Source organism: Nonomuraea marmarensis, assembly GCF_043197025.1.
Lineage (GTDB): Bacteria > Actinomycetota > Actinomycetes > Streptosporangiales > Streptosporangiaceae > Nonomuraea > Nonomuraea marmarensis.
The window spans coordinates 1-56776 of the sequence record NZ_JBICRM010000023.1; the positions used below are offsets into that span (position 1 = coordinate 1).

At 71.0% G+C, this 56776-nt stretch carries 50 protein-coding genes (1 of these 50 cut by a window edge); 27 read left to right on the forward strand and 23 right to left on the reverse strand.

Going from position 1 to position 56776, the window contains the following annotated elements; translation table 11 throughout:
* Positions 1-282 precede the first annotated feature (282 nt).
* Positions 283-1170 (forward strand): D-alanyl-D-alanine carboxypeptidase family protein, encoded by an 888-nt coding sequence (locus ACFLIM_RS31480; protein WP_393171648.1) that lies wholly within the window; start codon positions 283-285, stop codon positions 1168-1170.
* Positions 1171-1234: 64 nt separating this feature from the next.
* Positions 1235-2290, forward strand: a complete 1056-nt coding sequence (locus ACFLIM_RS31485; protein ID WP_393171650.1) for an oxidoreductase — start codon at positions 1235-1237, stop codon at positions 2288-2290.
* A 21-nt stretch (positions 2291-2311) separates the two neighbouring features.
* Here the strand turns inward: ACFLIM_RS31485 and ACFLIM_RS31490 are convergent, their stop codons facing one another.
* The gene (locus ACFLIM_RS31490) at positions 2312-2941 is read right to left on the reverse strand and encodes an alpha-ketoglutarate-dependent dioxygenase AlkB (protein WP_393171652.1); all 630 of its coding nucleotides are present in this window, start codon (positions 2939-2941) and stop codon (positions 2312-2314) included.
* A gap of 171 nt (positions 2942-3112) precedes the next feature.
* Here ACFLIM_RS31490 and ACFLIM_RS31495 point away from each other — a divergent pair, with 171 nt between their 5' ends.
* Positions 3113-3880, forward strand: coding sequence for a VOC family protein (locus ACFLIM_RS31495; protein ID WP_393171653.1), 768 nt, complete (start codon positions 3113-3115; stop codon positions 3878-3880).
* Between the two features lie 93 nt (positions 3881-3973).
* Here the strand turns inward: ACFLIM_RS31495 and ACFLIM_RS31500 are convergent, their stop codons facing one another.
* The 3 genes from ACFLIM_RS31500 to ACFLIM_RS31510 form a co-directional block, all read right to left on the reverse strand.
* Positions 3974-4519 (reverse strand): CGNR zinc finger domain-containing protein, encoded by a 546-nt coding sequence (locus ACFLIM_RS31500; RefSeq protein ID WP_393171655.1) that lies wholly within the window; start codon positions 4517-4519, stop codon positions 3974-3976.
* Positions 4520-4591: 72 nt separating this feature from the next.
* Positions 4592-5554 carry a hypothetical protein gene (locus ACFLIM_RS31505; RefSeq protein ID WP_393171657.1) on the reverse strand — a complete coding sequence of 321 codons (963 nt, stop codon included), beginning with the start codon at positions 5552-5554 and terminating at the stop codon, positions 4592-4594.
* Positions 5555-5559: 5 nt separating this feature from the next.
* Complete coding sequence (locus ACFLIM_RS31510) at positions 5560-6552, reverse strand: hypothetical protein (protein ID WP_393171659.1); 993 nt, start codon at positions 6550-6552, stop codon at positions 5560-5562.
* A gap of 102 nt (positions 6553-6654) precedes the next feature.
* Between ACFLIM_RS31510 and ACFLIM_RS31515 the strand changes: the two genes are divergently transcribed.
* Positions 6655-7620, forward strand: a complete 966-nt coding sequence (locus ACFLIM_RS31515; RefSeq protein WP_393171661.1) for a methyltransferase — start codon at positions 6655-6657, stop codon at positions 7618-7620.
* 6 nt (positions 7621-7626) lie between these two features.
* Here ACFLIM_RS31515 and ACFLIM_RS31520 read toward each other — a convergent pair whose 3' ends face one another.
* The 5 genes from ACFLIM_RS31520 to ACFLIM_RS31540 all read right to left on the reverse strand — a co-directional run bounded on the left by ACFLIM_RS31520 (position 7627) and on the right by ACFLIM_RS31540 (position 10350).
* Positions 7627-8100, reverse strand: a complete 474-nt coding sequence (locus tag ACFLIM_RS31520) for an SRPBCC family protein (RefSeq protein WP_393171662.1) — start codon at positions 8098-8100, stop codon at positions 7627-7629.
* Positions 8093-8440 carry an ArsR/SmtB family transcription factor gene (locus ACFLIM_RS31525; protein WP_393171664.1) on the reverse strand — a complete coding sequence of 116 codons (348 nt, stop codon included), beginning with the start codon at positions 8438-8440 and terminating at the stop codon, positions 8093-8095. The genes ACFLIM_RS31520 and ACFLIM_RS31525 overlap by 8 nt, the downstream gene beginning before the upstream one ends.
* Before the next feature lie 30 nt (positions 8441-8470).
* Entirely contained in the window at positions 8471-9223 is a 753-nt protein-coding gene (locus ACFLIM_RS31530; protein ID WP_393171666.1) for an SDR family NAD(P)-dependent oxidoreductase, read from the reverse strand.
* Between the two features lie 77 nt (positions 9224-9300).
* Positions 9301-9660: a DUF2203 domain-containing protein gene (locus ACFLIM_RS31535; RefSeq protein WP_393171668.1), complete on the reverse strand. Its 360-nt coding sequence runs from the start codon at positions 9658-9660 to the stop codon at positions 9301-9303.
* 9 nt (positions 9661-9669) lie between these two features.
* Positions 9670-10350: a GntR family transcriptional regulator gene (locus tag ACFLIM_RS31540; protein ID WP_393171669.1), complete on the reverse strand. Its 681-nt coding sequence runs from the start codon at positions 10348-10350 to the stop codon at positions 9670-9672.
* A 92-nt stretch (positions 10351-10442) separates the two neighbouring features.
* On the opposite strand from ACFLIM_RS31540, the gene ACFLIM_RS31545 reads away from it, so the two are divergent.
* Positions 10443-11771 (forward strand): MFS transporter, encoded by a 1329-nt coding sequence (locus tag ACFLIM_RS31545; protein ID WP_393171671.1) that lies wholly within the window; start codon positions 10443-10445, stop codon positions 11769-11771.
* Positions 11772-11873: 102 nt separating this feature from the next.
* Here the strand turns inward: ACFLIM_RS31545 and ACFLIM_RS31550 are convergent, their stop codons facing one another.
* Positions 11874-13172: an MFS transporter gene (locus ACFLIM_RS31550; protein ID WP_393171673.1), complete on the reverse strand. Its 1299-nt coding sequence runs from the start codon at positions 13170-13172 to the stop codon at positions 11874-11876.
* Between the two features lie 256 nt (positions 13173-13428).
* On the opposite strand from ACFLIM_RS31550, the gene ACFLIM_RS31555 reads away from it, so the two are divergent.
* The 4 genes from ACFLIM_RS31555 to ACFLIM_RS31570 all read left to right on the forward strand — a co-directional run bounded on the left by ACFLIM_RS31555 (position 13429) and on the right by ACFLIM_RS31570 (position 15682).
* Positions 13429-14136 carry a sirohydrochlorin chelatase gene (locus ACFLIM_RS31555; RefSeq protein ID WP_393171675.1) on the forward strand — a complete coding sequence of 236 codons (708 nt, stop codon included), beginning with the start codon at positions 13429-13431 and terminating at the stop codon, positions 14134-14136.
* 43 nt (positions 14137-14179) lie between these two features.
* On the forward strand, positions 14180-14728 hold the full coding sequence (locus ACFLIM_RS31560; protein WP_393171677.1) for a GNAT family N-acetyltransferase: 549 nt from the start codon (positions 14180-14182) through the stop codon (positions 14726-14728).
* A 103-nt stretch (positions 14729-14831) separates the two neighbouring features.
* Positions 14832-15287: a hypothetical protein gene (locus tag ACFLIM_RS31565; RefSeq protein ID WP_393171679.1), complete on the forward strand. Its 456-nt coding sequence runs from the start codon at positions 14832-14834 to the stop codon at positions 15285-15287.
* A 140-nt stretch (positions 15288-15427) separates the two neighbouring features.
* The gene (locus ACFLIM_RS31570) at positions 15428-15682 is read left to right on the forward strand and encodes a hypothetical protein (RefSeq protein ID WP_393171681.1); all 255 of its coding nucleotides are present in this window, start codon (positions 15428-15430) and stop codon (positions 15680-15682) included.
* On the opposite strand, the gene ACFLIM_RS31575 is transcribed toward ACFLIM_RS31570, so the two are convergent.
* Genes ACFLIM_RS31575 through ACFLIM_RS31605 form a run of 7 tightly spaced genes read right to left on the reverse strand, consistent with a single transcriptional unit; the run spans position 15679 to position 28904 of the window.
* On the reverse strand, positions 15679-21459 hold the full coding sequence (locus tag ACFLIM_RS31575) for a CHAT domain-containing protein (RefSeq protein WP_393171683.1): 5781 nt from the start codon (positions 21457-21459) through the stop codon (positions 15679-15681). The two genes, ACFLIM_RS31570 and ACFLIM_RS31575, sit on opposite strands and share 4 nt — an antisense overlap.
* A 44-nt stretch (positions 21460-21503) precedes the next feature.
* The gene (locus ACFLIM_RS31580) at positions 21504-23285 is read right to left on the reverse strand and encodes a GH39 family glycosyl hydrolase (RefSeq protein ID WP_393171684.1); all 1782 of its coding nucleotides are present in this window, start codon (positions 23283-23285) and stop codon (positions 21504-21506) included.
* 33 nt (positions 23286-23318) lie between these two features.
* Positions 23319-24863 carry a glucoamylase family protein gene (locus ACFLIM_RS31585; protein ID WP_393171686.1) on the reverse strand — a complete coding sequence of 515 codons (1545 nt, stop codon included), beginning with the start codon at positions 24861-24863 and terminating at the stop codon, positions 23319-23321.
* Between the two features lie 13 nt (positions 24864-24876).
* Positions 24877-25698 carry a carbohydrate ABC transporter permease gene (locus ACFLIM_RS31590; RefSeq protein WP_393171688.1) on the reverse strand — a complete coding sequence of 274 codons (822 nt, stop codon included), beginning with the start codon at positions 25696-25698 and terminating at the stop codon, positions 24877-24879.
* Complete coding sequence (locus ACFLIM_RS31595) at positions 25695-26624, reverse strand: carbohydrate ABC transporter permease (RefSeq protein WP_393171689.1); 930 nt, start codon at positions 26622-26624, stop codon at positions 25695-25697. The genes ACFLIM_RS31590 and ACFLIM_RS31595 overlap by 4 nt, the downstream gene beginning before the upstream one ends.
* Positions 26625-26628: 4 nt before the next feature.
* Positions 26629-27894, reverse strand: a complete 1266-nt coding sequence (locus ACFLIM_RS31600) for a sugar ABC transporter substrate-binding protein (protein WP_393171691.1) — start codon at positions 27892-27894, stop codon at positions 26629-26631.
* 11 nt (positions 27895-27905) lie between these two features.
* On the reverse strand, positions 27906-28904 hold the full coding sequence (locus tag ACFLIM_RS31605) for a LacI family DNA-binding transcriptional regulator (protein ID WP_393171693.1): 999 nt from the start codon (positions 28902-28904) through the stop codon (positions 27906-27908).
* A 144-nt stretch (positions 28905-29048) separates the two neighbouring features.
* Between ACFLIM_RS31605 and ACFLIM_RS31610 the strand changes: the two genes are divergently transcribed.
* A complete protein-coding gene (locus ACFLIM_RS31610; RefSeq protein WP_393171695.1) occupies positions 29049-29453 on the forward strand; it encodes a nitroreductase family deazaflavin-dependent oxidoreductase in 405 nt (134 codons plus the stop codon).
* Positions 29454-29655: 202 nt separating this feature from the next.
* On the opposite strand, the gene ACFLIM_RS31615 is transcribed toward ACFLIM_RS31610, so the two are convergent.
* Complete coding sequence (locus tag ACFLIM_RS31615; protein ID WP_393171696.1) at positions 29656-32958, reverse strand: S8 family serine peptidase; 3303 nt, start codon at positions 32956-32958, stop codon at positions 29656-29658.
* 121 nt (positions 32959-33079) lie between these two features.
* Between ACFLIM_RS31615 and ACFLIM_RS31620 the strand changes: the two genes are divergently transcribed.
* The gene (locus tag ACFLIM_RS31620) at positions 33080-34117 is read left to right on the forward strand and encodes a TrmB family transcriptional regulator (protein ID WP_393171698.1); all 1038 of its coding nucleotides are present in this window, start codon (positions 33080-33082) and stop codon (positions 34115-34117) included.
* Positions 34118-34130: 13 nt separating this feature from the next.
* Here the strand turns inward: ACFLIM_RS31620 and glgA are convergent, their stop codons facing one another.
* The gene (glgA, locus tag ACFLIM_RS31625) at positions 34131-35303 is read right to left on the reverse strand and encodes a glycogen synthase (RefSeq protein ID WP_393171700.1); all 1173 of its coding nucleotides are present in this window, start codon (positions 35301-35303) and stop codon (positions 34131-34133) included.
* Between the two features lie 136 nt (positions 35304-35439).
* Here glgA and glgC point away from each other — a divergent pair, with 136 nt between their 5' ends.
* The gene (gene glgC / locus ACFLIM_RS31630) at positions 35440-36675 is read left to right on the forward strand and encodes a glucose-1-phosphate adenylyltransferase (protein ID WP_393171702.1); all 1236 of its coding nucleotides are present in this window, start codon (positions 35440-35442) and stop codon (positions 36673-36675) included.
* A 330-nt stretch (positions 36676-37005) separates the two neighbouring features.
* Here the strand turns inward: glgC and ACFLIM_RS31635 are convergent, their stop codons facing one another.
* A complete protein-coding gene (locus ACFLIM_RS31635; protein WP_393171704.1) occupies positions 37006-37356 on the reverse strand; it encodes a hypothetical protein in 351 nt (116 codons plus the stop codon).
* A 274-nt stretch (positions 37357-37630) separates the two neighbouring features.
* Between ACFLIM_RS31635 and ACFLIM_RS31640 the strand changes: the two genes are divergently transcribed.
* A complete protein-coding gene (locus ACFLIM_RS31640) occupies positions 37631-39109 on the forward strand; it encodes an Nramp family divalent metal transporter (protein WP_393171706.1) in 1479 nt (492 codons plus the stop codon).
* Here ACFLIM_RS31640 and ACFLIM_RS31645 read toward each other — a convergent pair.
* Entirely contained in the window at positions 39106-41187 is a 2082-nt protein-coding gene (locus ACFLIM_RS31645; protein WP_393171707.1) for an alpha/beta hydrolase-fold protein, read from the reverse strand. The genes ACFLIM_RS31640 and ACFLIM_RS31645 overlap by 4 nt on opposite strands.
* Before the next feature lie 228 nt (positions 41188-41415).
* Here ACFLIM_RS31645 and ACFLIM_RS31650 point away from each other — a divergent pair, with 228 nt between their 5' ends.
* The 3 genes from ACFLIM_RS31650 (at position 41416) to ACFLIM_RS31660 (ending at position 44255) form a co-directional block, all read left to right on the forward strand.
* Entirely contained in the window at positions 41416-42111 is a 696-nt protein-coding gene (locus tag ACFLIM_RS31650) for a GntR family transcriptional regulator (RefSeq protein WP_393171709.1), read from the forward strand.
* Positions 42112-42139: 28 nt separating this feature from the next.
* Positions 42140-43273, forward strand: a complete 1134-nt coding sequence (locus ACFLIM_RS31655) for an MFS transporter (protein ID WP_393171711.1) — start codon at positions 42140-42142, stop codon at positions 43271-43273.
* A 67-nt stretch (positions 43274-43340) separates the two neighbouring features.
* The gene (locus ACFLIM_RS31660; protein ID WP_393171713.1) at positions 43341-44255 is read left to right on the forward strand and encodes an SDR family NAD(P)-dependent oxidoreductase; all 915 of its coding nucleotides are present in this window, start codon (positions 43341-43343) and stop codon (positions 44253-44255) included.
* On the opposite strand, the gene ACFLIM_RS31665 is transcribed toward ACFLIM_RS31660, so the two are convergent.
* Entirely contained in the window at positions 44245-46014 is a 1770-nt protein-coding gene (locus ACFLIM_RS31665) for a glycoside hydrolase family 15 protein (RefSeq protein ID WP_393171715.1), read from the reverse strand. The two genes, ACFLIM_RS31660 and ACFLIM_RS31665, sit on opposite strands and share 11 nt — an antisense overlap.
* A gap of 29 nt (positions 46015-46043) precedes the next feature.
* Between ACFLIM_RS31665 and ACFLIM_RS31670 the strand changes: the two genes are divergently transcribed.
* From ACFLIM_RS31670 to ACFLIM_RS31685, 4 genes are all read left to right on the forward strand, one after another.
* Positions 46044-46208 carry a hypothetical protein gene (locus tag ACFLIM_RS31670; protein WP_393171717.1) on the forward strand — a complete coding sequence of 55 codons (165 nt, stop codon included), beginning with the start codon at positions 46044-46046 and terminating at the stop codon, positions 46206-46208.
* A 90-nt stretch (positions 46209-46298) separates the two neighbouring features.
* Positions 46299-47681, forward strand: a complete 1383-nt coding sequence (locus ACFLIM_RS31675) for a xylan 1,4-beta-xylosidase (protein ID WP_393171719.1) — start codon at positions 46299-46301, stop codon at positions 47679-47681.
* Positions 47682-47758: 77 nt separating this feature from the next.
* The gene (locus ACFLIM_RS31680; RefSeq protein WP_393171720.1) at positions 47759-48007 is read left to right on the forward strand and encodes a hypothetical protein; all 249 of its coding nucleotides are present in this window, start codon (positions 47759-47761) and stop codon (positions 48005-48007) included.
* A 35-nt stretch (positions 48008-48042) separates the two neighbouring features.
* A complete protein-coding gene (locus ACFLIM_RS31685) occupies positions 48043-49518 on the forward strand; it encodes a S8 family serine peptidase (protein ID WP_393171722.1) in 1476 nt (491 codons plus the stop codon).
* A gap of 191 nt (positions 49519-49709) precedes the next feature.
* Here ACFLIM_RS31685 and ACFLIM_RS31690 read toward each other — a convergent pair whose 3' ends face one another.
* Entirely contained in the window at positions 49710-50387 is a 678-nt protein-coding gene (locus ACFLIM_RS31690) for a winged helix-turn-helix transcriptional regulator (protein ID WP_393171724.1), read from the reverse strand.
* Between the two features lie 107 nt (positions 50388-50494).
* On the opposite strand from ACFLIM_RS31690, the gene ACFLIM_RS31695 reads away from it, so the two are divergent.
* From ACFLIM_RS31695 to ACFLIM_RS31725, 7 genes are all read left to right on the forward strand, one after another.
* Positions 50495-50941 carry a DUF6632 domain-containing protein gene (locus ACFLIM_RS31695; protein WP_393171726.1) on the forward strand — a complete coding sequence of 149 codons (447 nt, stop codon included), beginning with the start codon at positions 50495-50497 and terminating at the stop codon, positions 50939-50941.
* A gap of 37 nt (positions 50942-50978) precedes the next feature.
* Complete coding sequence (locus ACFLIM_RS31700; protein ID WP_393171728.1) at positions 50979-51608, forward strand: DUF899 domain-containing protein; 630 nt, start codon at positions 50979-50981, stop codon at positions 51606-51608.
* Between the two features lie 103 nt (positions 51609-51711).
* Complete coding sequence (locus ACFLIM_RS31705; RefSeq protein WP_393171730.1) at positions 51712-53115, forward strand: arabinose isomerase; 1404 nt, start codon at positions 51712-51714, stop codon at positions 53113-53115.
* Between the two features lie 84 nt (positions 53116-53199).
* Positions 53200-54753 (forward strand): sensor histidine kinase, encoded by a 1554-nt coding sequence (locus tag ACFLIM_RS31710; protein ID WP_393171732.1) that lies wholly within the window; start codon positions 53200-53202, stop codon positions 54751-54753.
* On the forward strand, positions 54744-55391 hold the full coding sequence (locus ACFLIM_RS31715; protein ID WP_393171734.1) for a response regulator transcription factor: 648 nt from the start codon (positions 54744-54746) through the stop codon (positions 55389-55391). The genes ACFLIM_RS31710 and ACFLIM_RS31715 overlap by 10 nt, the downstream gene beginning before the upstream one ends.
* A gap of 103 nt (positions 55392-55494) precedes the next feature.
* On the forward strand, positions 55495-56124 hold the full coding sequence (locus ACFLIM_RS31720) for a TetR/AcrR family transcriptional regulator (protein WP_393171736.1): 630 nt from the start codon (positions 55495-55497) through the stop codon (positions 56122-56124).
* A 205-nt stretch (positions 56125-56329) separates the two neighbouring features.
* Positions 56330-56776, forward strand: partial view of a SpoIIE family protein phosphatase gene (locus tag ACFLIM_RS31725; RefSeq protein ID WP_393171738.1) — the 5' end (the start) only. Its footprint extends 1671 nt past the window's final position; only the first 447 of its 2118 coding nucleotides appear in the window; its start codon is at positions 56330-56332; its stop codon lies off the right edge, out of view.

Sequence of the window (56776 nt, forward strand, 5' to 3'; positions counted from 1 at the left end):
GTCGGACCACCAGCGCCGCGAGCTCGTCATATGACGGGCGGCGATCCGGGGTCTTCGACACACGAAGATCATCCCATTGCAGGGACACCACTCACGCCATCATGATCTTGATCTGCTGAATGCTTACACTTCTGGAGCAGCCGCTGACCGCCGTTTTTGGCATATCCGGTAAAAGATTTACCTAAGCGGGTTTGCCGTAAATATCGGCGTTTCTGAGTGATCTGTCAGGAAATGTCAGGCATCGCGTCAACAGCATGCCAAAATGCGCGGCAGCCTGTGCCCATGCGTAACCGGAAAGCTCGTCTCACCGCCACGGCAGGCGCCTTTGCCCTGGTCACAGGGCTGGCCGTGCCTGCGTACGCCCAGGCGCCCGCTGTCGCCCCAGTCATAGAAACAGTCGCGGACAGCAGTGCGCCCACGGTGCACGGCCGTGCCGCCTACCTGATGGATGCCTCGTCTGGCAAAGCGCTGTTCAGCAAGGATGCCGCCGAACGCATGCCGATCGCCAGCCTGACCAAGACCATGACGGCATATGTCGTACTGAAGAATGCCAAACCCACGGACGTGGTCCAGATCCGGTCCGAGGACGTCCAGTACGCGGAGGACGGCGGCGGCACCACCGCCGACCTGCGCCCCGGCGACCGGATCACGGTCGGCGAGCTCTTGTACGGCCTGATGCTCCCCTCGGGCGCCGACGCCGCCCACGCCCTGGCCCGCACGTACGGCCCCGGCGTCAAGGGCTTCGTCGCCAAGATGAACGCGACGGCCCGCCAGCTGGGCATGAACGACACCGAGTACGTCAACGCCGACGGCCTGCCCACCCCGCGCGGCGACGGCTACTCCACTGCCAGGGACCAGGCGGTACTGGCCGCCGAGGCGCTGCGGAACCCGCTGATCAAGAAGGCCGCCGGCACCCAGCGCCACACGCTCGCCGCCAACGACGAGCACCGCTCGTACAGCTGGCGCAGCACCAACAAGCTGCTCGGCACGCCCGGCGCGATCGGGCTGAAGACCGGGTTCACGCAGGCGGCGGGCTTCTGCCTGGCGTTCGCGGGCGAACGAGACGGGCACCGCCTGGTCGGGGTGCTGCTCGGCGAGTCGGTGTCGAGCCGCCGCTTCGAGACGGCCGAATCCCTGCTGTCCTGGGGAGCCGACCGCGAGGCCGCCTGAATCCAGTCGTTGGTGATGGGCCGGGCCATGGACGGTGTTGATCCTTTGGGTTAGTTTGCCCGACATGAAGCTTCGAATCGCGTTGAGTGCGCTGTCAGCGGCGGTCGTACTCGCCGCTCCGCTCCCCGCCCACGCCGGCCCGCCCAAGCTCGGCTGGGAGCTCAAGGAGACAGGGGTGACGGCGCGCCTGCGCGGCTTGTCGCCGGTCAGCCGTGCGGTGGTGTGGGCCTCGGGCTCGGAGGGCACCGTGCTGAGGACCGTGGACGGCGGGCGGAGCTGGCAGAACGTCTCCCCGCCCGGCACGGCCGCGCTCCAGTTCCGCGACATCGAGGCGTTCGACGCGCGCAGCGCCGTGGCGCTGTCCATCGGCGAGGGTACGGACTCGCGCGTCTACCGGACCGAGGACGGCGGCGGCACGTGGACGGAGACCTTCAGGAACGACGAGCCGAAAGCGTTCTACGACTGCCTGGCCTTCTTCGACCGGCGGCACGGGCTGGCCATGAGCGATCCCGTGGACGGCAGGTTCCGGATCCTGGCGACGGAGGACGGCGGGCAGAGCTGGCGGGTGCTGCCCGCTGACGGCATGCCGGAGGCGCTGCCGGGTGAGGCCGGGTTCGCGGCGAGCGGGCAGTGCCTGGTCACGGCGGGTGGCCGGGATGTGTGGCTGGCCAGCGGCGGCGCGTCGCGGTCGCGGGTGTTCCACTCGGATGATCGCGGCCGTACGTGGACCGTGGCCGACACGCCGATCCCCGCGGGCGACCCGGCGCGGGGCGTCTTCGGGCTGGCCTTCCGCGACCGGCACCGGGGCCTGGCGGTCGGCGGGGACTACCGGCCGGAGCAGCAGTCGCCCAGCGCGGGGGCGGTGAGCGGGGACGGCGGGGCCACCTGGCACGCCGCCGCCACCCCTCCGCCGGCGTATCGGTCGGGGGTGACCTGGCTGCCGCACCTGCCGTTCGCGGCCGTCGCGGTGGGGCCCTCCGGGAGTGATGTGACGTATTCGGGTGGGAAGAGCTGGGAGACGTTCGACGGGGGGTCGTTCGACGCGGTGTCGTGCGCAGGCGATCTGTCGTGCTGGGCGTCTGGCGAGCAAGGCCGCCTCGCCCGGCTGACTGTCAAGTAGCCCACGCCGGTCGCACCCGTGTCAGCGGACCCCGCGGGGGCGGAACTGGATGCTGATGCGGGGGCCGGTCGGGCGGGCCGTTTTCGGGATCGCGTGTTCCCACGTGCGCTGGCAGCTGCCCCCCATCACGATCAGATCCCCGTGACCCAGGTCGCGGCGGATCGAGTGGCCGCCGCCGCGCGGTCTCAGCAGCAGCGGCCGGGGGCTGCCCACCGAGATGATCGCGACCATGGTGTCCTCCGTGCCGCCCCGGCCGATCGTGTCGCCGTGCCAGGCCACGCTGTCGCGGCCGTCGCGGTAGAAGCAGAGCCCGGCCGTGCGGAACGGCTCGCCCAGCTCCTCTTCGTAGTGGGCGTCCAGCGCCTGCCTGGCGTCGTCGAGGATCGGGTCGGGCAGGGACTCGTCCTCGTCGTAGAACTTCAGCAGCCGGGGCACGTCCACGACCCGGTCGTACATGCGCCGCCGCTCGGCCCGCCAGGGCACCGCCTCGGCCAGCCGTTCGTACAGCGTGTCGGCACCCGTCAGCCAGCCGGGCCGCAGGTCGATCCAGGCGCCGTGGTCGAGGTGCGTCCTGCGGACCGTGGCGCCGAGCGGGCCGACCGCGAGCTCGTCGTCGAGGCCGAGCAGAGATGCTTGGAACGCGGCTGTCATGGTGTCGAGTGTACGCCACTGTTCAAACACGCATTCGACTGCGGCTGGGGCTCGCCTTTGCCGGTGGGTCGTGCCAAGCTGTCAGGCGTCGGATATGAGTGGCGTCGCCCTCAGACCGCACCGTGAGGTGAAGAGGCCACCCACCGCTTCGTCACACGAAGGAGCACACGCATGCTCACCACCGACTACCTGCCTGGCACACTCTGCTGGATCGACGTCAACAGCCCCGATGTGCAGGCGTCCAACTCGTTCTACACGGGGCTGTTCGGCTGGGAGTCCATCTCGCTTGGCCCCGAGCACATGGACTACCGCTTCTGCCAGGTCGGCGGGAAGACGGTGGCCGCGATCGGGCAGGCCACCGAGGACAACCCGGCCCGGGCCTGGATGGTGTACTTCCAGACGCCCGACGCCGACGCCATCGCGAAGACGATCGAGCAGGCGGGCGGCACGGTTCTCGCCGCGCCGCTCGACATCCAGGGGCAGGGCCGGATGGCGGTGTTCGCCGATCCGGCGGGGGCCTGGTTCGCGGCGTGGCAGCCGGGCGCCACCAAGGGCCTCGGGCTGGTCACGGACCCGGGCTCGCTGGGCTGGGCCGAGCTCTACGCCCCCGACCCCGCCGCCGCCCGCGCCTTCTACGAGGCGGTCTTCGGCTGGCGCATCGAGGACATGCCGATGGGCGACCTGTCCTATCCCGTCATCTCGCCCGCCGAAGGTGGAGAGACGTCGTCCATGGCCGGGATCGTCCAGCTCGAGCCCGGTGACAGCGCGCACTGGCTGCCGTACTTCGAGGTGCCCGACTGCGACGCCACGGTCGGGCTCGCGCAGCGGCTCGGCGGCACAGTGCGGGCTCCCGCGACGACGATCGAGGGGGTCGGGCGCATGGCCTTCCTCGCCGACCCCGTCGAGGCCCGGTTCGCGGTCATCACCAGCTCAGCCTGAGGCCCCGGCCTGAAGAAACCAGTCGGCCTGTACGGCACGCAGTCCGCACAGGCCGACCCTGGGGCCGATTTTCCGGACTGGCCGTCACCGGGTTCAGCCCGGCACGCTGGAGGAGGAGCGGGAGCGGTGGGCGGCGACGCGTTCGCGGGTGGCGCAGCGGGTGCTGCAGTAGCGTCGCGGGCTGCCGCCGCCGAAGTCCAGGTACGGGCGCCCGCAGCTCCCCGAAGCGCACAACCCGCCGGGAACCCGCTGGTAGTCGGCGAGCAGCACCGCCAGCGCCATCGCCGAGGACGCCAGGAACCACTCCCCCCACGGCGCGTCGTCCCCGCTGTCGACGTGCAGGTGCCAGCTCGTCGTGCCCTCGTGGCTGGTCAGCCTGGGCGGCTGGGCCGCTCCGGCGAGCAGCCGGTTGAGCAGGGCCGCGGCCTCGTCGGCGTGCGCCGCGCCCAGCACCTCGCTGAGCCGCGCCGCCGCCGCCCGCATCGCGGTCACGTCCGCCTCGCCGAGGGCGATCTCTCCGACCTCGCCGTGGTCGCGCAGGACCCGCGACACCGACTCGATCGACGGCTGCTCGTGCAGCAGCGCCACGCACAGGTCGACGGCTCTCACGGCCATCGCCTTGGTCGAGTGAACCTCCACCCAAGCAGCGTATGCCCGCGCGCGGGAGGCACGGCGGGACTCCCCCGGTCCCGCCGTGCCGGTTCACGAAGGTCAGCCGCCGCAAGCGGCGAAGAAGAACGTGTCCTTCAGCAGCGTGTACCGGTCCCTGACCTTGACCGTCCCCGTGCCCGTGTCGATCTGCACGATCGTCATCCGGGTGGAGTCGGACAGGCGGCGGATCAGGTGGAGGGTCACCTGGGTGTCGCCGGTCCAGTCGATCATGTGGATGTCCCCGGCCGGGAGTTTGATCTTCTTGCGGCCGGTCACCTGGTCGCCCGCCAGGTCGTACGTGACCAGCTCCGTCCTGGCCCCGGCCACCACGTTCGCGGCGGTACGGCCGTCGGCGGCCAGCGCCTGCGGCCCGTTCGAGGCCACGAGCTGCGGCGGCGTCGCGCGTACCAGCTCCTCGCCCTCGTCGCTGTAGACCACCAGGTCGGTCACGGCCTCGTCGGCCTCAACGCTGGCGAGCACCTCGTCCCCGTCCCCGCTGAACCCCGCCACCTTCAGGTCGGCGGGCACGGTGCCGAGCTGGGCGCCGGTGGCCGTGTCGAAGATCCGCGTGCCGGCGGGCTTTTCACTGCCGATGACCGCCGCCAGCCGGCCGCCGTCGTCGGAGAGCAGCAACGTCACGTCGTACTGCGCCACCTTCGGCAGCGCGTTCGCGGCGAACACCTTGACCCCGCCGCCGAGCGTGCGCACGGCCAGCCGTCCCGACTTGGTGAAGTACGCGACCCGCTGCCCGTCCCCGCTGACCGCGATGGCCGCCGGGTTGTACCGGCTGGACTTGCCCTTGGCGTCGAGCGCGACCCCTTGGGCGTCGTTCAGAGGGCTCTGCTCGCCGCTGTGCATGACGAGCCGCCAGCCGCCGCACGGCCTGCTCCCGCCGTCCTTGTCCGCGCAGCTCTTGATGGAGGCGTAGCGGATGCTGTCGTGGTGGTGCGGCTCCGCATGGGCGGCCGAAGGGACTCCGGCGACCAGCACGGCGGCGAGCACCGCGAGGATCCTGGTTCTCATGTCGTTCACTCCCCCGCCACGATGAAGGCGTACCTGGACTTGCTGATCGTGTACTTGTCGGTCTGCGTCGTGCCGCCTGTCTCGGGGTCGACGGTGAGCACCCGTACCACCGCCGGATGCCCCTCCTCCGCGTTCTGCACGACGGCGGTGAGCCGCCCGCCGGCGTCCCACGACGCGAGGTACGGCGCGTCGCCGGCCTTCAGCGGCAGGTCGGCGCCCGCGGACAGCTCCCCGTTCGCCAGGTCGTAGAGCCGCACCCTGGGCGGCGTCTTTTTGTCGGTGTTGCCGGCGGTGAACACGGCCACGGTCCTGCCGTCGGGCGACAGCGCCGTGGTGAGGGTGTTCGCGACGACCTGGGGCGGCGTGCGCTTGATCGAGCCGCCGTCGAGCCGGTACGCGGACAGCCTCATGGTGTTGTCGCTGAGGTAGCGCGTGGCCAGCACCTCGTCCCCGTCGCCGCTGAAGCCGAGCATCGTGTCGGCGGCGGGCAATGTCGTGATCTTGCCGGTGGCGACCGTGACGACCTTGGCAGGCAGGCGCGCGGGGTCGTCGGTGTAGTCGATCAGCACCCTGTCCCCCTTGGGAGACAGGTAGAGGCTGAGGTTCTCGGTGCGGCGGGGCTGGAACGACGTGGGCAGCACCTTGGCCGGCCCGCCGACCCGCTGCACGACCAGGCGGTGGTCCCCGGCCCGCTCATAGGCCAGCACGCGGCCGTCCGCGCTGATCGCGAACGTGCTCGTGTCGTCTATCTCGTCGCCGTCGCCGTCGATCATGGTGTTGGCGGCGCCGCGCACGGTCACCCTGCTGCCGTCCCGCATGATCAGCTGCCAGTGGCCGCAGGGATAGGTGACGTCGGACTTCTTGTCGATGCAGGACTTGATCCAGGCCGCGCGGGCCGCGGGTGCCCCGGCCTGGGCGTGGGCGGCGGTGGGTGTGAGCCCCAGCCCGCCGATGACCGCCGTCGCGAGGAGTGCGGCGGTCGCTGAGGTTTGCCTCATGGCTGTGATCCTTTCGCTCACCCCGTTAGACCCGCACGTGATGTGGCCGGTTGATCACAGATCGGCCACGCTTCTGCGGCTGCCGCGTGCGAGACTCGGGAAATGGACCTGTGGCAACTGTCCGACCTGAGCACCCCGTGGGCACTGCGCGTCGCGTCGACGTTGCGCGTGGCCGACCACCTGGCGGAGGGACCGTCGGAGGTGGGTGAGCTGGCTCGGGCGACCGGCTGCGACCCCGCCTATCTGCACAGGACGCTCACGCACCTGGCGGCGAGGGGTGTGTTCGAGGAGCCGGAGCCGGGCACGTTCGCGCTCAACGACACGGCGCGCGGGCTGCTGGACGAGTCGCTGCGGCTCTCCCTCGACCTCGACGGGGTGGGCGGCCGGCTCGCCGGGGCCTGGGCAGCGTTCCTGCCCGCCGTGCGCAGCGGCGAGCCGGCTTACCGGGAGCTGTACGGGCGGCCGTTCTGGGACGATCTGGAAGCGCATCCCGAGCTGGGCGCGAGCTTCGACGCGCTGATGGGGCCCGTGGGGCATGGGGAGTTCGATCCGGAGATCCTCCCCGGCGGGGACTGGGACGGGGTGGCCGAGGTGGTGGACGTGGGCGGCGGCACCGGCGCGGCCCTCGCCGCGATCCTGCGGGCCCGTCCCGGCGTGAAGGGGACGCTGGTCGAGCTGCCCGCGACGGCGGCCAGAGCGGCCGAGTCGTTCGCCGCGGCCGGGCTGTCCGTGACCGTGGTCGGCGGCAGCTTCTACGACCCGCTGCCCGCGGGCAAGGACGTCTACCTGGTGCGCAAGGTGCTCAACGACCTGCCGGACCGGGAGGCGCTCGCGCTCCTGCGGCGCTGCGCGCAGGCGGCCGGGGCTTCGGGCCGGGTGGTCGTGGTGGGCAGCGTGGCCCTGGGTCCCGTCACGGGTGCCGGGCTGACGCCCGAGCTGGTGCTGCTCGGTGGGATGGAACGCACGCTGGAGGAGTTCCGGGCCCTGGCCGGGCAGGCGGGGCTGGCGGTGTCGGCCACGAGCCGGGAGTCGTCGGGACGATCCGTGGTGGAGTGCCGCGCCGCCTGACCCTGGCTACGAACCGGCGGCGAGCACCTCGGCGAGCCGGTCCATGGACTCCCGGCCGCCCCTGGGCCCGTCGGCGCGGACGATGGCGTCGCGGGCCTCCACCGACGGATGCACGGACTGGGCCACGTAACGGGTCCCGCCGTCCACCGCCTCCAGCGTGACCGTCTCCAGCGCCACCTCCCCCGGCGTGCCCTCGAACTCCCACGTGCGCACGATCCGCTCCGGCGCCACGACGGCGTGGTAGACGCCGCTGAAGAAGTATTCCCTCCCACGGGAGTCGACGTTGACGTAGCGCCAGCGCCCGCCCGGCCTGACCTCCATACGGTCGACCCTGGTGGTGAGGAAGCGCGGCCCCCACCATCGCGGCACCAGCTCCGGATCCGTCACGACCTGGAACACCACATCACGGGGAGCGTCGAACCCTCGGATCATGACGATGTCCTGCCTGCCCGGCTCGATGACGAACTCCGTGTCACCCATGATCGTGTCCTTCCTGCCCGCGCCGGAACTTCCTGATCTCCTGGTCGAGGCGGTCGAACCGGTCCGTCCAGCGCTCACGGTATCGGTCGATCCACTCCGACGCGGTCTCCAGCGGGGCCGCCTCCAGGCGGCACGGCCGCCACTGCGCGTCGCGACCCCGGCTGATCAGCCCCGCCCGCTCCAGCACCTTGAGGTGCTTGGAGACCGCCTGAAGACTCATGTCGAACGGCTCCGCCAGCTCGTTGACCGTGGCCTCCCCGTCGGCCAGGCGGGCGAGGATGGCCCGCCGCGTCGGATCCGCCAGTGCGGCGAAGGTGAGGCTGAGCTGATCGTCTGGCATCCGGGGCGATCCTTGTCCTGGGCGATGCGATCAATAGTCCACGATCGCGCCGCAGGAGATGTTCACGGTGGCCGAGGTCATGGTCCTGGCCCGGTCGGAGGCCACGAACGCGGCGACGTCGCCCACGTCGGCCAGCGTCGCCGTCCGGCCAAGCAGGGTCGCCTCCAGCAGCCCGGCCTCGATCTCCTTCTTGATGGGGACGCTGTCGGGCATGCTCTCCGGGATGCCGCCCGTCACCATGGTGACGACGCGGATGCCGTACCGGCTGACCTCGCACGCCCACTGCCGCCGGATGCCCTCCATGGCGTCGAGCGCGACCTTGAAGCCGCCGAGCCCCGGCACGGTCTGGGGGCCGCTGCCGCCGAACGTCAGGATCACCCCGGACCCGCGCGGGATCATGTGCTTGACGGCGGCCCTGGTGGTCAGGAACTGCGTGCGCGCGGCCACCCCGATCGGCTGCAGGAACTCCTCGGCCGTGATCTCGGTCAGCGGCTTCTGCACGTCCTGGACCGCGATGACGTTGAGCGAGACGTCGATGCCGCCCGCCCGCCCGGCCACCGAGTCGGCGAAGGCGCCGACCGCCTCCTCGTCCAGCGCGTCGACCCGCGCGGTCTCGGCCGTGCCGCCGGCGGCGCGGATGTCGTCGGCGACCTTGTCGAGCGTGGCCGGGGTGCGGCCGGCGAGGAAGACACGGGCGCCCTCACGGGCGAAGGCCCGCGCCGCCGCGCCGCCGATCGAACCGCCCGCGCCGTAGACCACGGCGACCTTGTCCTGCAGGAGCATTGTATTCAACCTTTCGGTTTATCAACCCTTTGGTTGAATATACGCGCTGACGAGGCGCCCCTGTCAAGAAGGAAAGGTCAGAGCGGGCGGCGACCGGCGAAGCCCAGCTCCGTACGGTGATACCAGGCGAGCTCCCGCTCCCCCTCGATCCAGCACAGCCGCACGGACTGCCCTTCGAGCACGGCGGGGAAGTCGATCAGCACCGGCGCGAGGCCCTTGACCTCGATCCCCCGCTCGGTCCAGCCGCTCAGGATCTCCTCGATGCGGGCCTCGTGCGCCTTCAGCTCCGGGATGCCCCCGCGCTCGGACTCGCCCCTGGTCTCCCGGTCATAGGCGATCTCGGCCAGGTCGGCCCGGGCGGCGATCACCTCGCGGGCCTCCTCCATGACGGCGGGCAACAGCGAGCGGGCTTCGTCGAGGGTGAAGATCCGATCCATGGCTGAACGTTAGCGGTTCGGCTCGTAAGCGTGGATGAGGAGCCGTTCGGCATGGTCGAGGTAGTCGTCCAGATAGGCGGCGGCCTTCTCCGGCTGCCCCGACTCGATCAGCCCGAGCAGCGTGCGGTTGCGGTCGACGAACGGCTCGTGGAACGCCCGCGGATTCACCATCACGTGGAAGACGAGCCGCAGCTCGGCCAGCAGCTGGCGCATGGTCTCGTCGATCCTGGGGCTGTCGTTCAGGGAGACGAGCGCCTGGTGGAAGCGGATGTTGGCGGTGCCCACGCCCTGCCAGTCGTCCTGCCCGGCGGCCCGCTCGGCGTCGAGCACGGCCTCCTTGATCATGGCCAGCGCCTCGGGGGACGGGGTCCGCCGTACGGCCGCCCCTTCGAGCACGCGGCGCACCCGGTAGAGGTCGGACACGTCCTCGGCGGACGGGAGGCGGACGAACACGCCCCTGTTGAGCTTGTGGTCGAGCAGCCGCTCGTGACCGAGCAACCGGAACGCCTCGCGCAGCGTGTTGCGTGACACGCCGAGGCCCTCGGAGATGGACTCCTCCGACAGCCGCTGGCCAGGGCGGAAGAAACCCTCGCTGATGCGGTCGCGCAGGATGTCGGCCACCCGCTCGGCCGTGCTGCTGCGTCCCAGCCGGGGCCTGTCCTGGGAAAGATCAGCGACGATGTCATCCACATTTAACAGGGAATCATGGAGCAAACCTCTTGTCGAATTGTTCAACGATCCTTACGTTGATACCAACCCCCTAGACAACCAAGGAGCGATCGATGTCAGGCTCCACGCAACAAACCCGGCGGGTGATCCTCGCCAGCCTGATCGGCACGTCGCTGGAGTGGTACGACTTCTTCCTCTACACCACGGCGGCGACACTCGTCTTCCCCAAGCTGTTCTTCCCCGCCCTCGACCCGTTCAACGCGACCCTGGCGTCGCTGACCACCAACGCCGTGGCGTTCATCGCCCGGCCGCTCGGCGGCATCGTGTTCGGCCACTTCGGTGACCGGGCGGGCCGCAAGACCGTGCTCGTGGTGACGCTCCTGGTCATGGGCGTCTCCACGTTCCTCATCGGCGTGCTGCCCGGCTACGCGAGCGTCGGCGTGGTCGCGCCGATCCTGCTGGCGCTGCTCAGATTCGTGCAGGGCCTGGGGCTCGGCGGCGAGTGGGGCGGCGCGGTGATCATGTCGCTGGAGCACGGCGACGGCCGGCGGCGCGGCTTCAACGCGAGCTGGCCGCAGGTCGGCGTGCCCGCGGGCTACGTGCTGGCCACGGGCCTGCTCACGATCCTGTCGTTCGCGCAGTCCGACGAGGCGTTCCTGGCGTGGGGCTGGCGGGTGCCGTTCCTGCTGTCGGGCGCGCTGGTCTTCGTCGGCCTGTGGGTGCGGCTGAAGATCACCGAGTCGCCGCTGTTCGCCGAGGTCGAGCAGCAGGGCGTCAAGGCCAAGATGCCGCTGGTGGAGGTGCTGCGCACGCATCCGCGGGCGCTGCTGTCCGCCTTCACCGCGCGGATCGGGGTCGACGTGGCCTTCTACACGTTCACCGCGTACATCATCGTCTACATCACGACCGTGCTGGACCTGCCGCGCTCGTACGCGCTGAACGCGGTGCTGATCGGGTCGGCGCTGCAGCTCGGGCTGATCCCGCTGTTCGGCTCGCTGTCCGACCGGGTGGGCAGACGGCCGGTCTACCTGGCGGGGGTGGTGGGCGCGGCGGTGTGGGCGTTCGCGTTCTTCCCGCTGCTCGACAGCAAGTCGTTCCCGCTGATCGCGCTGGCCGCCGTGGTCGCGCTGATCACCCACGCCGCGATGTACGGGCCGCAGGCGGCGTTCATCGCCGAGTTGTTCAGCACCCGGCTGCGCTACAGCGGCGCCTCCATGGGCTATCAGGTGGCCGGCATCGTCGGCGGCGCGCTGGCCCCGATCATCGCGCTCCAGCTCTTCCAGACGTACCAGACCACGGTGGCGGTGTCGATCTACGTGGTCATCGCCCTGGTGGTCACGGCCGTGGGCCTGGCCATCGCCCCGGAGACCCGCGACCTCGACCTCGCCACCGAGATCGCCCCCAAGGCCAAACAGCCCGGCCCGGTGGGTCCGTTCGCCTGAAACTGCCGCGAAAGCCGCGGGCGGCGGCTGCCAACGCCGCCCGCGCGACGGGGATACGGATGAGAATCGCCCCGCTCATCGGGGGCTTGGGACCCGGCCCCGCTAAGCTGTGACCTTCGGCGGCGCGACGGCCTTGGCGGTGCGCCAGCGGCCCTTGAAGGCGATCATCGAGACCAGGAACACGACCTGGCCCGCCAGCGCCACGGCCAGCCAGCTCCCCCAGCCCCCGGCCTCCACGACCGGCGGCGAGACCACCAGCAGCACCACGATCATGACGCGCACGACCATGCCCCAGATGCCCAGCGCGGAGCCCTGGAGCCGGGATTCGACGTCCTCGGCGTTCTCGGAGAAGTTGGCCATCCAGGGCACGTACGCGATGCCCATGAACAGGAAGAGCAGCGCGTACACCACCGTGACCTGCGCGGCGGAGACGCCAGGCCCGACCATGGCGATGAAGTAGGCCAGCGCCGCCACGGTCAGCACGGTCCCGACAGCGGTGAATGGCTTGCGCAGCTGCAACCGGTCGGACAGGCGGCCGACCACCACCACGGCCAGGGCGTTGAGCACGATGCCCAGCGCCACCACCCGGTTGGCCGCCGCCGCGTCCATGCCGAACGCGTCGGACAGGATGGTCTGGCCGAAGATGGCGAACGTCCAGTAGAGCACCTGCCAGCCGGTGTTGCCGAGGACGTGCGCCCACAGGTGCGGATGCCGGAACAGCTCCCGCACCCGGCCCGCGTCGATCTTCTCCTCCGCGCTCACCGCCTGCTCGGCCTGGAGCACCTGGGCCCGCAGCGCGGCCGACGGCTCGGCGATCTTCCAGACGATGACCCCGCACATCACCAGCGAGACGACGCCCATGATGATCGCCTGCGACTGCCACGCGTTGCCGAACAGCGGCAGCGTGAACCCCGCGATGAACGAGGCCAGGAACGACGCCCCGACCGGCCCCCACGTCCAGAACGCGAACGCCTGCGCCCGCCCCAGCCGCGGCGAGAAGTCGCGCACCAGCGACGCCGTGATCGTGATGCCCGCGCCCTCGATGAACAACATCAGGCACCGGATCCAGAACAGCTCGGCCACGCTGTCCACGGTGGCGAGCAGGAAGTTGCAGGCCGCCGTGACGGTCAGGGTCGGCACCAGGAGCGTGACCCGCCCCCACCGGTCGGACAGGATGCCGCCGAACCCCGCCGAAAGCCCCCCGACCAGCACCGACAGCGCGGCGATCTGCCCGTAGACGGTGAGCGACATGCTGAGGTCGTCCATGAGGAGGGGCAGGATGGTGGCGAGCGTGGTCTCGAAGTTGGCCACCAGGCTCGCGAGGACGGCTATCGCCAGCAGGAAGATCCGGCGGCTGCCGACCGGGTAGACGCTCAGCTCGCGGACATAGAACGGCTTCATTACCATCCTCCGGGGACGGTGCTGTGAGGGTCGCTCTAGAACGCGTTTCTAGTTTCTTCAGGTTTTCCGTTTTGTACGGATAAGTCAACGTATTAGGGGATAACAAGGTAATCTCGATCACAGGTGCCTGGGTTGTGACGGAATCGCCATCGATTCTTCGAACAACCCACCGCGAATGGGCATAAACTGCGCGCCTGTGAGCCTGCCTGTACGTGAACGTTCCCCCCGGCCGGGAGGCGGTCGTCATCGCCGTCCCGTGCCCACGTCCCTGCCGCCCGACGCCCCCATGCTCGTGCTCGCCACCCCTGGCGGCACCACCGGCGTGGCCGAGGAGATCGCGGCCGTGGTACGCGTCGACAACCCGCAGATCGAGGTGCGCCTGACGAGCGTCACCACCCTGGCGGACTCCCTGCCCTCGGGTCGCGACGCCGTGGTGGTGCCTCTGCTCACCTGGGACGATCCGGTCGTCCTGGCGGACATCGGCAAGGCCATCGCGGCCAGCGGCTCCGGCGCCGTCGCGACCGAGGCGCTCGGCCCGCACCCGTTGCTGGCCGAGGCGCTGCACATCAGGCTGGCGGAGCGCGGCCTGGCCAGGGCCGACCGGGTACGCCTGCTGAACGTCTCCAGCCCCGTCGACGCCGTCATCCTCGGCACGGTGGGCGGGGCGCGCGCGGTGCACGCCGTACAGGCCACTGCCGTGCTCCTGGCCTCCAGGCTCACGCTGCCGGTGGTCGCCGCTTCGCTCGACAGCGAGCCCGGAGTCCCGGTCGCCGCCCAGCGACTGCGCGCGGCGGGCGCGGAACGGCTCGCCATCGCGCCCTGCCTGATCGGCCACGAGGCCTCGGAGGGGATCGTCGAGCAGGCCGCCGCGGCGATCAGGGCCGGGCACGCGCGGCCGCTCGGCGCCCACAGCGCCGTCGCCGAACTTGTCGCCCGAGCTTACGGGAGTCAACTCGCCACTTGACAAGGGCTTGTAAAGATCACGGAAGTGGCGTTACGTTCTGCGCATGCGGCGCGTGGTGTGCGAGGGTGAGCGACTCGGCCTCCGTGATGTCACGGAGGCCGACGTGGGCGCCCTGCACGCCATCTACGGCGATCCGGCGGCGACGCAGCACATGCCGTTCGCGCCGCGCAGCCTGCCGGAGGTGGTCGACCTCGTCGACCAGGCCATGGAGGCGGCCTCCGCCGAGCCGCGCCGCCTCTATGTGCTGGCCGTGGTGGACGCCGAACGCCGCGGCGTGATCGGGGTGGCCCGGCTGAACATCGAGGCCGACCACCCGCACAGCGCCGAGATCGGCTTCGGGCTGCATCACGACCAGTGGGGGCGCGGCATCGGCACGGATCTCGTACGGCTGCTGCTGTCGTTCGGGTTCAAGCAGCTCGGGCTGCACCGCATCTGGGGCGCCCGCTCCCCCGCCAACCTGCCGGGCCAGCTCGCGATGCTGACGGCGGGCATGGTCGAGGAGGGCCGCATCCGGCACCACGTGCACACGCCGCACGGGTGGCGCGACTCGGTCGTGCACTCGGCACTCGAGGACGAGTGGACGGAACGCTAGCCGCACCATGTGCGTGAGCCGTAGTGGGAAGGTCGGAGTGGCGGGCGCGGGGATTGTCGGTGGGGCGTCCTACGATGAGCCTCCTCACGGAGGGATAGTCACCATGCTCGACTCGCTGATCGTGCCCCTGTTCGTCACCACGGACCTGCCGCCCGAGGCGGAGCTGGCCGAGTTCGGGGAGTTGCTCGCCGAGACGGCGCGCGAGCTCGGCCACGAGGGCGCCGGCTATGCGGCGTTCCTCGCGGGCAAGGTGTTCTGGCTGGACCGTCCCGTGCTGCCCGAGCAGCGGCCCGCGGCCGAGACGGAGCTGCGCTTCGCCGGGATGCTGGGCTACCTCGCCGCCTCCGGGCCCGGTCACACGTCGCGGGACGTGGTCTGCGACGTGCGCGAGGCGATCGGCGAGGCCGTGGCCGGGCGTTACGGCGACGTGGGGGTCGCCCCGGCCGTGTTCGCGATCCGCGATCAGGACGTACGCGAGCGCACCCCGGACTCCGCCCTCTCCATCGACACGCGTGACGCCTCGGCCGAGCTGGTTACGGCGACCAGGTCGTACCTCTAGCCAGGCGCCGCGGCGCCGTGCGATCGTGAACGACGATCCCCAGCCGAGCGGGCACGCGGCCCGGCACGTCGCCTTCGGCTGATCGACCTGGCCGGCCGCCCTCTGGACTGGTGGCGGCCAGACAACGAGGAGGTTCTCGCATGGCCGTGCTCGGCGCCATCTGCTTCGGGCTCGTGATCGGCTGGATCACGTACGGGACGCTGCGCCGCAGGCAGGGCGCGGTGGGGCTGACCGACCTCGCCGCGGTGCTGGCCGCGGTGGGCGGGGGTTTCGTGACGGCGCTGCTCGGCGTGCCTGAGGCGTTCGGGGGGTACGCGGTGGGGCTCGCCGTCGGCTTCTTCGGCTACCTGGTCGCGGCCACGCTGCTGCCGGACTCGAAGTGGCTGGGCGACTAGTGCGGGAGACCCACCATCACGTACGGGGCCCACAACTCGGGCTCGGCGGGGCCGTAGAGTTCGTGTAGTTCCAGTACGCACTCGCGTAGCGCCTGCGCTTGGCCCGTGCCGTTACGCAGCTTGGTGTGGAAGTCGCGCATGAGGGCTCGGGTGAGCTCGTCGGCGGGCGGCCAGAGCGTGAGCAGCACGGACCTGGCTCCCGCGTGGAGAAGCGCGTGACCTAATGCGGCAAGGTCGTCCGCACCTGCCCGGCCCTCGACCGGCCTGTCCCCTGTCCCGGTGAGGATCACGAGTCTGGCGTCCACGCGCATGCTCATGATCTGCCTGGCGGTGAGGAGGCCGTCGGCGAGTCGGATGCCCGAGCCGAACGGATCGTCCGGGTCGAAGGCGGCTTGGCACGACAGGTGCAGCACGTCCCAGGTGCCGGATAGGAGTGCGGCCGTGGCGGCGGGGCCGGTGCGGAACTGGGTGCCGAGCAGTTCGGCGGCGTCCTCCGCCGTGCCCTCGATCACGGATCGTTCGTCGGCGTCCGGGGTGAAGCCCAGTGCCAGCGACCGGCCGCCTTCCGCTGGGCCGCGCCGGGTGAGGCGGGTCAGGACGGCGGCGGATGGGGCGTAGGCGATGGGGAAGCGTTCGAGCAGCAGTTGGCCGTTCGGGGCCAGTGCGTGCAGCGGGATGCGATTGAGCCCGGCGTGTGGGAGCAGGTAGAGCAGGGTGAGGTCGTCGCCGAGTGCTTCGAGCGCCTCCGCGAGCAGCAGGTCGGCCAGGCGACGCCAGAGCTCCAGGCGGTGGCGGCGGGCCTCGATGTCCAGCAGGCCCGGCCTGCGGCCGCTGGTGCTGGCGGCGAAGTCCTCCAGCAGGTCGTGACCGACGGCGGTGGGGAAGGCGAGGGGCTCGGGCCAGCCGGTGCGATGGGCGAGCACGGTCACGGCGTCCTCGCCGACGTGGAAGCCCAGCAGTCCGGTCGCACCGCTCTGACCGGGAGTGGCGTCGTCCAGCGGGCCGGTTCTCATGGTGGGGGCGACAAGGGCGTCCAATCGGGCCTTGTCGGGTGGGGTGCCGCGGCGCATGGCGACGTAGTCGGGGGCGAGGGGCTCCATGCGGTGCCACAGCGCCTCCAGGTCGGCTTGGGCGGTGTGGGCGCGCTCGGTGAGCATCGTGGCCTGTGCTGGGTCGCGGGTGTTGCGGGCGGCCGACATCAGCGACTGCACGGAGTCGAGCCCGCTCTGCTCGGTCTCCAGCAGTTCTGCGGGCACCCCGCTCGGCGCGGGCTGGTGGCTGAGCTGAGTGGTCAAGGTGCTGGATTTGGCCTGCTCCGCGTGTGTCCACGCCGTCATCCCGCGCCCCAAGCGCACGGCGAGGCTGATCGTCCTGTCGCGGGCCGCCGCGTGGCCGAGCGAGCTGGCGCGTTCCGCGTCGGCGAGGGCTCCGGGCAGGTCTCCGAGCGACTCCGCGGCCGTGGATCGGTTGTGGTAAACGGTCCTCAGCTCCAGCTCGTGCCCGAGCTGCTCCAGCAGCTCGATGGCCGTGGACAGTCGCCGATGAGCGCGGGCGTACGAGGCGGTGGCGACGTCGAGCGCCCCGAGATCGCTCAGCGCGATCGCCTCACCCGAGCCGAAGCCGGCATCCCGCGCGAGAGCGAGCGCTTCCTCCAGGTGGATGGCCGCCAGGATGGGCTCCTCCAGGCGGGCGAGCATGATCAGGGCGAGCACCGCGCCGCGGGCGCGGCCTTGGGCGCGTTCGAGGTCCAGGGCTCGTTCGACGAGCGGTCTGGCCTCGTCCTTCTCGCCGTGTAACAGGTGGACCAGGGCCAGGTCGGCGTAGGGGTCCGCCAGATCGGCTCGGTCCCCGAGTTCCTCCCTGATCGAGATGGCCTCCCGGTAGCCGGTGGCCGCCTTATCCAGTTCGCCCAGTTTGAGGTGGAGTCCGGCGCGATTGGTGAGCAGGGAGGCCCGGAGCGACCGCCAGATGGGGTCCTCGACCAGGGCGAGCCCTTCCTCGTAGGCGCGGGCGGCCGCGGTCCAGCGGGCTTGGCCGGTGAGGAACAGGCCGAACGCGTCGAGGGTCCGGACGAGCTGGGCGGGGAGCGCCGAGTCCGGCTGGCGGGCCAGGTTGACCGCCCTGGTGAGGTGTTCGAGCGCCTCGCCGGCCCGGCCGAATCCGCTGGCCGCCGTGCCGAGGTTGCGCAGGTGCTCGATCACCCGGTTGTCGCGCAGCTCGTAGCCGCGGGCGGCGTGGTCGTAGGCCGCCGTGAGGTCGCCCAGCTCGCGGCAGTACGTAGCGAGCTTGGCCAGCAGGTACGACCGATCCCCGGAATCGGCCAAGGCTTGTTCGGCGACGGCGCGGGCAGTCGTGAGGTCGCCTGACGCCTCCGCCTCCTCCAGCCGTAGCCAGAGCTCCAGGCGCTCCGCCACCTTCCCCGGGCCGCCCGACCGCTGTGCCGCGAGGGCTTGGGTCAGGGTGGCGCGGCCGTGGGTCAGGTCTCCCATCGTGAGCTGGATGGAGGCCAGCCGAGCCAGGACAGCCGCGTCCAGCCCGCCCGCCATCGCCGCCACCACCTCGAACGGCGCCCCCTCCGGCCGAAGGCCCTCCCCCGCAACGCCGAGCCCCGTGAGACCCTCTTCGAGTGCCGTCCTGGCGCGGCGGAACTCGCCGCGTTCCTCCAGCGCGAACCCGAGCTTGATCGAGGCGAGCGCCGCCAGCCGGTCCTGGCCGCTGCCGCGGAAGCCCGCCATCGCCAGCTCCAGCGCCTCCACCTGCGCCCCCAAGTCCCCGGTACGGGCGGCGAGCGCGGCCAGCCGATCACGCACGACGGCCTCCTTGAGCGGGTCCCCGGAGGCCGGCCCGAGCGCCGAAGACAACCGTTCCCCGGCAGACTGGAACTCCCCGAGCGCCACGTCCAGCGAAGCCCGCCCCAGCGTGGCCGTGAGCAGCGCGTCCAGGTCGCCCTCCGCGGCGGCCAGCTCCAGCGCGCGTTCGAGGTCGGCCAGGGCGTCGTCGAAGCGATCCAGCACAACCAGGCAGGAGGCCCGCATGGCCAGCGAGAAAGCCTCCTTCGCGTGCGCCCGCAGCCCGGCGAACGTCTCCCCCGCCGCCCCGAACGCCTCCGCCGCCAGCCCCGCCGCGCCCTCCGTGTAGGCGAGCACGCCCAGGTTGTAGCGTACGGACCCGGCGCCGTCGTGGTGGCCGATGGACTCGTACTCGCGTTCGGCCAGTTCGAAGGCCAGCTTGGCGCCGAGGGCGTCACCGTGAATACGGCGGCGTTGCGCGATGCGGTACCACTCGTCGGCGGGCTCCCGCCGCTGCCCCCTGCGCCGTACGATCTCGACGAGCCGGTTCTCGCAGGCGGCGGCCTGGACGCGATGACCCCGCGCGGAAAGCAGGACGGCGTGCGCGTCGAGCGTTCTGCAGGCGTCCTCCCAGGCCCCCGCCGCCTCCAGCTCGATGGCGCAGGCGGCGATGCGTTCCCCCGACGCGGTGAGGTCGCCCTGGTCGACGGCCGCTCTGGCGGCGGGTACGAGGGCGAGCGCGGCCGGCTCCGTCTGGCCGAGCGAGAGGTACAGCTCCCTGGCCCTGGCCGCGCAGGCCACGGCCGCGGCCGGGTCGCCGGCGGCCAGGTACGCGTCGGCCGCGTGCCTCTGGTAGGTCGCCTCCTCGGCGGCCAGCCCGGATCGCTCGCACAGGGCGATGGCGCGCAGGTGGTGTTCGACGGCGCGTAAGGGATCGTCGATCCAGCGGCCCATGTTGCTCAGCTGCTCCGCCTCGGCCCCATCCTCGCCCAGCGAGCGGTAGACGGCCGCCGACCGCGCGAACGCCTCCAGCGCCTCGTCGAGCTCCCCGAGCTCGACGAGGTTCGCGCCTTGCCTGGACAGCGCGTACGCCTCCTGGGAGCGCAATCCCGCCGCCGAGAACGACGCGGACGCCCTGCTCAGCACGACGGTGGCGAGCCGGAACCGGCCCAGCTCGGCGAGCCGCGACGCCACCCCGAGCAGGTACTCGCCCGGCGACGAGGACCCCCGCTCGGCGAACCGCAGCAGCTTGAGCGCCACGTCGTCGTCCAGCGCCACCAGCGCCAGCTCCGTGGCGGACCGGGCGAGCTGCTCGTCCAGCGGCAGCGGCCCAGGATCGTCGAGCACGGCCCCGAGCTCGGACAACATCTCGGAGTCGCCCGAGCCGGCCAGCGTCAGCGCCTCCCCCAGGTCATGCGCATCGCCGACGGCGGAGAAGCGGGCCAGCAGCGCCTTGCACAACGTCCGCTGGGCCGGGGCCGGGGCCTGGTCGCGGGAGCTCTTCATGGCCAGCTCGACGCCCTGGCGGGCGGCCAGCACCGATTCGTGCAGGTCCTCGACCCGCCCGCGCCACCGCAACACCTCGGAGACCAGCCCGTACGCCTCCGCCCGGAAGGCCGGCTCACCGGCTTCGAGCGCTTCGCGCAGCACGGCCACGGCCTCGTCGGTGGTTTCCGCGGTGAGGCCCAGGTTGAGCGCCCGGCCGAGCAGCAGCAGCGCCTTGGCCCTGGCCGGATCCCGCGCGTCGTGAGCCGCCAAGGCGGTCCTGGCGGCCGCGATCGGCTCCGCGGGGTCCCCGCCGGTCACGGTAGCCCGCCTGAGCAGCGCGTTCGCCAGGTTGGCCAGCAGCCTGCCGTGCTCGGGATGCCCGGGCGACGCGAGCCCGACCGCCTCGCGCATGACCTCGACGGCCACGTCCAGATCGGTGAGCTCCCCGGTGACGCCGTAGCGGCGCCAGCGGCGGTCGCCCAGCAGGCCGAGCCGGACGACCTGGTCGGTGCCGAGCCCCTGCGCCGTCTCGCCGGGCGTGACGTGCAGGGCCTCCAGCATCTCCGTCGCGGCTTCGAGCGACTCCTCGTTCCCCGTGACGACGAACCATTCGACCAGCCCGGCCGCGTACGGGGCCAGCACCCCGGGATGGGCCCACTGCTCGTGCCAGAAGTCCAGCGCGCACTGCCCCACCCTGATGAACGCCAGCAGGTCCCCGTCCGCGCACGACTCGTCGGCCCGCGCCCGGGTGAGATCGACGAGCCCCAGCAGCGCCTGCGACCTGTCCTGGCTGTCCGGCGCGGCGTCCACCGCCGCCAGGTACGCCCTGGCGAGCTCCTCGTCCGCAGCCAGCCGGAGCGCCCCGGCCAGCTCCCCGACGTGGGCTGAGGAGGCCAGCGCCGCTCTGAACAACACGTGCACCGCGTCGTCCGCGGCCTCCCGCCGCCCCGTCAGCCCGTACAGTCGCACGAGCCCGCCGCCCAGCAGCGCCAGCGCGCCGGGCGCCCAGCCGGGGTCGGACGCGCGCATGGACTCCTGCAGCAGCAGCCGCCCGAGCCGCTCGGCCACCTCCGCCGTCGGGTGCGCCATCGCCCGCCGCACCAGGGCGTGCACGAGCAACCCCACATGCGGGTACGTGGCCGGGTCCACGTGCCGGAACACCTCTTCCACCAGCCCCGCCCACGTGTCGGCCGAGTCGCCGGGCGGCCCTTTGGAGCCGCGCAGCCTCTCCGGCAACCGGCCGGGGTCGACCACGGCCACGGCGGCGAAGAAGGCGCCCGCCACCGCGGCGTCCTGCGGGATCCGCTGGTCGAGCCGGTAGCGGGCCAGGTGCAGGATCCCGATCAGCCGCCAGGTGGTCGCGTCGGACCGGTCGCCGGCCAGCGCCCGCATCGCCCGCTCGGCCTCGGCCAGCGCCGCGGGATCCCAGATGAGCTGGGGATCCGCGGCCTGCTCGAACCGCCCGATGCGGGCGGCCAGCGCCTCGGCCGGATCCGTCATGGAGACAGGCTCTCACCGGCGTGCGCCTCCGTACAGGACCGCCCTCAGGGTGTCATCTCGATGTACGACACGCCGGGCATGGGCAGGTCGAAGACCAGGGCGGCGGTCCCGTTCACGATGGCCGGCGGGGCCAGCTCGTCCAGGGTGTTGGCCGCGCGGAGCTTGTCCCACTGCTCGTCCACCGGCCAGTCGCCGCCGCCCATCGACTGCCAGGCGGCCTCCACGTTGGAGTGGTCGCGGTCGATGCGGTGGTGGGTGACGTTGTGCTCGCCGTCCAGCCCGTCGATGGTCAGCGAGATCGTCCGCGCCAGCTCCGGCGCGCCGCCCGCCTGGACGTGGTTGAGGGTGCCGTTCCAGACCAGCACGCCGATCCGGCCGTCGTCGTGCCTGGCCGCCCACACCTCGACGCCGGCCATGTCGCCGTCGAGCGTGGCGGCCAGCTCGGCGTCGCCCAGCCGGGCGGCCAGCGCGAGCGCGTGGAAGCGGGGCTTGCGCAGGTTGCCGACCGTCAGCAGCCCGAACCCGCCGTGGAACAACCGCGGCGGCCGGCCCAGCTCCTCGAAGTGGTCGGAGGCCACCCAGTGCGCCAGCGCGGCGATCCGGCCCGCGGCCGACTTCATGCCGTGCAGCACGAACGCCGCCCCGAACGGCCCGTCGCCGACACCGTGGAAGTGGGTCGGTGTGGGCCCCCACTCGGTCCACCAGACGGGCACGTCCCGCCCGTGCCTGGCCAGGGCGGGACGCCAGTCGAGCGGCGCGTTGCCGTAGGTGTGGGTGGACAGGAAGTCGAGTGCCGCGCCCGACTCCTCGACGTGGGCGAGCAGCTCCTCGATCCAGCCGTTCGCGGCCGAGGCCGGGCCGCCGACGCGCAGGTCAGGGTGCACGTTCTTCACGGCGGCGGCGGTGACGTCGTAGAGCAGGAAGTACTCCTCGGGCGTGCCGGACCAGAAGACGGCCAGGTTGGGCTCGTTCCAGACCTCGAAGGCCCAGTGGTCGACCAGCTCGCGGATGCCGTACCTGTCCACCAGGTGCTCGACCAGCGCCCTGACCAGGTCGCCCCACGCCTCGAAGTCCTTCGGCGGCGAGACGATCGCCTGGTAGCCGAACACGGTCCTGGAGGGGTCGGCGGCCAGATCGCGCGGCATGTAGCCGAGCTCCACGATCGGCCGCAGGCCCAGGCCCGTCACCTTGTCGTAGACCTCGTCCACGCCGCTGAAGTCGTAGACCGCCCGCCCGTCCACCTCCTGGTAGACCCCCAGGTCGTCGCAGAGGATGGCGTGCGCCCTGACCGTCTCGACACCCAGCTCGTCGCGCATGACGCGCAACGCCTCGGTCAGCTCCGCGCCGATGGGCCGGCCGCCGCTCTCGCCGGTGTTCAGCAGGTACGACAGATGCTCCGACCCCACCATGTACGCCCACGGCCGCGGCAACTCCCGGGTGACCCGCCGCGCGTCCACGTGAACCGAGACCGAACCCCCGCTCGAAGGCAGCGGCGCCGAACGGATCTCCTCCGACAGGGGACCCATGTGGTCCATGGCCGAGACGGCGGCCACCGAGTAGGCCGCCGCCCCGTGTCCCGTGTCCACGAACCGGCAGGACGGCACGGCGGGCACGTCCACGTCCGGCTGCCCGGCCGGCGCCCCGTCCCGGTGCACCAGGTAGCCGATGGCGCCGGGGACGGGGTTCCAGGTCAACGTCACGTGCCCGGCCCCCGGGACCGCCCGGAGGCCGGACGGGGCCTCCAGGTCGGGTCGCGAGGCGGCGGTGATCCCGCCGGACGCCTGCCCGATGCGGTCCTGCCAGTCGCGGTGCGCGGCTGTGTCCATCAAGAGTTCCCCCGTTTCACTGGGTGGGCGTTTTCACTGGGTGGGCGGGACGACGTCTTTTTCCTTGACGTCTTTTTCCTCGACGTCCCATTCTTCGAGCCGCATCACCGGGCGGAGCTTGGCCTCGACGCCGGAGCCGGCGAAGTAGCGGTGCAGGTTGCCGCCGGTGAGCACGTTGCCCAGGGCGGCCATGACCATGCCCTGGTCGAGCGCGAGATACCACTTCGACACGACCCCGGAGCGGACCGCGACCGAGTCGTAGAAGCCGCCGGGTCCGTAGGCGTCGAAGTTCTGGCGCAGCTTGGCCAGGTTGTCCATGGCCGCGGCGCGGGCGTACGGCAGCGCCAGGAAGCTGGCGTGCGGCGTCACCACGCCGTCGCCGTAGGCTGCGGGCTCCGGCTTGGCCGGGCGGCAACCCTCGTAGCCGGGATCGGAGCTGGTGCGCTCGCGGTCGGAGGTGTAGCCGTCGGTGTCCATCCCCAGGGGGTCCACGCCGTACTCGCGGTAGCCGCCGTGCGGGTCGTTGGACGGGGAGAAGCCCCAGTAGCCGTATTTCGCCTCGTTCAGGCCGTGCTCGATCTGGGCCCGGACGAACACGGGGTGGTTGCGGCCCCAGCTCCGCGGCGCCCAGTCCGCCTCGGGGACGACGAGGTCGGGCATGAGCGCCTCGAACATCGAGCCGCCCCAGTTCGGGACGTACCGCAGGCCGCGGTAGGCGTACGTGCCCTCCCAGACGTTCACGCCGAGGTACTTCTGCCATGACCCGACGGGCTTCTGGTCCTGCCAGCCGAAGTCGCAGGCGTTGTCGGGGAACGTACGGTACGGGCCGAAATAGCTCTCACGCGGGATCTGGCCGAGCGCGATGCCCACGTACTGTCCGATGCGGGTCTCGGCGGGGGCGCCGTAGTGGTGGCAGGTGGAGTAGACGGTCGTGCCGGTGCCGGCGTAGTCGCTCTCGACGTAGCAGCCGTCGGGCGGCTCGGGCCAGAAGCCCCCGCGTATCAGCCCGGTGCCGGCGTCGGGGCGGGCCGCCGGGTCGTAGTACGACTTGAAGTTCATCGAGGTCAGCAGGCGGTTGGCGGGCGCGGCATACTGCGGGACGGCGTTGCGGACCATCATGAGGGCCGTGGCCAGCCAGCCGTTGTCCACGCTGGAGGCGAACGGGCGCACCGGGTCGCCGGTCTCCGGCCAGATGCGGATGAGCTGGAGGGTGGCGGGGTCGTACCAGTTGTAGAACTGGCCGGTGGGCGCGTTGCGCTCCAGCCGCTCCAGCGCCTTGAGCACCCTGCCGACCCTGGCGGCGGCGTCCCCGCCGCCGATCAGGCGCAGGTCGCGGGCGGCGAGCGTGCTCCACAGGTACGTGCCGATGTTGGTGGGCGAGGTGACCTCCGCCCTGGTCTTGAGGTCGCCGGTGATCTTGTCGGCGGGCAGGCCGGTGGCCGGCTCCACCATGGCGGCCATCGACCGCCACGTGTCCTTCGCGTAGCGATGGAGCGTGCTGTCGCCTGAGGCGTTCGCGGCGGTGGCCGGGATCGCTAAGGCCAGCACGAGCAGACCGGACAGGACCGTCTTGCGCATGAGGGGTGCTCCTCTACTTGAGGCCGGTTGTGGCGATGCCCTGGATGAAGAAGCGCTGCAGGAAGACGAACAGGAACAGGATCGGCGCGATCACCACGACCGACCCCGCGACCAGCAGGTTGTAGTGGGTGGCCTCGTGGCCGTTGAGGATGTTGAGCGCGACCGGCAGGGTGTACATGCTCTCGCTCTGCGCGACCACGGCCGGCCACAGGAAGTTGTTCCACGAGCCGAGAAACGTGATCAGCGCCAGCGTGGCCAGCGGCGGCCCGCACAGCGGCAGGATGATGGTGAAGAAGATCCGGAACTCCCTGGCGCCGTCCACCCGGGCCGCGTCGATCAGCTCGTCCGGCAGGTCCGAGATGAACTGCCGCATCATGAACACGCCCAGCGGCGTCACCACGGTCGGCAGGATGATCCCGATGAACGTGTTGACCATGCCCAGCTTCGCGATCAGCACGAACTGCGGCACCATGAGCACGATCGCCGGGATCGCGAGTTGCACCAGCACCAGGCCGAACGCGAGATTCTTGCCGCGGAAGGAGAGCTTGGCGAAGGCGTACCCGACCATCGAGCAGAACAGCAGGTTGGTGCCCACCAGCACGAGCGCGATGAGCACGCTGTTGCCGAACGCGGTCCCGATGTTGACCCGCTGGAACAACTCGGCGAAGTTGTCCAGCGTGAACGTCTCCGGCCAGAACGTCGGCGGGTCGCGCCTGATCTCCCGCTCGGGCTTGAGCGAGCTCAGCGCCGTCCACAGGAACGGCCCGGCCACCAGCGCCAGCCCCACGCAGAGCCCGAGGTAGACGACCGCACGCTGGCGGCGGGTCCTGCTCACCTGCTCCTCCCCACCCTCAGTTGCAGTACGGCCAGCGCCACGATCACCGTGAACAACACCGTGGAGGCGGCCCCGGCGTAGCCGTAGTTGCCGACGCCGAACTGGCCGAAGATGGCCAGCGAGGCCGACAGTGTGGAGTTGAGCGGCCCGCCCCTGGTCATGACCAGCGGCTCCTCCAGGAACTGCATGAACCCGACCGAGCTGTAGACGGTGCAGAACAACAACACGGGCCGCAGGGACGGCACGGTCACCGAGCGGAAGCGGGCCCACCGCCCGGCGCCGTCCACCTCCGCCGCCTCGTACAGCTCTCTCGGGATGGTCTGGAGCGCGGCCAGCAGCACGACCATGTTGAAGCCGAAGCTGCGCCAGGCCGTCATCACGATGATCGACGGCAGCGCGGTGCTCTCGCTCTGCAACCAGTTCGGGCCCTGGATCCCGGCCAGCTCCAGCAGCCGGTTGACCAGCCCCGCCTCCGGCTCCAGCAGGAACTTCCAGGCCACCGCGATGCCGATGATGCTGGTGATGTTCGGCAGGTAGTAGCCGAGCCGGAAGAACGCGGCGGGCAGACGAGCGATCCCCGAGTTGAGCAGCACCGCGGCGGCCAGCCCGAGGCCGATGGTCAGCGGCAGCGCGGTGACCACGAAGACCACGGTGTTGACCGCCGCCCTGCGCATGGCGGCGTCGTCCATGAGCCGCAGGTAGTTCTCGACGCCGACCAGGTTGACGCCGAGCGGGTCCGTCACGTCGGTGCTGCGCATGTCGGTGAAGCTCATGCCGATGCCGACGAGCAGCGGCCCCAGGTAGAACACGGCGAACAGCACCACGAACGGCAGGATGAAGATCCACCCGATGCCGGCCTGGCGGAACGCGCCCCTGACCTTGACCGGCGCGGGGGCGGGCGGCGCCTGCCTGGTGAGAACGGCCATGATCTTAGAGGCCGGTGCCGATCGTGTCGGCCTGCGACTGGATCGCCTGGGCCGTCTGCTCGGGCGTCTGCGTGCCGCGGGCCAGCTTCTCCAGCTCCGCCTCCAGGACCCTGGCCACCTGCTCCCACGTCGGGAACGGCGGCGGCGTCTTGGCGTCCTTGAGCTGCTCACCGAAGACCGCGAGCTGCTTGTCGGCGCTCAGCGCGGGTTCCTGCCAGGCCGACTGCACGGCGGGCAGCGACTTGACCGTGGTGTACCACTTGGCCTGCACCTTCGGCTCGCTCAGCCACTGGATGAACTTCCAGGCGGCGTCGCGGTTCTTCGCCTTCTTGAACACCGCCATGTCGGCGCCGCCCACGAAGCTCGTGGCCGAGACCGGACCCTTCGGGTAGGGGGCGACGTCGAACTTGTCCTTGAACTCCGCGCCGCCGTCGTTGTTCAGCACGCCGATCATCCACGGGCCGGAGAAGAAGCCGCCCACCTCGCCCTTGATGAAGCTCTGCGGGAAGGCGCCCTCGGGCGTGTCGTTGGGGGCGAGCTTCTGCTTGAACAGCGACTCGTACTGCTTGAGCGCGGTCAGCGCCTCGGGGGTGTCGAAGGTGTACTTGCCGTCCTTGACGATCTCGCCGCCGGCCGACCAGATCAGCGGCAGCACCTCCTGCCAGGAGGCGCCCAGGGTGTAGCTCTGGTTGAAGCCGTTCTTGGCGCCGCCCTTCTCCTTGAGCGCCTTGGCGAACGCGGTGAACTCCTCCCAGGTCTTCGGCGGTTGCACGCCCGCCTCCTGCGCTTGGTCGGTGCGGTAGTAGAGGACGCGGGTCTCGACGTACCACGGGACGCCGTACGCGGTGCCGTTGACGTCGACGGTCTGCCAGGCGCCGGGGAAGAACTGGGACTTGTCGACCAGGTTGCCCGGCGTCGGTTCGAGCGCGCCGGTCTTGGCCAGCTCGCCCGACCAGGTCGAGCCGATCATGCTCACGTCCGGCGTGGCGCCGCCCGCGATGGCCGCGGTGATCTTGTCGTGCGCCACGTCCCAGCCGATGGCCGTGACGTTGATCTTCACTCCGGGGTTGACGCTCTCGAAGTCCTTGACGAACGTGCCGAGCGCGTTGCCCTCCTCGCCCATCGCCCAGACCGTGACCTCCCCCGTGACCTTGCCGGTCGTGACGTTCTGCGCCTGCTCGGGCGCCTTGTCGGCGCTGCGGCCGCAACCCGCGGCCAGGATCGCGAGAGCCAGCACGCCTACGGCGGCGCGCCGGGTGGTGGTGTTCACGTTGATTCCTCCTAGGGGGATTCCGCCCGGGGGTGGTAACCGCAGCTGGAACGCACGACCAGCTCGGTGGACAGGATGAGGTGGCGCGGGGTGGCGCGGGCGCCGGTGATCAGCTCGTCGAGCGCGCGGGCGGCACGGGCGCCGAGTTCGCGCATCGGCTGGCGTACGGTGGTCAGCGCCGGGCGGGCGTGGCGGGCGGCCATGATGTCGTCCCAGCCGGTGACCGCCACGTCACCGGGCACGTCCAGGCCGAGCTCCTCGGCGGCGAGCAGCGCCCCCAGCGCCACCTCGTCGTCCGAGCAGATGATCGCCTCGGGCCTGGTCCGGTGGCCGAGCAGCTCCTTGGCGGCGTCGAACCCGCAGTCCACCGTGTAGTGCCGGGTGGGCACCGCCTCGATCGCGCCGCCGAGCGCCGCCCGCACGCCCCGCCAGCGCTCGTCCACGTCGTCCTGGCTGGCCAGCGGCGCGCCCAGGAAGGCGAAGCGTTCGTAGCCGTGCCCGGTCAGGTGCTCGGCCAGCGCCCGCGCCGATGCCGTGTTCTCGCTGCGCAGCGTGTCGGCGCCGGGCAGCGGCTCGCGCGAGATGAACACCAGCCGCACGCCGAGCCGCACCAGCTCGGCGACCAGCGGCTCGGGAACGGTGTGACCGAAGATCAGCAGGCCGTCGACCCGCCCCGCCAGGTCCTTGATCAGGTCGTTGACCTTCGTGCGCCCCTTGGTAGACAGGATGACCACGGAGCGCCCCAGCTCGGAGGCGACCTCCTCGTATCCGAGCAGGACCTCGGTGTAGTACGGGCCCGCGAGGTCGGGGAAGACGATGCCGTTGGCGGCGTGCCGGCCCTCGGCGAGGCTGACACCGAGACGGCTGGGCGTGAAGTTGAGCTCCTCGACCGCCTTGAGCACCCTCTCCCGCGTCCTGGCCGCCACCGGGCCGGTGCCACGCAACGCCCTGGACACGGTGGCGATCGACACCCCGGCCCGCTTGGCCACCTCGTAGATGGTCACGTCCATCGAGCTTCTCCCTCTTGTGTAAGCGCTTTCACAATTGCAGATGTAAGCGCTTACACAAATGCAGTGTGCCAGCCGTGTTAACTTCTCGTACAGACCTCAGCGCGTAACGGTGAGGTCACGCCGTTGCTGGGTAGCCTGCAAATCATGCTCTATGGCAAGGAACATGTACGGCGTTACCAGGAGACCAACGGCGCGGAAGGCCACGACTGGAACAACACCACCGTCCTGCTGCTCACCACCAAGGGCCGCAAGTCGGGCAAGCCCTACACGACGCCGCTGATCTACCAGCGGCACGGCGATGACTTCGTGATCGTCGCCTCCAAGGGCGGGGATCCCGACCATCCGCAGTGGTACAAGAATCTGCAGGCCAACCCCGACGTGGGGGTGCAGGTGATGGGCGACCGGTTCAAGGCCCGCGCGCGCACGGCCCATGAGGCGGAGAAGCCGGAGCTCTGGCGGCTGATGACCGGGACCTGGCCGGACTATGACAACTACCAGCGCAAGACCGACCGCCCGATCCCGGTGGTCGTCCTCGAACCCCTCAGATGACGAAAGCCCCGCCGCGCCTCCCTCGCGCGGCGGGGCTTTCGTCCCTCGGGGGGCTCCGCCCCCCAAGCGCCCCCCGAAAGTTCGAGGGCTTCGCCCTCTCCCTCGGGGGGGCTCCGCCCCCCCAAGCGCCCCCCGAAACCCCGAAGGCTTCGCCCTCAACCCCTACCTCAACCCCAAAAGTTCGAGGGCTTCGCCCTCGGACTTACTTGATCTCGTAGGCCCTGATGACGGTCTCGGTGAAGCCGTTGCCGCCGGTGTCGGCGGCCTTGACGCGCAGCGAGGCGAACTTGCCGCGGGTGTTGTTGGGGTGCGAGGTCTCGGCTGACCAGGCGTCCTTGCCCGACGGGTGCACCTGCGTGGACTGCCAGGTGCGGCCGTCGTCGTAGGAGATCTCCACGGTGAGCGTGCGCAGCTTCAGGTCGGGCGAGCCGTCCTGGCGCTGGACACTCAGCGGGATGCGCATGCGGCCCGTCTCGGCCCGGTTGCGGTCGTCCAGCTCAGGGCTGATCTTGACGGCGAACAGCGGCAGCACCTGCCGCTTGCCCGGCTCGGGCGTCTTCGACCTGAACCGCCACTCGGCGCTGACCTTCGTGGACAGCTTGGTCGCGGCCGCGTCACGGTCGGCGGTCATGGCGATCCGGTAGTCGCTCTCCTTCTTGTCGTCGGGCACCTCCACGCTGCCGGGCAGGTAGTCGGCGGCGTAGATCTCCTTGCCGTCGCGGTAGAGCGTGGCGTGCGGGGTGGAGTAGTCAGCGTAGGACATGTGATCGGGCGTGCCGTCCTCGAACAGCGCGGCCGCGAACTGCACCTCGTTCCCCTGACGCCAGTTGTAGTCGCCGTCGGGGTTCAGCGCGGGCGCGAAGACACCGGTGTTCCAGCGGTCGGTGGTCTTCTGGCCGGCGCGGTAGACGGTCGTGTCGCCGAAGAAGAACTGGTCGAGGTCGTCCCAGCCGTCCGGCGGCGTCTGGTACTGGATGAAGGACGGGTACCAGCCGGTGTCGCCGGGCGTGTAGTACTCGGTCCGGCGGAAGGGCAGCTGGAAGCGGGACACGCTGCCGTACGGCATCCAGGCCAGCTCCTTGCCGTACAGCACGGGCAGGGCGAAGTGCTCGCCGAACTTGACGTCGTTCTGGGTGGCGTACGTGGAGCTGACCTCCGCCAGGTCGCGGCGGCGCGGGCGGTAGCCGGGGTCGGCGGGGATGCGCGGCTCGGCCTTCATCAGGTGGTAGAAGTACGGGCTGTCGTCGTAGGTGCCGTCGCTCTTCGGCTTGGCCCACTGCGTCCAGCGGTAGAACGCGAAGTTCTTGCTGGCCGTACGGGTCGTGGGGATGGCCTTGATGCCTTCGACGCGGTCCGCGCCCCACATGCCGCCCAGGTCGACGTCCACGCCCATGGGCTGCACGCCGTCGGCGAGCTGGAGCATGCCGAGCAGGCCGACGGCCAGCCGCGCCGACGGCTCCTCCGTGCGTACGTCCACCGGCTTGGCCTTGCGGGCGTCGGCGGCGACGGTGCGGTCGGCGTCGAGGGTGAACTCCGGCTCCGCGGCCATCACGATGGTTCCGTCGTTGTCCAGCATGAGCGTGACGACGGTGTAGCGGTGGCCCTTCTCCAGCCTGAGGTCCAGCGTGCCGCCGGAGATGTCGTAGTTGACCTGCTCCTTGACGTCGAGGTCGATGACTCCGGCGAAGGCGGCCTGGGCGGGCTGGCCGTCCGTGCCCTTGAAGCTGAGCTTGAGCCCGCGCTTCTCCGGCTCGACCCGCATGCCGATGCCGGTGCGTACGGAGACGTCGGCGTTCCTGGCGATGACCGTGCCGCTGAACATGCCCATCTGGCCCGGCTCGGCGGTCACCTTGACCTGGGCGGTGCCGTGCGCGGGCACCTCCACCGCGGTGGCCCCGAGCTTGAACGGCGTCGCCGTCTCGCCCTGGCCGTCCTTGGCCGTCACGCTCAGGTCCAGCCGGACCGCGGCGTCGCCGTCGTTGCGGTAGGTGAGCGTCTTCTCCTTGGGCGCGGGGCTGGGCAGCTCGATGTCGCCCATGCTCACCGCGGTGGGCTCGGCGGTGACCTGCTGGGTGACGGCGCGGGCGACGTCCACCCGGCCGGAGCCCTGGACATAGGCGCCGAGCTCGTGACCGGGCGCCGTGGCGGCCATCAGCGCCGCCTTGATCTGGCCGGCCTTCCAGCCGGGGTGCACGCCCGCGACGATCGCGGCCGCTCCCGCCACGTGCGGGGTCGCCATGGACGTGCCGCTGAGAGCCGTGTAGGAGTCGTCCACCGGGGAGCCGATGGAGGTGCCCGCGGCCCTGGCCGCGACGATGCTCACGCCGGGCGCGATCAGGTCGGGCTTGACCGCGGCGTCACCCACGCGCGGCCCTGTGCTGCTGAACTGGGCGACCGTGTCGTCGTCGCGGTAGGAGGCGCCGACCGTCAGCGCGTCGTCCGCGGAGCCCGGCGACCCGAGCGTCTGGGGGCCCTCATTGCCGGCCGCGATCACGAACAGCGTGCCGTACTGCTCCGACAGGGTGTTGACGGCCTGCTCCAGCGGGTCGACGCCGGGAGAGTCGGGGCCGCCGAGGCTGAGGTTGGCCACGCGGGCGCCGTTCTCGGCAGCCCAGGTCATGCCCTCGATGATGCCCGAGTCCGGGCAGAACCCGTTCTGGTCGCAGACCTTGGCGATCAGCAGCTTGGCTCCGGGGGCGACGCCCTTGTACTTGCCGCCCGAGGCGGAGCCGGATCCGGCGACCGTGGTGGCGACGTGGGTGCCGTGGCCGTTGAGGTCCCGGGTGTCCGGCTCCGAGGTGAAGTTCTCGGCCTTGGCGACCAGGCCCTGCAGGTCGGGGTGGGTGGGGTCGTACCCAGTGTCGATCACCGCGACGGGCACGTCCTCGCCGGTGTGGCCGGCCGCCCAGGCCGTGGGCGCGCCGATGTGCGGGACGCTCACGTCGAGGGACACCTTGGCCTTGCCGTCCAGCCAGATCTTCTCCGGCGCGGCGGCCGTTCTGGCCTGCGCGGTCAGGGTCTTCCAGAGCGTGCCGGCGGCTGCGTGGGGCTCGCTCCGGGCGATGCCGTTGATCGCGGGCAGCGGGCGCCCGCCCGCGGCACGCAGCGTGGCGGCGCCGGCCTGGTCCGAGTACGTCACGATCAGCGGCAGCGCCGGGCTGGCGGCGTCGTCGTAGCCGAGCGCGGCGAGCTGGGTGACGTTGAACAGCCGGGGGTCCAGCCGGCCGGCGGCCAGAAGGGGCATCGCGTCCACGGGAACGATGCTGAGCCCCTCCTTGGCCCGGCGGTGTAAGAAGTTGACCTTCTCCCTGCCCGGGCCCGGCTGGACGTCGAGCTGGGTCTGCTTGCCGGGGAGCGGGCGGAGGGTGACCTTGTCCCCGGTGATGAGGGTGATCGTCTTGGGCGGTTCGGCCTGGGTGGTGGCCTGCCCGGCTTGGGATGGGGTCGGGGTCGGCGTGGGTGTCGCCTGGACCGGCGTGGCGGCCGCTACCAGGGCCGTTATCACGACGCTGAGAAGCGCGGTTCTATGAAGCACATCCCGCTTTCTATTTGTTCGTGAATTTTGGTGACAAGGTGATTCACGTGGCCTATTGCGGCAACTGCCGGAAATGGCCAAGATCGTGGGCATGCTTGAAGACAGCCGGGCGCTGGAGGTCGTGGGGATCAGCGCCTTCGACGAGCGGATCTACCGCGAGGTGCTGGCCTGCCCCGGCATCACGGTGCAGGAGCTCGTCATGAGGAGCGGGGAGAGCTCGGGGCGCATCCAGACGTCCCTGAGCAGGCTCCGCTCCAAGGGCCTGGTCAGCCGCCTGTGGGGGCGGTCGCCCCGCTGGACGGCGACGAACCCGGGGACCGCCATCCGCTCGCTGGTACGCGGCCTGCAGAGCGAGCTGGACCGGGTCACCGACACGGCCGACGAGCTGGAGGCCGCCTTCCGCACCGTCGGCCAGGACCCGGAGGAGGGCGGGCAGTTCGAGGTCCTGGCCGGGCCCGAGGAGCAGGCCCGGTGGTACGTCCGGCTGCAGCAGGAGGCCAAGGAGGAGGTGCTGACCTTCGACCGGCCCCCGTACGTGCTGGACTATCACAACCCGCTGCAGACCGGCCTGCTCCGCAGCGGCGTGCGCTACCGGACCATCTACGTGCCGGAGGCGTTCGATCACGCGGGGGCGCTCGACGAGGTGGGCAAGCTGATCCTGGCGGGCGAGGAGGCGCGGGTGCTGCCCGCGCTGCCGTTCAAGATGGCGGTCGCCGACCGGTGGCGGGCGGTGGTGCCGCTGCACTCGGACCCGCCGCTGACGCGCGGTGTGCTGATCACGGGGACCAACATGGTGGTGGCCCTGGTGGAGCTGTTCGAGCGGCTGTGGCGGGAGGCGCTCCCGGTGCGCTCGGAGTTGTGGCAGGAGCCCGCCGGCGGCGCGCCGCAGCCGGCCGCCGCGCCCGGCCCAGAGCAGGAGTCGCCCGGCCCCGAGCAGGCGGGGCTCGGCCCGGAGGATCGCAGGCTGCTGGCGCTGCTCGCGGCCGGGCTCAAGGACGACGCCATCGCCCGCCAGCTCGGCACCAGCCCGCGCAGTCTGCGCCGCCGCCTGCGCCACCTCCTGGACGAGCTGAACGCCGAGACCCGTTTCCAGGCGGGCGCCCAGGCCAGCCGCAGGGGCTTGGTGTGACGCCAGCCGAGCATCAATCCAGCAGCATCGTGTAAAGGTCCAGCGTGCGGTGGGCGATGCGCTCCCACGAGAAGTGCTCGACGGCTCTGGCCCGCCCCGCCTGGCCCATCGCCCGGGCCCGGGCCGGGTCCCCGAGCAGGGCGTTGACGCGTTCGGCCAGGTCGGAGGCGAACAGGCCGGGGTCGTGCGGGGTGCCGTCGGCGGCCTGGGAGATGGGCACCAGCAGGCCCGTCTCCCCGTCGGCCACCACCTCGGGAATGCCACCGGTGGCCGTCGCGACCACGGCCGTCTCGCAGGCCATCGCCTCCAGGTTCACGATCCCCATCGGCTCGTACACCGACGGGCACACGAACACCGTCGCATGCGTCAGCAGCTGGATCACCTCGGGCTTGGGCAACATCTCCTGGATCCAGCACACCCCGTCCCGGTCGAGCCCGCGCACCAGCTCCGTCACCTCGGCCGCGATCTCCGGCGTGTCGGGCGCGCCCGCGCACAACACGAGCTGCGCGTCCCGGTCGAAGGACCGCGCCGCGCGCAGGAGGTGGACCAGACCCTTCTGGCGGGTGATGCGGCCCACGAAGACGACGTACGGCCGGCGCGGGTCCACCCCGTGCTTCTCCAGCACGTCGAGCCCAGGGTCCGGGGCGTATTCGGTGGTGTCGATGCCGTTGTGGACGACCTCGACCTTGCCCGGCGGGATCTCGGGATAGGCGGCCAGAACGTCCCGCCGCATCCCCTCCGACACCGCGATCACCGCGTCCGCACTGGCCAGGGCGGTCCGCTCGGCCCAGGACGAGATCGTGTAGCCGCCGCCGAGCTGCTCGGCCTTCCACGGCCGCAGCGGCTCCAGGCTGTGCGTGGTGATCACATGCGGCATCCCGTGCAGCATCTTCGCGACATGCCCGGCGAAGTTGGCGTACCAGGTGTGGGAGTGGACGACGTCCGCGCCCTCGCAGGCGGCGGCCATCTCCAGGTCGACGCCGAGCACCTGCAGCGCGGCGTTGGCGCTCTCCAGGCCGCCGGGCACCCGGTAGGCCGAGACGCCCGGCTCGACGCGATCGGCTCCGAAGCAGCGCACGCGTACGTCGGCCAGCTTCCGCAGCCCCCTGGCCAGGTATTCCATGTGCACCCCGGCCCCGCCGTAGACCTCGGGCGGGTATTCCCGGCTGAGCAGATCAACACGCATGACACGACCTTACCTATCGACAACCTCGAGGTCGGTAACGCCGGCTCGGGCATTGGACTACAAATCTGGACACGGAGGAAGCTCACCGTGCCGGGTTTCGTCGATAGATCGGCCATTTGAGGGTAGCGTCCAGGACATGAGGTCCCGGAGGGTGCTTGCGGTCGTGCTGGCTGGTGGAGAGGGTAAGAGGCTCATGCCTCTCACGGCGGATCGGGCGAAACCGGCGGTGCCGTTCGGGGGGATGTACCGGCTCATCGACTTCGTGCTGTCCAACCTGGCGAACGGCGGCTTCCTGAAGATCGTCGTACTGACCCAGTACAAGAACCACAGCCTCGACCGGCACGTCTCGCGGACCTGGCGGCTGTCGGCGATGCTCGGCAACTACGTGACCCCGGTGCCCGCGCAGCAGCGGCTCGGGCCGCGCTGGTTCTCCGGCTCCGCCGACGCGCTGTTCCAGAACCTGAACCTGATCTACGACGAGATGCCCGAGCACGTGATCGTGTTCGGAGCCGACCACATCTACCGGATGGACCCGCGGCAGATGGTCGAGCAGCACGAGGACTCCGGCGCCGACGTGACGGTGGCGGCGATCAGGCAGCCGCTGTCGCTGGCCGACCAGTTCGGCGTGATCGAGACCGACCCCGAGGGGCGCAGGATCGTCGCGTTCAGGGAGAAGCCGAAGGACGCGGTGGGGCTGGCGGACTCGCCCGACGAGGTGTTCGCGTCGATGGGCAACTACGTGTTCAAGACGCAGTCGATGATCGACGCCCTTCGGGAGGACGCCCTCGATCCCACCAGCAAGCACGACCTGGGCGGCAACATCATCCCGATGCTGGTCAAGTCGGGCGGCGCCGATGTCTACGACTTCGCGCACAACATCGTGCCGGGCTCCAGCGAGCGCGACCGCGGCTACTGGCGCGACGTCGGCACGCTCGACGCCTACTACGACGCGCACATGGATCTCATCTCTGCGCATCCCGTGTTCAACCTGTACAACGACAAGTGGCCGATCTTCACCGGGCACGACCCGCTGCCACCGGCCAAGTTCGTGCACAACGACGGCGACCGGGTGGGGCGGGCGATCGACTCGCTGGTGTCGCCCGGCGTGATCGTCTCCGGCGGCACGGCGATCAGGTCGATCCTGTCGCCCAAGGTCGTGCTCCACTCGCACTCACGGGTGGAGGACTCGGTGCTGATGGAGAACGTCAAGGTCGGCCGGGGCGCCGTCGTGCGCAAGGCGATCATCGACAAGAACGTGGTGATCCCCGACGGCGCCAGGATCGGCTTCGACCTCGACTACGACCGCACGAGGTTCGCGCTGACCCGGGGCGGGGTCGTGGTCATCGGCAAGAACGAGATCGTCGATCGTTGACGCCCGAGGCGCCGGGCCGCCGCCGTGTGGCTCCTCATTCACCACGCAGCGCGCCCTGACTCCGGCTGAGCAGGTGGCCACGTGCGGGGTGGGCTGTCCCGCGGCGTTCGGAGGGGCGAACGTTCCGGCGCCGGGGTGCGCTCGGAACGCGGGAGATGGGGGTTCGGAGGCGGGCGTGGAGCGTATGGGGACCCGCCGGGTGGGCCGTGTGAGGCCCGGGGGCAGGGGTCCCGGGTCACCCGGTGGTGTCCCGGGACCGAACCGGACTAACCGCTAGAACTCGCCGAGCCAGAGGCCGGGCCAGCCCCAGCCGGGCCGGCCGGGCTCGCCTCAGACGGCGCGGGCGCCCAGGCTCTGGTCGCGGTTCGGCCAGCCCCAGCTGGGGAGGTGGCCGTTCCAGACGCCAGGGTTCCAGGCGTTACCGCGCCAGTCGCCCCAGTGCCAGACGCCAGGGTGCCAGCCGCCAGGGTTCCAGCCGCCGGGGTTCCAGCCGTTGCCATCCCAGTCGCCCCGGTTCCAACTGTCGCGGTCCCAGCCGTCGCTGTTGAGTTGGAGGTCGTTGCAAGCGTCGGCGACGTTCAGGCCGCAGACGCGTGGGTTGGCGTTGGCCGGTCCGGCCATCCCGATGAGCGCGGCAGCGGTGACGAGTGCACCACCTGCCGCTATGAGGTTACCTTTCATGATCTCCCCCTGTAATCACGAAGTGACAAAGCTGACTGTACGTAGTCATCCTCATAACGTGGTGTAACGCCACGCAGAAACGTCCAGGTCGCTTCGGTGATCTCGACTGGCACCATCGCGGTCATGTCATCACCTGATGGGAGATATCTCCAGTACGCCTCACCGCCCCAAGGGCCGAGGCCCGGCGAATAACTCAATCGGAGCGTTTCGGACGGCAATTGGGTCTTGTAGCCGCCGTGGTTCGGGATCACCCTGAACGACAGGAGGCAGTGAGATGTCGCACCCACTGGGAGTCAGCCGTCCGGACCTCGAAGTCACCGATCTGCCCACGCCTGAGGAGGTCTTCAAGGTCTCCAAGATCGGCCCCAAGGAACTGATCAAGTACGCCATCGGCCCGAGCCTGATAGCGCTCGGCATCTCCATCGGCAGCGGCGAGTGGCTGCTCGGCCCCCTCAACGTGGGCCAGTACGGGTTCGTCGGCGTCGGCTGGGTCATCGTCGTGTCGGCGCTGCTGCAAACGTTCTACAACGTCGAATGTTCCCGTTACGTCCTGGCGACAGGCGAGACGCCGGTGGTCGGCTGGGGGCGGGTGCCACCGGGGTGGCCGCTCTGGGTGCCGCTGTCGGTCCTCATCGTGATCTTCGCGTTCATCGCGGGAGGCTGGGCCGCGTCCGCGGGCCAGGGTGTGTACGCGCTGGTCCACGGCGTGCCACCGGGCGCCGACGACGTCGAACCGCGCCTGTGGGCCATCGGCCTGCTGGTGCTGGTGTTCCTCATCACCGCGGGCGCCCGCCGCATCAGCCGCGCGCTGGAGCTGGCGAACTGGGTGATGGTCGGCACCATCCTCATCGCCCTGCTGGCCGTGGACCTGCTCGTGGTGCCGTTCAGCCTGTGGTGGGAGGGCATCCGCGGTTTCGTCACCCCGGCCGCCCCGCCCGCCGGGATCACCGCGACCCAGCTCGGCGCACTGGCCGGATTCACCGCGCTGGCCTCCGGCCTGAACTGGTACGTCATGGGCCACTACCGCGACAAGGGCTACGGCATGGGCTACCGCGTCGGCTACATCTCCGGCCTGCGCGGCGAGCGGCGCGAGATCCTCGCCAGCGGCGTCACCTTCCCCGACGACGAGCGCAACCGCGGCCTCTGGCGCCGCTGGTACCGGCTGCTGATGGTGGACATGTGGGGCGTGTTCTTCGTCGGCGCCATCCTCGGCATGCTGCTGCCCACGCTCCTCATGTCCCAGGCGGTCGCGCTGACGGGCGAGAAGCCCACCCGGGCGAACGTGCCGACGTTCGTGGCCAGCGCGCTCGGCGGCGAGTACGGCCGGGTGGTCTTCTACGTGGCGCTCGTGATCGGCGTGCTGATCCTGTTCTCGACGCAGCTCGGCATCTTCGAGGCGATGGTGCGGGTGACGACCGACGCGGCCAACTCCACGAGCCCGCGCCTGCGTGCCCTCATCTCAGGCGACCCGCGCCGCTTCTACTACCCGTTCATGATCGTGCTGCTGATCCTCATCTCGATCATCATCTTCCAGTCGCTGCCGGTGGGCCTGGTGGAGTGGTCGGCCAACATGTCCAACCTGGGGGCGTTGCTGTATCCGTTCCTGCTCATGTATCTGAACAGCAGGCTCCCCCGCCCGGCCCGCCCGCGTCCCTGGCACTACGTCATCCTCGTGCTCAACTTCCTGTTCTTCGGCTTCTTCTTCGTCAACTTCATCGCCGACTTCATCGGGGATCCGCTGGTGACCTTCTAGGGCTCGACGGTGGTCAGGAAGACGTCGCCGTTGCCGAAGGCGTCGCCGCCGGTCGGGGCGCCGTAGGTGAGGCCGGAGATCGCCACCTGGCCGGAAGGCGTCGTGGCGGCGTACAGGTTGGGCTCGGCGAAGGGGTCGACGGCGTCGTCCCTGGCGGTGCCGAGCTGGGCGGCGGCGCGCTGCTTGCCCTTGGCGTCCAGGCGGACGGTGAGCACGTCGGCGCCGCCCGCCGGCACCCCCACCCGGCCCCGCGTGTAGCCCACGACCTCGACCTCGCCGCCCGCCAGCGGGGTCACGGCGGCGCCCTCGTCGGCGGCCGGGGTGGCGAGGGTGTGCTGCCAGCGCTGCCTGCCCTGGGCGGTGTAGGCCAGGGTGAGCGCGTCGCCACCGGCGGCGCCCCCAATGATGCCGGTCGCGACGGCGAGGCCCGTCGTGGTGACGGTGACCGCGTTGAGCTTGTCGTCGCCGGAACCGCCTGCCGCGGTGGCCCATCGCCTGGTGCCGTCCGGGGCGTAGGCGGCGATCCAGCCGTCGAGGCCGCCGAGCGCGGTCGTGCCCGGCAGGGCGGCGGTGGCGCTGCCGGTGACGTAGAGGTTGGTGGCGTCCGCGGCGATGCCGTACGCCTTGTCCTCGCCGGCGCCGCCGTACTGGCGGATCCAGGACAACTCTCCGCCGGGGGTGAGGCGGGCCACGATGGCGTCCTTGTCGCCGCTGTTGGGGCCGTTCAGTGCGCCCTTGGTGTAACCGGTCACGTACGCGCCGCCGTCGGGGGCGGCGGTCAGGCCGTAGAGGCGGTCGGCCGCGTCCGGCGCGCCGAACTGGGTGATCCAGGTGACCTTGCCGGTCGCGTCGAGCCTGGCCACGAACGCGTCGTCGGTGGTGTTGCCCGCGTGGCGGCCGTCCAGGTCGCCCTTGGTGTAGCCGGCCGCGAGCACGCCGCCGTCCGGCAAGGGCGCGACGCCGTACAGGCGCTCGTCCGCCGCAGTGCCGAGCTGCCTGGTCCAGCCGGTCGTACCGGTACGGGTGAGCACGGCGTCGAGGCGAGCGCCGGTCGTCGCGTACCCGATGGTCAGCGAACCGTCCGCGTGGGCCGCGACGCCCCCGGCCCAGTCGGTGGCCGCCGTGCCGTACAGCGGGGCGGGCAGGCCGGTCGGCGGCGTGACGCTCAGGCCCGGGCCCAGCTCGGCCATGGCCTGCTCGAAGGCCGGTGTCCAGACCGTCCAGTCGTGGCCGCCGTCCATGATCCGGAGCTGGGCGGAGATCGCGGGTGAGCGCCTGGCGGCGTTGTAGAGGACGGCGGACTCGAAGTCCAGGTCGTGACGGGCGTCGGCGGGGTCCGGGTTGGCGTACTCGTCGTCGCCGACCGCCACGAACAGCCGTACGGGCAGGTCGGGGTCGAGCTCGGGGAGCAGCGCCGGGTAGTTCAGCGCGCGGTACACCTCGTCCGAGAACTTCTCGCTGTCCTTCCCGAACGCGCCGTAGTCGCGGGCCGAGGAGTCCGACGGCGGCAGCGGCGTGTATACGGCCGGGCTGAGCACGGCGGCGGCGCCGAACAGGTCCTGGTGCGCGAGCGCGAACCGCAGCGCGCCCGCGCCGCCCATCGAGTACCCGCCGACCAGCCTGGCCTCCCTGATGGGCGCGGTACGGTACGTCGCGTCCACGTGCGCGACCAGGTCACGCGTCAGCGCCGTCTCCACCGGGCGGCCCTCGGTGTAGCGGGAGTCCACATACCAGTTGCCGCGCTCGTTCCAGGGGGCGTCCGGCATGACGGCGATGACGGGCGGGATCCGCTTGGTCCGGATCATGTCGTCCAGCACCGTCTTGACCCGGGTCCAGGCCTGCATGGTGTCGCCCCGGCCATGAAGGAGGTAGAGGACGGGGTGGCGGTCGGCGCCCCGGTCGTAGCCGGCGGGGAGGTAGACGTTGTAGGCGACGTCCTCCCCCAGCGACGGCGAGGGAGCGGCGGCGGCGGTGATCGTCCCGCCTGCTCGCACGTCCGTCTGGCCCGGCGCGGCCAGCAGGGAGAGGGACGCGAGGACGGCGAGCACGCCGGCGGCGATCCATCGGGGTCTGGGCATCCACCGCTCCTGTAAACGTTTACCGTAGACACGTCCGTTGTTTCAGGAGAGTTTCATGGTGTTGGTGGGACCGTGTCAACCATGGTCACCGTACGTAACGCTTTCCTCTGACTTTCACGCCGCTTGCACGGTTGATCCGGCTATAACCTGTGCGGCCCATCCCCCAAGTCCGAAATATGTGCCTAAGGTGGGGTGTCACGAGAGGTTATAACGGGGACGGGACAGGCGATGAGCCAACCAGCGGCCGAGCTCTACTCCACCAAGGCGGACTACGCGTACCTGCGGGTCAAGGAGCTGATCCTGGCCGGGGCGCTGCCGCCCGGCTCGGTCATCCCGCAGGGCAGGCTGGCGCGTGACATCGGCATCAGCACGACGCCGCTGCGCGAGGCGCTGCGCCGGTTGAAGAGCGAGGGGCTGGTCGAGCTCGACGCCCACCGCGACGCCCGGGTGGCCCCGCTGGCCGCGGAGGAGGCGCGCGACCTGCTGGAGATGCGGCGCTCGCTCGACCCCTTAGCGGTCGCGCTGGCCGCGGAACGCAGGACCAGAGCCGACATCGCCGCCATCCGCGCGGCGGCGCAAGGGCTCAGGCCGCTGCCCGGCAATCCCGCGTACGAGCAACTCGTGAGCCACCGCAGGTTCCACGCCGCGCTCTACGGCGCCTCGCACAACGACCTGCTCGTCCAGACGCTCGACGGCCTGTGGGACAAGTCCGACCGCTACCGCAGGCTGGCCCTGGAGGTCGAACGCGGCCAGGCGGCCCGCGACCGCACCGCCGCCGAGCACGGGGACCTGGTCGAATGCGTGGTCGCCGGAGACGCCGAGGGCGCCGCCGCCGTCATGCGCGGGCACGTCGACGCCAGCCTCGGCGCCCAGGCCGCCTGGCGGTTGCGCAAGCACGCGAGCGGGGACGGGGTCGATGCCTGAAGCCTGGCATCGACGGCACGCTACGGCCGTGCTGCTGGCGCACTCGGTCGGCACGCAGGTGATCACGTTCGTGCTGCGGCCCACCATGTCCTACCGGGCTATCGAGCTCGACGTGCCCGCCGCGTGGCTGGGCGTGCTCGGCGCCAGCTTCGCGATCGCGCCGCTGCTGCTGGCCCTGCCCGCGGGCCACGCCGCCGACCGGTACGGCGAGCGCCGCATCGCCGTGACCGGGGCCATGCTGCTCACGGCGGCCAGCGTCGCGTTCCTGGCGTTCGGCCACACCATCCCCGGGCTCGTCGCGGCCGGGATCCTGCTCGGCACCGGCCACCTCGGCTGCGTCATCGCGCAGCAGGCGCTGGTGGCCAACACCACCGGGCTCGGCGGCCACGACACAGCATTCGGGCGCTACACGTTCGCCGCCTCGCTCGGCCAGGCCGCCGGTCCCGTGCTGATCGCCGCGCTCGGCGGGGAACAGGCCATCCCGGACACCGGCCGCATCTTCCTGTGGTCCTGCGTCCTAGCCGCCGTCATGATCGTGTTGTCGGCGCTGCTGTCCCGCAGCCCCCGCCCGGATGCCCAGGACCGGGACGGGACGCCGAACGTACGGTCCCTGCTGCGCCGGCCCGGCCTGGCGCACGCGCTCGTGACGAGCTGCGTGGTCCTGGCGGCGCTCGACATCACCCTCGTCTACCTGCCCGCCCTGGGCACCGAGCAGGGGCTCACCTCGGGCACGATCGGCCTGCTGCTGATCATCCGAGGCGTGGCGTCCATGGGCTCGCGCTTCTTCCTCGGCCGCCTCTCGCGGGCGATCGGCCGGCGCAGGCTGCTGATCTCCAGCACCGTCGCGGCGGCCGCGGCCATGCTGCTCACTCCCCTGCCCATGCCGTTGTGGCTGCTGGCGCCGGTGCTGGTGGTGCTGGGGTACGGGCTCGGGGTCGGGCAGCCGCTGACGATGTCCTGGATGGCCGAGTCGGCGCCGCCGGGGCTGCGCGGCCGCGCGATGTCGCTGCGGCTCGTCGGCAACCGCACCGCCCAGCTCCTCCTGCCCGGCGCGGCCGGTCTCATGGCGGCGGGCATGGGCGCCGCGGGGGTGCTGCTGATCACCGGGGTCGGGCTCGGCTGGGCCGGCGTGGCCGCCAGACGGCTGCCTGCCGACGCCTGATCCATAACCACCGGTTATGAACCCCTGTATTGGACCGCCGTCCGGCCCGCGGCCGACCATGAACGTCATGACAGCAGAACAGCGGCCGTCCAGGCGCGCGATACTGACCACCGGCACCACGGGCGTGGTGGCCATGGCCGCAGGAGCGCTGGGCGCCGCCGCGCCGGCGCTGGCCAACACGCAGAACCCGCCCGACCCCTCGACCGGCAGGGCCGACCCGGAGGGCAGGTTCGGCGGCAAGGTGGTGCTCATCACCGGGGCGACGTCGGGCATCGGACAGGCCACGGCGTACGAGCTGGCCAGGCAGGGCGCGCGGGTGTTCTTCTGCGGGCGGCGCGAGGAGCTCGGCCGCCGGCACGAGCGGGCGATCCGGCAGTTCGGGGGCGAGGCCACCTACCTGCGGGCCGACGTGTCCAAGGAGGCCGACGTGCAGGCGTTCGTGGCCGCATGCGTACGCCGGTACGGGAAGATCGACATCGCCTTCAACAACGCCGGGATCGAAAGCCCGAAGGCGGCCCCGATGCACGAGCAGACGTTGAGCGACTTCGAGCAGGTCTGGCGCACGAACGCGGCCGGGGTCTTCCTGGCGATGAAGTACGAAATTCCGCACATGCTCCGCCAGGGCGCCGGGATCATCGTCAACACCGCCTCCATCTCCGCGGAGGTCGGCTTCGCCACGATCTCCCCCTACAACGCCAGCAAGCACGCGGTCGCCTCGCTGACCAAGGTGGCGGCGCTCGAATACGCGGACAAGAACATCCGGATCAACGCGCTGGCGCCCGGGGCCGTGGACACGCCGATGCTGGAGCGGGCGGCCGAGGCGTTCGGGGTGACGTACGAGCAGATCGCGCAGGACTACCCGATCAAGCGGATCGTGGAGCCGCAGGAGATCGCGCGGGTGGTGATGTGGCTCGCGTCCGACGACGCGACGGCCGTGCTCGGCACCGACGTCGACGCCTCCGGCGGCTTCCTCACCCCCTGACCGCCACGGCGGCCAGGGCCGAGGCGGTGTTGACCACGGCCACGTGGCTGTAGGCCTGCGGGAAGTTGCCCACCTGGCGGCCGAGCACGGTGTCGTACTCCTCGGCGAGCAGCCCGACGTCGTTGCGCAGGTCCAGCAGCCGTTCGAACAGCTCGCGCGCCTCGTCGCCGCGGCCGAGCAGGGCCAGCGCGTCCGCCAGCCAGAACGAGCAGGCCAGGAAGGTGCCCTCGCCCCCGGCCAGCTCATCGAGGTTGTCGAGGTCGTGCCGGTGCCGCAACACGAGACCGTCCCTGGCGAGCTCCTGCCGCACGGCCTCGACGGTGCCCGCGACGCGCTCGTCGGACGGGTGCAGGAAGCCCAGCCGGGGGATCAGGAGCAGGGCCGCGTCCAGCCCGCGCGACCCGTAGAACTGGGTGAACGTGTTGCGCTCCGGGTCGTAGCCGCGTTCGCAGACCTCCCGGTGGATCTCCTCGCGCAGGGCCTTCCACCGGTCGGTCGGACCTGTGTGGACCTGCTGCTCGACCGTGCGGATCATGCGGTCGACGGCCACCCAGGCGAGGACCTTGGAGTGCACGAAGTGGCGGGGCGGGCCGCGTACCTCCCACAGGCCGTGGTCGGGGTCCCGCCAGTGGCCCTCCAGGTAGTCCAGGAGGTCGCGTTGCAGATCCCACGCGGCCGCGTCGTGGAACAGGCCGGCCTGCCTGCCCTGGTACAGGCAGTCCAGGACCTCGCCGTACACGTCGAGCTGGACCTGGTCGGAGGCGGCGTTGCCGACGCGGACGGGCCGGGAGTCCTCGTAGCCGCGCAACCAGTCGGCGCGCCATTCCGGGATGCGGCGGGTGCCGTCCACGGTGTACATGATCTGCAGGTCGGCGGGGTCGCCCGCGACCGCCCGCAGCAGCCAGTCGCGCCAGGCGGTGGCCTCGTCGTCGTACCCGGACGTCAGCAGGGCGCGCAGCGTGAAGGCGGCGTCGCGCAGCCAGCTGTAGCGGTAGTCCCAGTTGCGGGGGCCGCCGACGCATTCCGGCAGCGAGGTGGTGGGCGCGGCGACCACTCCGCCGGTCGGGCCGTAGGTGAGGGCTTTGAGCGTGAGCAGGCTGCGCCGTACGGCCTGAGCGTATTCGCCCTGGTACGCGCAGGCGCGCAGCCAGCCGGTCCACAGGCGTTCCGTGTCGTCCAGGGCGTCGAACGGGTCGACCTTCGCCGGTCGCGGCAACCACGACTGGTGCCACGTCAGCACGAACGGCAGCCGGTCGCCTTCCGAGACCGCGAACCGGGCGGTGGTGGTGCCGTTCTCCTCGGCCAGCGGCACGGGGGCGTCCAGCCAGGCGGAGTCGGGGCCCGCGATGGCGGCCAGCCGCCCGCCGTCGTGACGCGTCCAGGGGACGATGCTGCCGTAGTCGAAGCGCAGGGCCAGCTCGGTGCGCAGCTCGACGCGCCCGCGCACGCCCTCGACGATGCGTACGACGTCGGGGGCCTGGCCGCGCGGCGGCATGAAGTCGAGCACCCGCACGCACCCGCCCGGCGAGTCCCAGGTGGTCTCCAGGATCAGGGTGTCGTCCCGGTAGCGGCGCCGCGGGCGGGCCTGGCCGTCGGCGGGGGCCAGCAGCCAGCGGCCCGCGCGCGGCTCGTCGAGCAGCGCCGCGAAGCAGGCCGCCGAGTCGAAGCGGGGCAGGCACAACCAGTCGATCGAGCCGTCGCGGCCCACCAGGGCGGCGGTGTGCATGTCCCCGATCAGCGCGTAGTCCTCGATTCGCATGCTCGCCCCCTGTCACGAGACCACCCGATGTGGCCGCCCCTACCCGACGAGCCGCCGCCAAACGGCACCCCGCACGGGCCCGGCACCCGGTCACCGCCGACGTGAACAAGATCCTCGGCCGCCCCGCGCGGACCTTCGCCGACTGGGTCACCGACCACGTCAAGCTCTTCGACGGGCCGGACGATAACGATTAGCTGTGAACCCTGCTCCCGATGTGCCCCTTATGCGCCACCCATGGAACGCTACAGGCGGCATGACGACGGCGAGGATCGGGTGGGCATCGGGTGGTATCGAGTAACGGGGGATGGACCAGGCGGCGGCTCGGCCGGCTGACCGCCTCGGCCGCGGTGGTCGCCGCCCTGGCGCTGGCCGCGGCGAGCTGCGGGTTCATCGATCCTGACGAGCCGGGGGGCCCTGCCGTACAGGAGTCTTCGGCCGCGCCGCGGGCGGCGAGCGAGAGCGAGATCGGGAAGCCGCCGGCGGTGGACCCGGGCTGGCCGCGCTGGGGGTTCACGCACACGGGGGTGAGCGCGAACAACGTCACGCAGCAGTTCGAGCAGGACGTGGCCCAGTCGCTCGCCCGGACGCCGATGTTGCAGAACCAGCACATCATGGGGTTCGGCGCGCTCAACCCGGAGCCGTACCCGCGGCAGTACTTCTGGGAGGACCTCGACAGCCGGCTGAACCTCATGAAGGAGTCGGGCGGCACGCAGATCATCACGCTCTGCTGCGCCCCCGACTGGATGAAGGGCGGCCCCGAGGGCCCGACCGAGGAGTCGGCGTGGGACGAGCACCTGGAGGACGCCCCCTACCCCGAGCACTACGACGACTTCGCCCGGCTGGCGGCGACCGTCGCCACGAGGTACAAGGACGTCAAGTACTTCATGGTGTGGAACGAGTTCAAGGGCTTCTGGAAGGACCACGCCAAGCCCGCGGACTACAAGGGCTACACGGAGCTGTACAACAAGGTCTACGACGCGGTGAAGGCGGCCCGGCCCGACGCCAAGGTCGGCGGCCCGTACCTCGGATTCGACAGCAACAGCGACGGCGAGTCCGAGCTGCAGGGACCGTGGGGAGTCGTCAACCAGAACGCCATCGACGCCTTCGAGTACTGGTTCAAGAACAAGAAGGGCGCCGACTTCATCGTGGTCGACGGCGCCTCGCCCACCGACGCGCACGAGCTGATACCTGACGAGTTCGGGGCGCTGGCCAAGTTCGGCGCGGTGACCAAGTGGTTGCGCGAGAAGACCGGCGACCTGCCGATCTGGTGGTCGGAGTGGTATTTCGTGCCCGAGGACGGCACCACGTGGCCGGAGAAGAAGCGGCTCGCCGTGCAGGCCGCCTCGATGATCGAGTTCGCCGAGAGCGGCGCCGCCACCGCGCTGTACTGGAACCCGCAGACCAAGGAAGGCCCCTGCGCGGCCTGCCTGTGGGACCCGCGGACCGGCGCGGAGATGCCGACGGGTCAGCTGGTGAGCAACTTCACCAAGTGGTTCCCCGCCGACGCCAAGCTGCAGCAGGTCACCTCCTCCGACCCGAAGGTCCGAGTGCTGGCGCAGCCGCAGCAGCTCCTGCTGGTCAACACGGCGGATGCGGCGGTCACCACGACGGTGGACGGCAAGGAGTTCGCCCTCCAGCCGTATGAGATCAAGTGGAGCGGCCGGTAGCCCGGGACCGGAATCCAAGGGTAATCCCTGGGCCGCCCCCTGTGTCGGAGCCGGCGCCCAGGGACGATCCTGGAGGCATGGCTGCTGAGGGCGAGATTCTCTCGGCCGAGGTCGAAACGGCGCCTGGACGGCAGCGCCAGGCGGCGGCCGCCTTGACGCGCCTCGGCTTCAAGGTGCTCCACATCGGGACGACGACCAGCGTCAGCGCGCCCAGGGACGTGTGGGAGCAGGTGTTCGGCCTGCCCCGGCCCACGGTCCCGGGCGAGCTGAGCGAGCTCGTCGTCGGCGTTCACCTGGTGGAGCCGCCCGATTTCCACGCCCTCTGACGCCTGTCCCTGGTCTCATCTCGCGAAGGAGCGACATGACCACGATGACTGAGCAACGAGCCGACACCGTTTACTTCGAAGCGGCTCTGCGACCGGACAGCGGCGCATCGATGTTCGCCGAATCGACGGCGGCGCAGACGGCGAGTCTCGACCAGCTCAAGCCGGCGCCGGGAGTCGCCGCCCGCGCGGCCAGCGAACTCCAAGCCAAGGGCTTCACGGTCCGGCACGTCGGCACCTTCTCCATCAGCGCCGAAGGCCCCAGATCGTTGTGGGAGCGCACCTTCGGCACCCACGTCGAGGTGCGCCAGGCGAAGTTACAGGGTCAGCCGCCGGACGTGACCGCCCAGGCGGGCGCCGAGGTCTCGTACCTGTCCCACGTGGCCGGGGAGTCGTTCTCGATGCCGCAGGAGCTCCAGCCGTACATCGAGCGGGCCTACCCGCAGCCGCCCCCGCAGTTCTTCGCCTCCCCCATCCCGCCGCGGGTGGGATACCACCACCTGCGGGTGCCCGACGACGTCGCGCTCATCCTCCGCTCCCACCAGGTGCACGAGCGCGGGATCACGGGCCGGGGCGTGCTGGTCGCGATGCCCGACACCGGCTTCTACCGGCACCCCTTCTACGACCACCACGGTTACAACTACAACGCCACCCTCTCCCCCGACGCCACCAGGGTGCAGCACGACGAGTACGGCCACGGCACCGCCGAGGCGGCCAACATCTTCGCCAGCGCCCGCGACATCGACTTCGTCGGGGTCAAGATGGGGGCCAACGCCACGCTCGCCTTCAAGACGGCCTCCGATCTGTCGCCCTCGGTCATGACCAACAGCTGGGGCTATCACCTGCCCGGCGTGGCCAGCCTGCCGAACGCCCTGCGCCCGCTGGAGCTGGCCGTCATCCAGGCGGTCAGGGAGCGCGGCATCACCGTCTGCTTCTCCGCGGGCAACGGCCACATCGCCTTCCCCGGGATGATGCCGGACGTCATCGCCGTCGGCGGCGTGTTCGTGGACGAGACGCAGGTCAACGGCGAGTTCAAGATGGAGGCCTCCGACTACGCCAGCAGCTTCGAGAGCCTCATCTACGCCGGGCGTCACGTGCCCGACGTGTGCGGCCTGGTCGGCAGGCAGCCGCGGGCCCTCTACATCATGCTGCCCGTCGAGCCCGGCGACGAGATCGACACCAGCCTGGCGGGTCCCGGCTATCCGAACAAGGACGGCACAGCGGCCGACGACGGCTGGACGGTGATCAGCGGCACCAGCGCGGCCTCTCCCCAGGTGGCCGGGGTGTGCGCGCTGCTCAAGCAGGCGCAGCCCGGGCTGTCGCCCGACCTGGTCAAGGCCATACTCAAGGCGTCGGCCCGTGACGTCATCGAGGGCAAGAGCGCGACCGGCGAGGTGGCCAACGAGGGTTACGACGGGCCGACGGGCGCGGGGCTCGTGAACGCGGAGGCCGCGTACCGGCTGGCCCGGTCGGTCCAGCCGCGCAACCTCAACACCATCCCGCCGCCGCGCTGAGTCGCATATGGACGCGCGGTCGTCGTAACCGGGACCGGCCGGCACCCTCACCGGTTACGGCGGCGGCGTGATGTCACCCCGAGCGGGAAGATCGCAGCAGGGCGAGCGCCTGGGCGGATCGTGGTCGTGGGGCAACGTGCTCGAGGACGCGGCGCGGGTCACGGCCCCGCCTGACGACGGCCTGGTCCCGTTCAGGCAGGCGCGTGGGCGACGGTGATCGGTTCGGGGGGTGGGAAGAGGCCGAGGAAGCGTTCCGCGAGGGCTTGCGGGCCGGTCAGCGTGAGCTCGCCGGTGGTGAGGGTGTCGGCGAGGGGACGGGCGCGGCCGAGTAGCGCGGCCAGGGTCCGGGGGCTGGTTTCGATGATCAGGTCAGCCTGGGCCTGGTCGGAGTCGGCCCGGGCGAGGCCGAGGTGGTCGCCGGCGATCCGGACGAGGAAGTGGTGCTCGCCGAGCCGCAGGGCGACGGTGATGTCGAACGTTTCGGCGGGCGCGAACAGGGCCTGCAGCGACAGCGCGGCGGAGTCGGCGCTGAGCGGGGCGTCCCGCCGCAGCGAGGGAGAGCGGCTGCTCCAGCGGGCGAGGCGGGTGACGATGGGCTCGAGCTCGGCACCCCAGCCGGTCAGCTCGTAGATCCAGGAGCCCGCGGGCGGGGAGAGCTTGCGGCGCTGGACGACGCCGGCGTCCCCGAGCTCGCGCAGGCGCTGGGTCAGGATGTCCGCGCTGATCCCCGGCAGCCCGGCGCGCAGGTCCGTGAAACGTTTGGGGCCGAGGATCAGCTCCCTCACGACCAGGAGCGCCCAGCGCTCCCCCACCAGTTCGAGGGCGTGCGCGATCGCACATCCGTCGCCGTAACTCCGCTTGCCGACCATGACCCCCACCCTACCAGCGGAAGTTCGCCAATCCACCTCTCTAGTTGTTATTTCCAATCATAGAGTTGTAGTGTCCAACCACTCAACGGCTACGAGAGAGGGTTGACATGGACGACAACCAGCGGCTTCGCACGCTCGCCGCGTTCCTGCGGGTCTACGGCGTGTTGTCACTCGCGATCTTCGGGTCGCTCTTCATCGGGTTCATGGTCCGGACCCCGTTGCTGGCGGAGGTTGGAGGCCCGCTGAACTGGACGATCTGGAACGACGTCAGCTCCGGCCACGAGCATGCCCACGTGCCGCCGATGCTGTTCACGATCTACGTCGTGTGGGGCGTGTTCCTCCTGCTGGCCGCGCGGAGACCGCTCGCCCACACGTCGTTCCTGTCCTTCACGATGTGGGCCAACCTGGCTCACGCCCTGCTCATGGCCGGGCAGGCCGCCATGGATCTGGAGCGCTACTGGAGCAAGTTCCTGACCGACATCCCGTTCGTCCTGGTCCTGGCCCTCGGCATCTTCTTCCTCAGGCCCTCCGAGAGGGCGCCGGCCGAGAGGTAGCTCGTTTTTGTCGGTGCGGCGGCGCAGAATCCACGGCATGGAGAAACCGAAAATTGTCTCGGCCGAGGAGTGGCGGCAGGCCCGCGACGACCTGCTCAAGGCCGAGAAGGACGCCACCCGCACGCTCGACGCGATCGCCGCGCGGCGCCGCCGCCTGCCGATGGTGAGGTTCGCCGCCGACTACGTGTTCGACACTCCGACAGGGAAGAAGACCCTGCTCGATCTGTTCGAGGGCCGCGGGCAACTGGCCGTCTACCAGTTCATGGACAACGGTCCTGACGACTACTGCCCTGGCTGCACCTGGTTCACCAACAACGTCCCGGCGACGGGGCTGGCGGGGCTGGCTGAGGCCGGGGTCACGTGGGTGACCGTGTCCAACATGCCGCTCGCCCAGATCGAGGCGTACAAGGCGCGGATGGGCTGGACGTTGCCGTTCGTGTCGTCGCACGGCACGTCGTTCGCGGACGACTGCGGGGCCGGGGGCGGGTTCATGCTCAGCGCGTTCCTGCGCGACGGCGACGACGTCTACCGCACCTACAGCACCACCTCCCGGGGCGTGGACCGGCTGGTCTTCACCAACAGCGTGCTCGACCTCATGCCCTACGGCAGGCAGCAGGACTGGGAGGACTCGCCGCCCGGCTGGCCGCAGCGCCCCACCTACGGGTAGGCGCGGTGCCCTGCGGTGGTTTTGGGGACGATCTATACTTTTGTCCGAAACTTCGCGTTTCTGACCGCGTCAACCTCCCATAACCCCTCAGGAGGGCACCACCGTGGCTAACAAGACGAAGACCCGGGTCGGACTGGTCGCGGGCGGGCTGGGCGCCTACTGGCCCCAGTTCCCCGACCTCCTCCCCCAGCTCCAGCGCTCGTCCGCACGGGTCTCCGAGCGGATGCGGGAGCTGGACGCGGAGATCGTGGACGTCGGGTTCATCTCCGACGCGCAGGAGGGGGCGGTGGCGGCCGAGAAGTTGCGGGCCGCGGACTGCGACCTCATCGTCGGCTTCCTGACCACGTACATGACGGCCACCATGCTGGTGCCGATCGCGCAGCGCAGCGGCGCGCCGGTGCTGCTGATCAACCTGCAGCCGACCGAGTCGATGGACCACGCCACGTTCGACACCGGCCAGTGGCTGGCCTACTGCGGCGCCTGCCCACTGCCGGAGATGGCCAACACGTTCCTGCGCGTCGGCATCCCGTTCCGGTCGGTGTCGGGCTACCTGGAGGACGAGCGCGCCTGGACGAAGATCACGAGCTGGGTGCGGGCGGCCGGCGCCCGCGCCGCGCTGCGGCACGGGCGCCACGGCCTGATGGGCCACCTCTACCCCGGCATGCTCGACGTCTCCACCGACCTCACCCTGGTGCCGGCGAACCTCGGCGGGCACGTCGAGGTGCTGGAGTTCGACGACCTGCGGGTACGCGTGGAGAAGGTCACCGACGCGGACGCCGCCGCCAAACGCGCCGAGACCGAGAAGATCTTCGAACTGGCCGACACCGTCAACGAGGTCGATCTCGACTGGGCCTGCCGCGTCTCGGTCGGCCTGGACCGGCTGGCCGAGGACTTCGCGCTGGACAGCCTGGCCTACTACCACCGGGGCCTGGACGGCGAGCAGCACGAACGCCTGGGCGCCGGCATGATCCTCGGCGCCTCCCTGCTCACCGCCCGCGGCATCCCGGCCGCCGGCGAGTACGAACTGCGAACCAGCCTGGCCATGCTCGTCATGGACCGCCTGGGCGCGGGCGGGTCGTTCACCGAGCTGCAGGCGCTCGACTTCCGCCGCGGCCACGTCGAGATGGGCCACGACGGCCCGGCCCACCTGGCCATCAGCGCCCGCCGGCCGCTGCTGCGCGGCCTGGGCGTCTACCACGGCAAACGCGGCTGGGGCGTCTCGGTCGAGTTCGACGTCAAGCACGGCCCGGTCACCGCGTTCGGCCTCATCCAGCGCCGCGACGGCCGCTTCGCCTTCGTGGCCTCCGAGGGCGAGACCGTGGACGGGCCGCACCTGCAGATCGGCAACACCACCTCCCGCGTCGACTTCGGCCGCGACCCCGGCGAGTGGACCGACGAGTGGAGCGCCACCGGCATCTCCCACCACTGGGCCCTGGGCGTCGGCCACCGCGCCGCCGAGCTCAAGGCCCTGGCTCACCTCATGGAGCTGGAGTTCGTCCAGATCTGATCGCCGAAGCCGCGGGCGGCGGCGGGCTCATATCCTTGAGTCAGCCGGACCAGAGAGAAAGGCCCTCCGCTGAGCCCACTCGCCGTGCTGGTGACGATCACGGCCGGAGCCGCCTTCCTCGGGGCGGGCCTGGTGGCGTGGCGGTTACGGCCGCGCAACCCGCTCGGCCCGCTGCTCATGGCGGAGGGCGTGTTGTGGACGCTGCACCAGTTCCCGCTGCCGCTGCCGCGCGAGGTGGTCGCGCTGACGGTCGGCGCGTGGCCCGCGCTGCTCGCGCACCTCATCATGGCCTTCCCGACCGGCAGGCTCGGGAGCCGCGCGTCCCGGCTGGTGGTGGGCCTGGCCTACCTGTGCGTCGCCGTGCTGGGCCTGCGGCAGCTCGCCGGGCCGGCGGGCGAGACGATCGGCCTGGCGGGCTCGTTCGCGCTGGTGCTCATCGGCCTGGCCGTGATCGCGCTGCAGGTGGTGCGCCTGCGCACGAGCAGCGTGACGCGGCGGCGCCAGCTCATGCCGGTGCTCGCCGCGGCCGTCGTGGCGACGGCGTTGTTCGTGGTCTACAAGCCCGTCATGATCGCCGGTGGGTCCGCTCCGGCGCTGGCGCTGTCGGTCCAGCTCGCGTTCGGCGCGATCCCGCTGGCGTTCCTGGGCGGCCTGCTGCGGCGCCGGATCGACCGGGGCGGGGTCGCCGGGCTGGTGGTGCGGTTGATCAGGGAGCCGCACCCGGCCACGCTCCAGACGGCCCTGGCCGAGACGCTGCACGACCCGGCGCTGCGGGTGGGGTACTGGGTGTCGGAGTCGGGGGCGTACCTCGATGTGGAGGGCAGGCCCGTGCAGGCCGGGCCGCGGCAGGTGGTCACCGAGGTCGACAGGGACGGCCCGCTCGCCGTACTGACCCATGACCCGGCCCTGCTGGAGGAGCCGGAGCTGATCGAGGCGGCGTGCGCCGCCGCCTCGCTCGCGCTGGAGAACGAGCGCCTGACCGCCGAGCTGCGGGCGCGGCTGCGCCAGCTCGCCGAGTCGCGCACGGAGATCGTGCGCGCTGCCGAGGCCGAGCGCCGCCGCCTGGAGCGCGATCTGCACGACGGCGTGCAGCAGCGGCTGTTGTCGATCCCGCTGACGCTCAGCCTGGCCGAGGCGGCGCTGGACTCGGGCCCAGAAGAGTCGGGCGCCGAACGGGTGCGCCCGCTGATCGCCGAGGCCAGGGACACGGCTCTGACGACGCTCGGCGAGGTACGCGCGCTCGCCCAGGGCATCCACCCGCCGATCCTGACCGAGCGCGGGCTGGTGGGCGCCGTCTGCGAGCTGGCCGCAGTGGCTCCCGTCCCGGTGACGGTCTCCTCCGACGGGGCGGGCGACCTGCCCGCCGAAGTCGAGACCACCGCCTACTACGTGGTCGCCGAAGCCCTGTCCAACCTCGCCAAGCACTCCGCCGCCGACCGGGCGGCGGTCCGGATCGGCAGGACGCTGGGCCGGCTGTCGGTGGAGATCCAGGACAACGGCCGCGGCGGCGCGGACCCCGAGCACGGCTCGGGCCTGCGCGGGCTGGCCGGCCGGGTCGAGACGAACGGCGGCAGCCTGCGCGTGCACAGCCCGCCGGGTCAGGGCACCAGGATCGAGGCGACGCTGCCGTGCGGGTAGTCATCGCCGAGGACAACACGTTGCTGCGCGAGGGCGTGGCGCGGCTGCTCACCGAGGCCGGGTTCGAGGTCGTGGCGAAGGTGGAGGACGCGCGGGGGCTGCTCGCCGAGGTGGCGCGGCACCGGCCCGACGTGGCCGTCGTGGACATCCGGCTGCCGCCGACCCGTACGGACGAGGGCCTGCGGGCGGCCAGGGAGATCCGCCGCGCGCATCCGGGGACGGGGGTGCTGGTGCTGTCGCAGTACGTACGGGTCAGCTACACCGTGGAGTTGCTCGACGGCGGCGCCCAGGGGGTCGGATACCTGCTCAAGGACCGGGTGTCGGATCTGGCCGAGTTCGCGGCGGCGGTGCGGCAGGTGGGGCGCGGCGGGTCGGCGTTCGACCCGATCGTGGTGGACCAGCTCGTGGAGCGGCGCGCGAGCGCGGACGACCCGCTGCACGCGTTGACGGAGCGGGAGCGGGCCGTGCTCGCCCTGATGGCGGAGGGCCGTACCAACCAGGCCATCGCCGAGCGGCTGGTCATCGCCGAACGGACCGTGGAGAAGCACTGCACCAGCATCTTCGCCAAGCTCGCGCTGCCCGCGCGCCCGGACGACCACCGGCGCGTCCTGGCCGTGCTGCGCTACCTGAACGCCTGACCGCGGTGCGGGTGGCCCGGTGGTCGTGGTCAGGGCTTACTTTTACCCGTACTTGTCGATCAAGTAATTGGTCGGCCAACACGCCCGATCTATGGTCGCGAGCATGGACTCTCCAGAAGACGACGAGCGGGAGCCGATCCTGCGGGCGGCGACCAGGCTGTTCGCCGCGCTCGGCTACGACAGCACCTCCTGCGTGCAGGTCGGAGAGGCCGCAGGGGTGGACATGGCGACCGTCAGCACGTACTTCCCTACCAAACGCGAGCTCTACCTGGCGGTCATGGAGGAGGCCCACCGGATCCGGACCGACGTCCTCCTGCCGCGAGCCGGCGAGCTGCGGGCCGCCCCGCCTGAGGGGAAGGCGGCCGCACTGAACCGGTTCATCGACGGGTACCTCGACCTGTGCCTGGAATATCCAGAGATCCCGTCCTTGTGGATGCACCGATGGTTGTCCGACGCCCGCGACATCGGGTTGGACGCGATCGAGAGCCAGCGGCTGATCTACAAGGCCATCGACAGCGTCGCCACCGTGGCGGAGCCGGCGGGCGCCGATGCGAAGTTCACCACGTACACGATGATCTGGTGCATCCACGGGTTCGCGCTGAGCGGGGGCATGGACACGACGGGACAGCACCTCGGCACCGGCGATCCGGAGGCGCTGCAGCGCTTCCGGGATCACATGCACCAGATGCTCGGCCGCGCCACCGGCCTCTCCGAGGTGGCAGGAGGCCGGTAGTCCCCGGCAGGGCCCTCAGTCGATCACGGGTCACGGCCGCTTCAAGAAACCGCGAAGCGAGCCTCTAACCGGCTGTGCGCTGACGCAATCATCAACGATCCGTTACGATCACGCGTGTATTGTTCGTATATATGGGGATTTAAGCGGCTATCGTGTACACGATTCGTGAGCGAGGCGTGTTGAGGCAGTGCGAGAGGACTTCACCTTGGCACCAAGCGAGGCGAATGGTTCGCCTCGCCTGGACACGCTGCTGATCGAAGTCGTCAGCAGCACGGGAGCGCACATCGGCGCCGCCTACCTGCTGTCCGACGACAGGCAGGTCCTGCTGATGGACACGGAGCTGGGACTCCCGGCCCCGATCGCCAGGGCATGGGCCCGGATCAGGACGAACGACCCCATGCCGATCGCCGTGGCGGTGCGCGAGCGGCGGCTGATCTGGCTCACCGGCCGGGAACACCTGGCCCGCGCGTTCCCCGCGGTGGCACTGACCCTGCCGTACCACTTCGCGGCGGCGATCGCGCCGATCCGCACCGGTGACACCGTCTGGGGCGCGTTCCTGCTGCTGTGGCCCGCCGGACGCGTGTCCGGTCTCAGCCCGCGCCAGCTCGACGTCATCGAGGACGTCTGCGCCCGGGTGGGCAAGACGCTCCAG

Coding starts and splice junctions, on each gene's coding strand:
- ACFLIM_RS31525 (WP_393171664.1), bottom strand. CDS start 8,440: ATGCCAGACGATCAGCTCAGCCTCACCTTCGCCGCACTGGCGGATCCG.
- glgA (WP_393171700.1), bottom strand. CDS start 35,303: ATGCGTGTTGATCTGCTCAGCCGGGAATACCCGCCCGAGGTCTACGGC.
- ACFLIM_RS31585 (WP_393171686.1), bottom strand. CDS start 24,863: ATGCGCAAGACGGTCCTGTCCGGTCTGCTCGTGCTGGCCTTAGCGATC.
- ACFLIM_RS31580 (WP_393171684.1), bottom strand. CDS start 23,285: ATGGACACAGCCGCGCACCGCGACTGGCAGGACCGCATCGGGCAGGCG.
- ACFLIM_RS31575 (WP_393171683.1), bottom strand. CDS start 21,459: ATGACGGATCCGGCCGAGGCGCTGGCCGCCCGCATCGGGCGGTTCGAG.
- ACFLIM_RS31595 (WP_393171689.1), bottom strand. CDS start 26,624: ATGGCCGTTCTCACCAGGCAGGCGCCGCCCGCCCCCGCGCCGGTCAAG.
- ACFLIM_RS31535 (WP_393171668.1), bottom strand. CDS start 9,660: ATGGATCGGATCTTCACCCTCGACGAAGCCCGCTCGCTGTTGCCCGCC.
- ACFLIM_RS31505 (WP_393171657.1), bottom strand. CDS start 5,554: ATGAGAACCAGGATCCTCGCGGTGCTCGCCGCCGTGCTGGTCGCCGGA.
- ACFLIM_RS31570 (WP_393171681.1), top strand. CDS start 15,428: ATGGCCGTGCTCGGCGCCATCTGCTTCGGGCTCGTGATCGGCTGGATC.
- ACFLIM_RS31565 (WP_393171679.1), top strand. CDS start 14,832: ATGCTCGACTCGCTGATCGTGCCCCTGTTCGTCACCACGGACCTGCCG.
- ACFLIM_RS31510 (WP_393171659.1), bottom strand. CDS start 6,552: ATGAGGCAAACCTCAGCGACCGCCGCACTCCTCGCGACGGCGGTCATC.
- ACFLIM_RS31530 (WP_393171666.1), bottom strand. CDS start 9,223: ATGCTCCTGCAGGACAAGGTCGCCGTGGTCTACGGCGCGGGCGGTTCG.
- ACFLIM_RS31490 (WP_393171652.1), bottom strand. CDS start 2,941: ATGACAGCCGCGTTCCAAGCATCTCTGCTCGGCCTCGACGACGAGCTC.
- ACFLIM_RS31480 (WP_393171648.1), top strand. CDS start 283: ATGCGTAACCGGAAAGCTCGTCTCACCGCCACGGCAGGCGCCTTTGCC.
- ACFLIM_RS31635 (WP_393171704.1), bottom strand. CDS start 37,356: ATGAAAGGTAACCTCATAGCGGCAGGTGGTGCACTCGTCACCGCTGCC.
- ACFLIM_RS31680 (WP_393171720.1), top strand. CDS start 47,759: ATGGCTGCTGAGGGCGAGATTCTCTCGGCCGAGGTCGAAACGGCGCCT.
- ACFLIM_RS31620 (WP_393171698.1), top strand. CDS start 33,080: ATGCTTGAAGACAGCCGGGCGCTGGAGGTCGTGGGGATCAGCGCCTTC.
- ACFLIM_RS31720 (WP_393171736.1), top strand. CDS start 55,495: ATGGACTCTCCAGAAGACGACGAGCGGGAGCCGATCCTGCGGGCGGCG.
- ACFLIM_RS31605 (WP_393171693.1), bottom strand. CDS start 28,904: ATGGACGTGACCATCTACGAGGTGGCCAAGCGGGCCGGGGTGTCGATC.
- ACFLIM_RS31560 (WP_393171677.1), top strand. CDS start 14,180: ATGCGGCGCGTGGTGTGCGAGGGTGAGCGACTCGGCCTCCGTGATGTC.
- ACFLIM_RS31695 (WP_393171726.1), top strand. CDS start 50,495: ATGGACGACAACCAGCGGCTTCGCACGCTCGCCGCGTTCCTGCGGGTC.
- ACFLIM_RS31610 (WP_393171695.1), top strand. CDS start 29,049: ATGCTCTATGGCAAGGAACATGTACGGCGTTACCAGGAGACCAACGGC.
- ACFLIM_RS31495 (WP_393171653.1), top strand. CDS start 3,113: ATGCTCACCACCGACTACCTGCCTGGCACACTCTGCTGGATCGACGTC.
- ACFLIM_RS31640 (WP_393171706.1), top strand. CDS start 37,631: ATGTCGCACCCACTGGGAGTCAGCCGTCCGGACCTCGAAGTCACCGAT.
- ACFLIM_RS31520 (WP_393171662.1), bottom strand. CDS start 8,100: ATGGGTGACACGGAGTTCGTCATCGAGCCGGGCAGGCAGGACATCGTC.
- ACFLIM_RS31700 (WP_393171728.1), top strand. CDS start 50,979: ATGGAGAAACCGAAAATTGTCTCGGCCGAGGAGTGGCGGCAGGCCCGC.
- ACFLIM_RS31660 (WP_393171713.1), top strand. CDS start 43,341: ATGACAGCAGAACAGCGGCCGTCCAGGCGCGCGATACTGACCACCGGC.
- ACFLIM_RS31485 (WP_393171650.1), top strand. CDS start 1,235: ATGAAGCTTCGAATCGCGTTGAGTGCGCTGTCAGCGGCGGTCGTACTC.
- ACFLIM_RS31685 (WP_393171722.1), top strand. CDS start 48,043: ATGACCACGATGACTGAGCAACGAGCCGACACCGTTTACTTCGAAGCG.
- ACFLIM_RS31690 (WP_393171724.1), bottom strand. CDS start 50,387: ATGGTCGGCAAGCGGAGTTACGGCGACGGATGTGCGATCGCGCACGCC.
- ACFLIM_RS31650 (WP_393171709.1), top strand. CDS start 41,416: ATGAGCCAACCAGCGGCCGAGCTCTACTCCACCAAGGCGGACTACGCG.
- ACFLIM_RS31550 (WP_393171673.1), bottom strand. CDS start 13,172: ATGAAGCCGTTCTATGTCCGCGAGCTGAGCGTCTACCCGGTCGGCAGC.
- glgC (WP_393171702.1), top strand. CDS start 35,440: ATGAGGTCCCGGAGGGTGCTTGCGGTCGTGCTGGCTGGTGGAGAGGGT.
- ACFLIM_RS31515 (WP_393171661.1), top strand. CDS start 6,655: ATGGACCTGTGGCAACTGTCCGACCTGAGCACCCCGTGGGCACTGCGC.
- ACFLIM_RS31545 (WP_393171671.1), top strand. CDS start 10,443: ATGTCAGGCTCCACGCAACAAACCCGGCGGGTGATCCTCGCCAGCCTG.
- ACFLIM_RS31645 (WP_393171707.1), bottom strand. CDS start 41,187: ATGCCCAGACCCCGATGGATCGCCGCCGGCGTGCTCGCCGTCCTCGCG.
- ACFLIM_RS31665 (WP_393171715.1), bottom strand. CDS start 46,014: ATGCGAATCGAGGACTACGCGCTGATCGGGGACATGCACACCGCCGCC.